The organism is Brevundimonas sp. Bb-A (genome assembly GCF_009394735.1).
Lineage (GTDB): Bacteria > Pseudomonadota > Alphaproteobacteria > Caulobacterales > Caulobacteraceae > Brevundimonas > Brevundimonas aurantiaca.
Genome location: NZ_CP045456.1, coordinates 1 through 54958, shown reverse-complemented (window position 1 = coordinate 54958; position 54958 = coordinate 1). Strand labels below are relative to the sequence as shown.

Sequence of the window (54958 nt, the reverse complement as noted above, 5' to 3'; positions counted from 1 at the left end):
TGGACCCGCCCCTGATCCTGTTCTGCCTGGCGCGCAGTTCGTCCAATCTGGAGCGGTTCCGGCGGGCCGAGCATTTCGCCATCAACGTCCTGCACATCGGCCAGCAGCCGATGTCGGGCGTTTTCGCCCGGTCGTCGGCCGAACGGTTCGACGGCGTCGCCTGGGAGAGCTGGGACACCGGCGCCCCCATACTGTCGGGCTCTCTGGCCAGTTTCGAATGCGCCACCCATCAGGTGGTCGAGGCGGGGGATCATCTGGTCTTCATCGGCCGGGTCACGCGCGCCCGGTTCGAGCCGCGCCGCGATCCCCTGCTCTATTTCCGGGGCCGTTACCGGCGGCTCCATTTCGCCTGAGCCGCGCCCGACCCGGTTCGCATCCCGGTTCACAACGGGCGGTCGGATCGCTATCTCAGGCGCCAAATCAAGAGGAAGCCCGCCATGTCCCCCGATCCCGCCCAAGATCCCGTCGTCATCGTCTCCTACGCCAGAACCCCGATGGGCGGATTCCAGGGCGTGTTGTCGGACGCCAAGTCCACCGACCTGGGCGCGGCGGCGGTGAAGGCGGCGCTGGAGCGGGCGGGCCTGGCGCCGGACAAGGTCGAACAGATCATCATGGGCTGCGTCCTGCCCGCCGGCCTGGGCCAGGCGCCGGCGCGTCAGGCGGGGCTGGGCGCGGGCCTGCCGATCTCGGCCGAGGCGACCACGATCAACAAGATGTGCGGCTCGGGCATGCAGGCGGCCATGATGGCCCACGACGCCCTGCTGGCCGGCTCGGCCGAGGTGATCGTGGCGGGCGGCATGGAGTCCATGACCAACGCCCCCTATCTGATGCACAAGCACCGGGGCGGCGCCCGCATCGGCCATGACGTCATTTCCGACAGCATGTATCTGGACGGTCTGGAGGACGCCTATGAGCCCGGCAAGCTGATGGGCCAGTTCGCCGAGGACACGGCCAAGGCCTATCAGTTCACCCGCGAACAGCAGGACGCCTATGCGGTCGAAAGCGCCGGCCGGGCCAAGCGCGCCCAGGACAGCGGCGACTTCGACGCCGAGATCACCCCGGTCGAGGTCAAGACGCGCAAGGGGGTGGTGGTCGTGGACCGCGACGAACAGCCGACCAAGTCCGACCCGTCCAAGATCCCCAATCTGAAGCCCGCCTTCGGCAAGGACGGCACGATCACCGCCGCCTCGGCCGCCTCCATCTCGGACGGCGCGGCCGCCCTGGTGATGATGCGCCAGTCCACGGCCCAGGCCCTGGGTCTGACCCCCATCGCCCGCGTCGTCGCCCAGGCCGCCCACGCCCACGAACCCAGCCTGTTCACCACCGCCCCGGTCTTCGCCCTGCAAAAGGCGCTGAAGAAGGCCGGCTGGACGCCTGAGGACGTCGATCTGTGGGAGGTCAACGAGGCCTTCGCCATCGTGCCGATGATCGCCATGCAGGAGCTGGGCGTCCCCCACGACAAGATCAACGTCAACGGCGGCGCCTGCGCCCTGGGCCACCCGCTGGGCGCATCCGGCGCCCGCGTCCTGACCACCCTGCTGTCGGCCCTGAAGGCCCGCGGCAAGACCCGGGGCATGGCCGCCCTGTGCATCGGCGGCGGCGAGGCGACGGCGATGGGGGTGGAGCTGGTATAAGGGGCGGGCGGACCGACCGATCGTCCGCCGACGGAGAGAAGAGGCTCAGTGGGCGGCGCCGACGGGCAGGTGGCTCTTGTCATGCCGGCCCAGCTTGTCGATCAGGGTCCGCCCGGCCTCATTCATTCCGATGAGGTCGACCTGCGCCCCCTGACGGCGATAGCGGAACACGACCTTGTCCACGGCGGCCACGCCGGTCAGATCCCAGAGATGGGCGTCGGTCATGTCGATCTCGACGCGGGTCGGTCGGCCGTGATGTTCGAAGGCGGCGGCGAACACGTCGGCCGAGGCGAAAAAGAGATTGCCGGTCACCCGGTATCGCAACACGCCCTCTTGCGACGTCTCGATCTCCTCCACGCGAACGGTCTTGCCGACCTTGCGCATGAAGAAGACGGCGGACAGGATCACGCCCAGAACCACCCCCTTCGACAGGTCGTGGGTGACGACCACCGTCGCGGTCGTTGCGATCATCACCACAGACGACTGAAACGGCGTGGAGCGCAGTTTCAACACTGAACCCCAGTCGAAGGCGCCGATCGAGACCATGATCATCACCGCCACCAGAGCCGCCATGGGAATTCGGGCGACCCAGTCCTGAAGCACCAGGATCAGAAACAGCAGGAACAGGCCGGCCCATAGGGTGGACAGGCGTCCGCGGGTTCCGCTGGTCACATTGATGATCGACTGGCCGATCATGGCGCAGCCCGCCATGCCGCCGAACAGGGACGAGGCGATGTTGGCCATGCCCTGTCCGCGCGTCTCTCGGTCCTTGTCCGACGGCGTGTCGGTGATGTCGTCCAACAGATTGGCGGTCAGCAGGCTTTCCAACAGGCCCACAAAGGCCAGGGTCGCAGCCACTGGACCGATGACGGTCAGCGTCTCCCAGGTCAGCGGCACGTTCGGAATATGGAACATCGGCAGGGCCGAGGGCATCTGGCCCATGTCGCCGACAGTGCGGACATCAAGCCCCGTCAGGATCACGAAGGCGCTGACGGCGACGATGGCGACCAGCGGAGACGGGACCGCCCTTGTGATCCTGGGGAAGCCGTAGATGATCGCCAGGGCCGCGCCCACCAGGGCGAAGGTCTGCCAGTCGGCGCCGATCAGTTCAGGCATCTGCGCCAGGAAGATCAGGATCGCCAGGGCGTTGACGAAGCCGGTCATCACGCTGCGCGAGACGAACCTTATGTAGCGACCCAGCTTCATCAGGCCGATGAGGATCTGAAACACGCCGGTCAGCAGCGACGCCGCGAACAGATATTCCAGCCCGTGATCGCGCACGAGCCCGACCATCAGCAGGGCCATGGCGCCGGTCGCCGCCGAGATCATGGCCGGGCGACCGCCGACGAAGGCGATGGTCACCGCGATCACGAAGCTGGCGTACAGGCCGACCGCCGGATCGACCCCGGCGATGATCGAAAAGGCGATGGCCTCGGGGATCAGGGCCAGGGCGACGACGGTCCCCGCCAGCAGATCACGGCGTGGGTTGGCGAGCCATTGCTGGCGCACGGACGCAACTATTGTCATTGAGATTTCAGTGGGGATGACCCAAGGCTTGGGTCGGTTTCCTGACGGATCGGCGGTCAGGATAGCCACCCGCCTCCTAGCTGTAGGGACAGGTCCAAGGTGAGGCCTCCCTCATGCCTTCAAGCCGCGCGTGAAGCAAGGGCGAAGCCCGACCGTCTTCGAGCCGTCCTCGCGGTCGGTCCTAGGCCGCGAACGCCTGTTTCATCGGCATCACCGTGCCCTCGGGCCGTTTCACCGGCAGGTCGAAGCTGACCACCGTGCCGACGCCCGGTTCGCTTTCCAGCATCAGGCGGCCGCCGTGCATTTCGATCAGGGACTTGGTCAGGGCCAGGCCCAGGCCGGTGCCCTGGGTGGTCTTGGAGTGCTGGCCCTCGACCTGTTCGAAGGGGCGGGCCAGGCGGGCCAGATTTTCGGAGGCGATGCCGATGCCGGTGTCGGCGCAGGAGACCTTGACCCGCGCCTGACCGTCTTCGCCCTGCGTCGCCGCCAGGGTCAGGGTGATCCGTCCGCCGGCGGGGGTGAATTTCACCGCGTTGGAGATCAGGTTCAGCATCACCTGTTTCAGTCCGCGCTGGTCCGCCTCGATGTCGGGCAGATCCTCGCCCACGACGCTCAGGGTCAGGTCCGCCTCCTGGACCTTGCCCCGCATCAGCCGCACCGCGTCCTCGCACACCCCCTTAAGCGACACCGGCTCATAGTGCAGGGTCATCTTGCCGGCCTCGATCTTGGCCATGTCCAGGACGTCGTTGATCAGGCTGAGCAGATGCTGGCCCGACTTCAGTATGTCGGCGGCGTAACCCTTGTATTTATCCCCGATGGGACCGAACAGCTCGGCGGCCATGATCTCCGAAAAGCCGTTGATGGCGTTCAGCGGCGTGCGCAGCTCATGGCTCATATTGGCCAGGAACTCGGACTTGGCCTGGTTGGCGGCCTCGGCCCGGGTCATGGCGATCTCATATTTGCGCGCCAGCTGGGACAGCATCTCCTGGCTAGATTCCAGCTGGGCGACGGTGCGGCTCAGGTCTTCGACGGCGCGGCGGCGTTCGGCCTCTTCGCGCTTGATGGCGGTGATGTCGGCGGCGGTGACGACCGAGCCGCCTTCTGAGGTGAAGCGTTCGGCCAGCTGCAGCCAGCGGCCGTCGTGCAGTTCGACCTCGCGCAGGCCCGCCCGCCCGTCGGAGGGGGCGTGTTCGGCCTTGATCGCCAGGGCGGCGATCCGGTTCAGCTCGTCCTTCAGCGCACCGCGCCGGACCACGCCGGGGGTGAAGGCGAAGGCGTCCTCGAAGCCCTGGTTCCACAGGATCAGGCGGCCGTGGCGGTCGAACAGGACGAAGGCGTCGGAAATGCTCTCGACCCCGTCACGCAGGCGGCTTTCGGCGGCTTGGGCGGCCGCCTTGGCGCGGCGGGCCTCGGTGATGTCCAGGGCCACGCCCAATATGGCGGAAAAGCCGACCTCGCCGCGCGCGCCGCGGGCCTGTCCCCGCGCGTCGATCCAGCGGGTGCGCCCGTCCTCGGCCGCCACGGGGAAGGTGACTTCGAAGGCGCCGTAGGCTGCCGCCTGATCGAGGGCGTGGCGGACTTCGTCGCGGAAACGGGGATGTATGCGGGCCATGACGTCTTCGGCCTGCACGACCCCGCCGCGTTCGAAGCCGAGCAGGGTCGCCATATAGTCGGACAGGGTGACTTCCTCGCCCGCCAGGTCCCATTCCCAGACGCCGCACCGAGCCGCCTCGACCGCGACCCGGAACCGCCTCTCGGACGAGGCCCATTCCCGGCTGGCCCTGGCGCGTCGCAGGCCCTGGATCAGATAGAGGATCAGCACGCCCAGGCCCAGCAGCACGGGGGCGATCAGCACCCAGGCTTCGTCCAGCAGCCCGCCGCCCTCGGCCTTGGGATCCAGCACCGTCACATAGGGGCCGCCCGGCGCGATCGGCGCGGCCGCGACCGCCCCGCCGCCCCGCGCGGCGCGGGGCGTGGTCAGGGACGGCAGGTCCTTGGGCTCCACCCCGATCAGGGCTTCAGCCGATTGCCCCGCCTCGCCGGGCTGGGACGAGGCCAGGACGCGTCCGGCGGCCGAGACGATCCGATAGGGGGGCGCAGCCGGCAGGTCCTGGGCCACATGGGCCTCCAGCCGCCGCCCGCCCGCCTGGGGTCCGGCCAGGGTCAGGGCGCCGGGCTTGCGCGCCCCTTGCGCCGCCACCAGGGCGCCCGAGGTGTCGACTACGGAAAAGCTGACGTCGGGGGCCGCGCGTCGCGCCGCCTCGACCGCCGCCAGGGGGGCGGCGTCCTGTCCCAGGACGGGGGCGGCGGCGTCGAAGCCGGTCTGGGCGGCCTGGATCTGGACGGCGATCCGGCTGGCGGCCAGCTGGGCGTTCAAGGCCAGGTTTTCATCACGCAGACGATGGACTTCGCGGCTGGGCTGGCTCAGATGGCGCGACATCACCAGCACACAGCCGGTCGCGCCCAGGGCCAGGACCAGGACGCCGATGCGGATCCAGGCCGGGGCGCCGACGGGGGCGTGGTCGGAGGCGCGCCGTCCCCGTCCTTGCTGCCGCCGCTCCATGCCCCGCAAGTCGCTCTCCCGCCAAAATGCCGCTGATCAGGCGAATCTAGGCTGCGTCGCGGATTCCTGTCGAGACTTGGTTAACGGTTTCTGACCCGTCAGGCGGCGACGGCTGGGGATTGCGGCGACGTCTGCGCCTCCTGCGCCACGGTCACGACCGGATGAAGGGCGCTGCGGGCCTGGCGCGCCAGGTCCAGCACGGCGGGCGGGGCGTCTTCGGGCGCTTCCGCTGCCAGGGCGATCAGGCTTTCGGCCAGCCGCATCAACTGGGGCGCCGCCGTGATCAGGCGCGCCTGAAACTCGATCCGTTGCGGATCGCGGTCGTATTCGGCGCCGGGCACGCGCCAGCCGCCCCAGTCGGCGGTGTCGGTGACGACCACGGGATAGGTGCCGGGCTGAGGGTGGTGCAGACAGTCTTCCTCGGCCTGCCACTTGTTGCGGGCGCGCAGCACGCGCCAGACGCCCAGGTCGCGGCTCGCGGCGTCCTCGGCGGCGGTCATCAGCTCCGAAGCGGCGAACTCCCGCCCCAGGCCCACGTCATAGGTGACGCGCACGGGCTCCTCGAACCCCTTGGCCCAGACCGGCTGGACCTTTTCGACCGTGGCCCAGGCGCCGACGCATTCGACCCAGACCCTCTGCCCCTTCTGGAACTGCGCGCGCGCCATGGCTGTCCTCCGGCCGTTTGAGCCGGGTAAGGATGAACGGTTCGCCTTAGCGTCGCGTGAGCGGACAGCGTTAACGCGAAATGCTCTCCAAGGCCTCGCCGGCGTACCGCTCCTTCACCCGCGTCGATAGGTCGCCCAGGGAGATCACGCCGACGATGCGGCCGTGCTTGTCCACCACCGGGGCGCGCCGGATCTGACGCGAGGCCATCAGGTCCAGCACAGACTTCAGATCATCGGTGTCCAGCACCGTGTGCGGGTCGCGGGTGATGTATTCGACGATCGGGGCGGTGGGCGCGGCCCCGGCGGCCAAGGCGCGGACCACCAGGTCGCGGTCGGTCACGGCGCCGATCAGCCGGTCTCCTTCGGCGACGGGCACGAAGCCGAAGTCGCCGCGGGCCATCCGTTCGGCCACCGCCTGGATCGTATCGCCGGGGCGCGCCAGATGGACGTCGCGGGTCATCACGTCGCGGATCTTCATCACGGGTCTTCCTTGCCTGACTGTCGCGCTGAAAACCCGTCGCCGGCGTCGCGGTTCCGGCCTTAAGGCGTCCGTGCAGGGGGCAGGTCTTTCGCCGCACGGACCAGCTGCACGAACTCGGCCCGGTCGCCATAGGGATCGTCGCCCCGTGCGCCCTGGGCCTGTTCGACGATCTGATCCCAGCCGTAGTCGGCCGCCATCCAGGGATCGTCCCTCAGCTTCTGACCGAAGGCCGCGACGGCCATGGCCCAGCGTGTCGATTCCGGCGCCTGGGCGCCGACGGGGCCGGTCGCCCGGTTGGTCAGGGGCTGCTGGATCAGCTCGGACCGGCTCTGGCCCGGCTGTTTGTAGCGGATCTGGATGAAGCCGATCTCGCCGTTCGGATCGCCGCCGCCGATCCCGATCCGATTGTCGGGATAGCGCCGCTCAGGGACCTGGGTCGCGCCGCCGACGGGGGTGATTTCATAGAGGGCGGTGACGCTGGCGCCGGAGCCGACCTCGCCCGCGTCGATCCGGTCGTTGGCGAAGTCTTCCTCGTTCAGCAGCCGGGTTTCATATCCGATCAGCCGCCATTCGGCGACGCGGGCGGGGTTGAACTCGACCTGAATCTTGACGTCGTCGGCGATGGGGAAGGCGCCCTTGTCGAAGGCGGGCCCGAACAGACGCCGGGCCTCGCGCAGACTGTCGACATAGGCCGCGACGCCGTTGCCCGCCTGGGCGATGGCCTGCATCCGCGCGTCCTGATAGTTGCCCCGCCCGAAGCCGTAGACCGACAGATAGATTCCCGTCTGGCGCTTGTTGGCGACATAGTCCTCCAGCCGCTTGTCGTCGGTGACGCCCACGTTGAAGTCGCCGTCGGTGAACATCAGGATGCGGTTGACCTTGTCACGGGCGAAGTTCGCCTGGGCCTGATCATAGGCGTTGGTCATGCCCGTCGCCCCCGCCGTGCCGCCCGAGGCCTTCAGGCTGGCGACCGCACAGCGCATCTTCAGCTTTTCGTCGCCCTTGGTGGGCTGCAGGGTCGTGCCGGCGCCTTCCGCGTAATAGGTGACGGCCAGAGTGTCCTGCGGCCGCAGTCGGTCGATGGCCAGGTTCATCGCCTTCTTGGCCAGGTCCAGCTTGTCGGGGCTGTTCATCGAACCGGAGACGTCAACCAGGAAGGTCAGGTTCAGCGGCCGCTGCTCGCCCGCCGGCAGCTCATAGCCTTGCAGGCCGACATGCACGATCTGACGCCCCTCCGCCCAGGGCGAGGCGGCGACCGCCGTGGTGATCGCGAACGGCCGGCTCCGGCTGGTCGGCCGGGCGTAGTCATAGTCGAAGGCGTTGATCAGCTCCTCGACCCGCACCGCGTCCTTGGGCGGCGCGCGACCCTCGTCGATGAAGCGCTTCACGTTCGAATAGGACGCCGTGTCCACGTCGATGGAGAAGGTCGAGACCGGCTGATCGCTGGTCCGCTTCACCGGATTCGGCGTCGCGTCGGGATAGCGTTCGGTGTCGGCCCGCGCGGGCGTGGGCGCAGGCGTGATCGGCGAGACACGATATCCGGTGACGACCACGTTCCCCGCCATCGCGGGGGGAGGCGGCGGCGGTGGGGGAGGCGGCGGAGGAGGGGGCGCGGGCGGCGCGGGCGGTGCATTCATTTGGGTCCGGCCCTGAACACGCGACGCCGTGACGACGACGTCCTCCATGTCTGGTTCTGCTTGCAGCTCAAACCCCAGCGGTCGGCACGCCGCCGGCGTCGGTTCGCCATCCACCGGCTTGGCCAGGGCGACGCTCGGCACGGCGACCGGCGGTGCGGCGAAGGACAGGCTCAGAACGGACAGCGCCGCCATCCTGATGATGCGTGACATGGCTTCCTCCGGTTGTTCTCCTTGATGTCAGTCGCGGGTTGGTCTGAGGCGAAACTGTGGCCGCGGACGCCGCTCGCCGCACGATCCTCTTCCAGCGTGTCTTTCGCGTCCTCTCGCAATCTGCGCCGAGCCTCCCCACAATGGGAGCCTAGCTTCAGGGGTGCAGCATGGCCGAGCCGGCGTCGGGATTGGATTTGGGGGCGGCGGCGGCGCTGCTGGCGGCGGGGGTGATCGCCGTGCCCGTGTTCAAACGGGTCGGCCTGGGCTCGGTGCTGGGCTATCTGGCGGCGGGCCTGGCCATCGGTCCGTTCGGCCTGAAGCTGTTCCGCGAGCCCGAGACCATTCTGCACGTCGCCGAGTTCGGCGTGGTCATCTTCCTGTTCATCATCGGGCTGGAGATGCGGCCCAAACGCCTGTGGGGACTGAGGAAAGAGATTTTCGGCCTGGGCGCGGCCCAGGTCCTGTTCTGCGGCTTCATTCTGACTCTCACTGCCATGCTGGCGGGCTTCTCCGCCCCCGTCGCTTTCGTCGGGGCCATGGGGTTCGTCCTGTCCTCCACCGCCGTCATCATGCAGATGCTGGAAGAGCGCGGCGCGATCGCGGGCGGACCAGGCCAGCGCGCGGTCTCCATCCTGCTGCTCGAAGACCTCGCCATCGTGCCGCTTCTGGCCGTCGTCGCCGTCCTGGCCTCGGTCCTGGGCGTGGCGGACGAACAGGCGCCGCCCCTGTGGCAGACCGTCGGCTTTGCGGTGGCGGCGGTCGGCGGGGTGCTGCTGGCCGGCAAATATCTGGTCAATCCGATCTTCCGTCTTCTGGCGCGCTACGGCGGGCGCGAGGTGATGACGGCTGCGGCCCTGCTGGTCGTCGTCGGCGCCGCCTGGGCCATGTCCCTGGGCGGTCTGTCGATGGCCATGGGCGCCTTCCTGGCCGGGGTCCTGCTGTCGGAATCCAGCTTCCGCCATCAGCTGGAAGCGGATGTGGAGCCCTTCCGGGCCATTCTGCTGGGCCTGTTCTTCCTCAGCGTCGGCATGTCGCTGGACCTGTCGGTGGTGGTCGCCGACTGGCGTCTGGTCGTCGGCGGCGTGGTCGCCTTCATGGCGGTGAAGGCTCTGGGCATCTATGCCGTCGCCCGCCTGTTCAAGGCGTCGCACCATGAGGCGGTGGAACGCGCGGCCCTGTTCGCCCAGGGCGGCGAGTTCGCCTTCGTCCTATATGGCGCGGCGGTGACGGCCGGTTTGTTCGACGCCCAGGTCGGGGCCATGATGTCGGCCATCGTCATCCTGTCTATGGCCCTGACGCCGCTGACCAGTCTGCTGACCCAGCGTCTCCTGCCCAAGCCGACCGTGTCGGCCGAAGATGCGGACGGCGTGGAATTCGCCAAGGATCTGCGGGGTCAGGTCCTGATCATCGGCTTCGGCCGTTTCGCCCAGGTGGTGTCCCAGCCCCTGCTGGCGCGCGACGTGGACGTTTCGATCATCGAGAACGACGTCGAGATGATTCAGGCCGCCTCCCAGTTCGGGTTCAAGGTCTATTACGGCGACGGCGCCCAGCTCCACACCTTGCGGGCTTCGGGCGCGGACGAGGCCGAGATCGTCCTGGTCTGCGTGGACAAGCCCGAGGTCGCCGATCGGATCGTCGAACTGGTCAAGTCCGAGTTCCCGACCACCAAGATCATGGCTCGCGCCTTCGACCGGGGCCATTCGATGCGGCTGATCCAGGCGGGGGTCGATTACCAGATCCGCGAGACGTTTGAGTCGGCGCTGAAGTTCGGCGAACGCGCCCTGGTCGAACTGGGCATGGACGAGCACGAGGCGGCCGAGACGATCGGCGACGTGCGCCGGCGCGACGAGGCGCGGCTGGATCTTCAGTTGACCGGCGGCATCACGGCGGGCCGCCAGCTGATGCGCGGAAACATGCCGACGCCGCAGCCGGCCCCCTATATCAAGCCGCGCCGCGAGGGCCGGCTGCTGAACGAGGACGAGGCGGGTCCGTCCGTCCCGGCGGCCGAGGACGAACCCGTCGCATCCTGAGCCTTATTGAGACGCCGCCTGATAACGGGCGCCGATCAGTTCGGCCCGGGCGCGAAGACCCGGGTCCTGGGACACGGCGGCGGCGATGGCGTTGAAGCGATCCACGGCCAGGCCGGAGCCCTGGACGGCGGCGGTCAGCTGGGCGCTCTGCTCGGGCGTGGCCTGGCCGTTCTGCACATTGGCGGTGACGGCGCGGATCTTCTCCATGGCCTGGACGAACTGGGTCAGTTCGGCCTCGCTGACGCCGGCGGCGACGGAGCCGGGGACGGGCGGCGGCGCCTTCATGGCCCTGATCCGGGCGTCGATCACCGGATTGTCGGCTGCGGCGCGGGAGATGGCGTTGAAGCGCACCACCTCCAGCCCTGACTCCTGAACCGCTGCGGCCATTTCCGCCTGCTGTTCCGGCGTCGGCTGGGCGCCGTTCAAGGTGTCGCTGACGGCGCGGACGCGGGTGATGGCCGCGTCGTATTTGCGCAGTTCTTCGTCGGTGAAGGTCGAAGGATCGTTCGGATCGGCCGGGGCCGCCTGGGTCGGCGTCGTCTGGCCGGAGGCGGGTTGATAGGGCGTGGCGGTTTGGGCCTGGGCCGCCGCTGCGGTCGCAAGGGCGGCGGCGGAGACGAGAAGGGCGAAACGGGGCGCGCGCATCATGCGTGGTCCTTTCGGTCTGGCGTCCACGAAAGCCGTCAGTGACGACGACGACGCAATCACGCCGTCACTCGCCCGCGACGGTGGAGCCTTGAAGGGAACAGGAGGGCGGGGAGCCCGCCTAACCTAGGCGTTCGCGCCACCATCGTCACCCCGTCGGGCTGGAGAGCCGATCAAGGATGCGTTAGACGGTCGTGATCTGCGCAAGGGTCCTCCGTATGAAACGTCTCGCCATCGCCGCAATGGCCGTCCTCGCCGTCGCCGTCCCCGCCGTCCAGGTGGACGCCTGGGGTAATACGGGGCACCGGCTGATCGGGGTGGCGGCGATGCGGGCCCTGCCGGACGACCTGCCCGCCTTCCTTAAGACTCCCGGCGCCGTCGCCGACGTGGGCGAACTGGCGCGCGAGCCCGACCGGTGGAAGGGCGCGGGCCAGCCGCATGACCGCGAGCGCGACACCGCCCACTTCATCGACCTGGACGATCAGGGGCGGGTGTTCGACCAGCGCGGCATGAGCCTGAACGCCCTGCCGCGTCTGAAGTCGGAGTATGACGCCGCCCTGACCCAGGCGGGTCTGGACGTCGACGACGCCGGCTATCTGCCCTACGCCATGATGGACGCCTGGCAGAACCTGGGCCGCGATTTCGCCTATTGGCGCGTGCTGAACGCGGCCGAAAAGCGCGAGACGAACATGGAGCGCCAGGCCTGGTACCGGGCCGACCGCATCCGCCGCGAGGCCCTGATCCTGCGCGACATCGGGGTGATGGGCCATTATGTCGGCGACGGCTCCCAGCCGCACCATACGAGCATCCACTACAACGGCTGGGGCGATTTTCCGAACCCGGAAGGCTTCACCAATTCGCGCCAGACCCACGCCCAGTTCGAAGGCGCCTTCACCAGCCGCGTCGCCCGTCTGGATGCGGTCGAGGCCGCCATGCCCGCCGCCGATCTGACGGGTTTCGATGTCAAGGCGCGCACCGTCGCCTATCTGACCGCCACGCTCGGCACGGTCGTTCCCTTCTACCGACTGGAGAAGGCGGGGGCCTTCCGCGACAACGATCCGCGCGGCGCGGCCTTCGTCAACGAACGGCTGGCGGCGGGTGCGGCCGAGCTGCGCGACTTCATCGCCGCCGCCTGGACCGCCTCGGCCGACGCCTCCATCGGCTGGCCCGCCGTCAAGGTCGCCGAGGTCGAGGCCGGAACCGCCGACCCCTGGCTGGCCCTGGTCGGCGAGGACTGACCCCCGTTATCGGCTCATCCCGGCGAAAGCCGGGACCCAGACCTTTGGGCGCTTCGATCTGAAAGCGGCGCTCGACCTTTCGTCCGACGCATTAAGGCGCCGTTGGCGATGCGAAAGCACTGGGTCCCGGCTTTCGCCGGGATGAGCGGAAAGAGTATGTGCATCGAATGCCCGATCTGACTCCCCCCGCCGTCATCCTCGACAAGCCGCAGATGGCCGAGAACATCGGCGCCGTGGCGCGGGTGATGGCGAACTTCGGCCTTGTCGACCTGCGCCTGGTCAGCCCCCGCGACGGCTGGCCGCAGGAGCGGGCCTGGGCCACGGCCTCGGGCGCCGACTGGGTTCTGGAGGGGGTGCGGGTGTTCGACACGGTCGCCGAGGCCATCGCCGACCTCAACACCGTCTTCGCCACCACCGCCCGCCCGCGTGAGACGCGCCAGCCGGTCCGCACCCCGCGCGAGTCCAGCCGCGTCCTCTATGACGACACCGCCTCGGGCCTGAAGACCGGCCTGCTGTTCGGCGGCGAGCGCGCCGGCCTGGAGACGACCGACATCGCCCTGTGCGCCGGCATCGTCACCATCCCCATCGACCCGAAGCACCATTCGCTGAACCTGGCCCAGGCCGTGGCGATCAACGCCTATGAGTGGCGCACCCTGATCCTGGACGCCCCGCCGCCCCGTTTCCGCGAGGCTGAGCCGCCGGCCTCGAACGACCTGTTGATCGGCCTGTACGAACATCTGGAGGAAGAGCTGGAAAACGGCGGCTTCTTCTACCCGCCCGAGAAGAAGCGCTCGATGAGCCAGAACCTGCGCGTCATGCTGGGCCGCGCCGCCTTCTCCGAACAGGAGGTCGCCACCATGCGCGGCGCCATCCACGCCCTGGCCCGGGGCCGGGGCCGGGTGCTGGCCAAGATGGCGGCGGAACGGGCGGCGAAGGCTGAAACGGGCGAATAGAGGCTCCCATCCCCTCGTCATCCTCGGGCTTGACCCGAGGATCGGATGATCCGCTGCCTTGCATCTCCGTGAAGGCATGGTTCGAACGACGCCCGATCCTCGGGTCAAGCCCGAGGATGACGGCGGTGGAAAAGACGGCGTAGGAAACCTCTCATGAAGCCGGCCCTGATCTACCCGCTGGCGGCGCTGGCGGAGATCGGCGGCTGTTTCGCCTTCTGGGCATGGCTGAAGCTGGACCGCTCGCCGCTGTGGCTGGCGCCGGGCCTTGCCTGTCTGATCGTCTTCGCCTGGCTGTTGACCCTGGTCCCCAACGAGGCGGCGGGCCGGGCCTTCGCCGCCTATGGCGGGGTCTATATCTGCGCCTCCCTGAGCTGGATGGCGATGGTCGAGAAGACGACGCCCGACCGCTGGGATCTGATCGGCGCGGCGGTCTGTCTGGTCGGGGCAAGGATCATCCTGTTCGGGCCGAGGAATTTCTAACATCGCAACCCGATGATGTGCGTGGGCGCTTTCCAAGTTGGATCGGACGTGTTTACTCGCCGAATGAAATTTCGGTCGTTATTCGCGAGCATCCTTGGGCTGGCTTTTTGTTTGACCGCCACCGGTGCGCTCTCGCAATCTTATCACGCGAGAACGGCTTTGCCGTTGGACGGCATTCTGAGCGACGCATCGCCTGATGTGGCGAGCGCCTTCGAGATCACGGACGGCGCACTCCGCCATAGGGCGAGCGGGTTTTCCTGTCCCTCACTCGGCTCCGGCGTGGTTCTGTCTGCGATTGGGGCGGGGGGCTTGCCAGGGCAGGTGCAGACCGAGGCGGTCTTCTGCGAGTATTCCGACGGCGCGAAGCCGGTGGCGAAGGTGGTGTTCAACCGACCTCCGCCCAGCGATCCGCTTTTGACGTCGGACCTTTGCCAAAAACTGGCGCGGGAGTTGCGGCTGCCACAGGGAGCCGGCCGGATACCGGGCGTGAGCCGTATCGACGGGCCGGGACAATCGGCCAGCCTTCCGACCTTGCCGATCAATGGTGAGGCGAAGCCGCTTTCGCGGTGTTCGCACCTACGAGCGCCCCTGGATCGTCCGATCATCGTATTCGACGCTGTCGCCATTCAGGCGTCGAGTGGTTGGGCCGTTACGGTTCTGCACACGCCGCCCCCTCCGCCCTGCTGCGGCGGCTATCAGGGAATTATGAGCACGAGCTTCTTTCTCCTCCCGATCGACTTGCTGAGGCAGGTCGCCAGTGTGCCTGTGTCCGCGCTGCCAAATTCGTTCGAAGGCATCGAGAGTCTGATGCCTGGCCGATGGTTTCAGGCGACCCCGCGACCTTGAGCGACCATAAAGTCTAACCCGCCCCCAACAGATCCGACCAGCGCCAGCTGCCCTTGCCCAGGGCGATCCGCGCCCGGTCGGCGCCGTCCTCCAGCGTCAGCACGGCCAGGCCCGTCATCCGCTGGTTTCGGCACTCGGCCGGGGCGAAGGCGACCTCCAGCGCAATGGCCTGGCGCACCCCGGCCAGACCCTTGCCGGCCTGGTTGCGGCTTTGCAGCCAGTCGCCGTTCCAGACCAGCATGGCCCGACCGGCGGCGTTCATCTCCCGGCTGGCGGCGATTACGGCGCGGCGCACGGCGGCGTCGTCGCGCACGGCGTCCTGGACCCAGCGCACCATGTCGCAGGACCCGCCGCCGGAGCCTGGGCCTGATCCCGTCCCGCCGTTCCCGCCCCCGCCGCCGCCTCCATCGCCGCCCCCTCCGCCCGGACCGGCGCCGACAGTCGCTGCGCCCGCCAGCTGGGCCGCGCCCAACAGGGGCAGGGGCGGTCCCGGCGGGGCGGGGGCGGCGGGCAGGGGTTCGATATCGGGCGGAAGCCGATCGACGATCTTGCGCGGCCGCGCCGCCGCGACGGCGGGCGGGGCGCGTCGGGGGGCGGGCTTGGCCGGGGCGGGTGTCTGGGCCGCCGCCGGGGCGTCAGGCGCCGGCGAAGGATCGGGCGCGGGGATGCGCGCGGGCGGCGGCGGCTGTGGCGGCGGAGCGACCAGTTCGACCAGGATCGCCGGCTCCGGCGTCGGCCGGGCCGGCGGCTCGGGCCGCACGGCCGTCATCATCAGCACCAGGGCCGCATGGCCGAACACCACCGGCGCGACCGCCAGGGCCCGTCGCCGGATCGCCGCCGGGCTCAATCGCCGATCCGTGATGCGATGTGAGACGTCGTTCGCATGGTCATTCGCGACGAACCCCTGTAAAAAATCACGACTGTCTGTTGAAAACATTCAGTCACGTCAGGAAGGTGGCGAAGGTGCGAATACAACTGGTCACTGTCTAAGACCAGCAATAGTCCAGATTGTCCGCCATACGGCGAAGCCTGCTGGCGGCGCAACGTAACGGCGCGCCTTCTGGTTCCAATTGTTCATCGAAAATCGCCGGTTTTGTCGAAGACCGAACGGCTAAGCTGACATTTTGCCGCCTAAAGCGCGTCATTACTCCGCCTTGTCGCCTACCGCAGTTTCATCGGGCGCATGAACTGGGCGTGGCGCCCCCAGCAAGAAGGAGACATGAACTTGAGCAGATCGAAACTCAGGACGGCGGTCCTCGGCGGCGCCCTCATCGCAATGGGCTTTGCGGCCAGCGGCTGCGCCAGCCATCGTTTCGTGCGTGATCAGGTCGAGGTGGTGGACAACCGGGTGACCCAGGTCGAGGGCACGGCGGGCCAGGCCCTGCAACGGGCCAATGACGCCCACAAGCTGGCGGAAGGCAAGTTCCTCTATCAGGTCGTCCTGTCCGACGATTCCGTGAAGTTCCCGACCGACGCCGCCGCCCTGTCGCCCGAGGCGGAGCAACGTCTGGCCCAGTTCGCCCAGCGTCTGCAAAGCGAGAACCGCAACGTCTATCTGGAGATCCAGGGCTATACCGACTCCACCGGCACGCCCGAGCACAACGACCAGCTGGGCGAGCAGCGGGCCGAGGCCGTGCGCCGCTTCCTGAACCGCCAGGGCGTGGCCCTGAACCGGATGTCGACCATCTCCTATGGTCAGGAAGAGCCGGTGGCCTCCAACGACACTCCCGAAGGCCGGGCGCAGAACCGGCGCGTCACCATCGTCGTCCTGGCCTGATCGGGCTTGATCCAGAGATCGGCGGCCGCAGCGATGCGGCCGTCGTTTTCAGGTCTATAGGTCGCGGAAGAAGGCCGGCACGGCCTCGGTCGCAGGACCATAGACCCCCTCGTCGAACAGGCGCGCGCCGGACGTCGGCTCCAGATTGATCTCGACGGTCCGCGCCCCGGCGTAGCGGGCCGACTGCACGAACTCCGCCGCCGGATAGACCGCCCCCGAGGTGCCGATGGAGACGAACAGGTCGCAGGCCGCCAGCGCCGCCTCGATCCGCTCCATGGCCAGAGGCATCTCCCCGAACCAGACGATATGGGGCCGCATCCTCCCTTGCGGATGGTGCGGGGAAGGCTCGTCCGCCGCCATGTCCCCCGCCCAGTCCATCACCACGCCCGAGCGGGTGCAGCGCGCCTTCAGCAGTTCGCCGTGCATATGGATCAGCTCGAACCCGGCGGCGGGCGGCGTCTCGGCATGGGCCCGGTCGTGCAGATCGTCGACGTTCTGCGTCACCAGCAGGAAGTCGCCGTCCCACCGCGCCGCCAGCTCGGCCAGGGCGACATGGGCCGCATTGGGCCGGACCTCCGCCAACTGCCGCCGCCGCTGATTGTAGAAGTCCTGCACCAGGGCGGGGTTCGCCGCATATCCCTCCGGTGTCGCCACCTCTTCCACCCTGTGCCCGCACCACAGGCCGTCTGACGCCCGAAACGTGGGCACGCCGCTCTCGGCCGATATGCCGGCGCCGGTCAGGACGACGAGGCTCATGGCTCGGCTTTTCGAGAACGGCGCTGGTGGGTCATATAGCTTTCAGACGCGGCGTATTCGGGCGGGAGGAGAAACTTTCCTCGCTGGTCGTAGTCTCTTGCGCTCTTATAGTTGCCTGCGCGGATAAGGCGAGCGGCTCGCCAGCCGACGAAGGCGATCCACAACAGCCAGAATGCTGCGGCCACGACTGAGGAAGACGAGACGGCCTATCGGGGAACAAACGGCGCCCACCCCATCAGCGCGGGAACGGCGAAGATGAGTATGCTATCAACTTTCGCTGGAGAGACGGGCATCGACCCAGTGTCGCACCTTAAGATAGGCGTCTCGCCCTTTCATCGCTGACCAATCTGGGCTCCCCCCAGCTTGCCGATTGCGACAGCGGGGCGTGTTCATCGCCTGACCTGTGGCTCGCTCAACAAGCCCCGAAGTTCGCCAGATAGCCGGCGTAGTCGGGCCAGCCAAACCCCATCGGAGCGCGGCGTTGTTCAAGCCGTTCCGGGTCTTCGGTCGGCGCAGGGATCATGCGGCCGTCGACGCATTGCATTTGCGTGCCATACCGTTGGGGGCGGTTCTCGGCGACGGCGATGCGGTCGTACATCATCGCATACTGCCACTTCAGGGCCTCGCCCCGGTCGGCCATCGCCTCCAGCGCCGGAAGAAACCGCTTTTACAAGTCCGTATCGGCGTGCTGGATGACCAGAAAGGCGCCTGTCGCCGCATCCTGGCCGTAGATGGCGTTGGAGAACCAGCCTTCAGGCGGAACCAGCGACAGAACGGTGGCGACGGTCTCCGCACTGACGGCATCGAGCCGCGCTTCGGCCTCCGCACGGGCGGCGCGTCGATCCGCCTCTGAAAGGCCCGAGAGATCGACGCTGTGCATCGCCATCAGCGGTTCCTGATCGAGGGCCAGCGCCAGCTCCAGCTTTTCGCGAGGCGTGGGATTGTCGGGCAAGGCCGTCTGCTTGGCGCGTGCGCTCGCAATGGCCTCGGTCAGGGGACGAAGCGCCGCCTCGGCGGCTGGCGAAAGATCGCCCAAAGTCAGGGCGGCGGCGAGGAACCAAGCCAGCATGAAGCGCTTCTCCGTTGCGGGTTCATACTATTAGGGCGCGTCCAATGCGCAAGCACATCGTGTGCGAGGCGCGCATGATCCGGACTTGTTCAAGACCGTGTCTGAGGCAAGATTTGCCTTGTCGGCTTGGCTCGTGACACACAGGCGCAAACCAAGGAGTCCCCGCCATGAAAACCCGCGCCGCCGTCGCCTTCGAAGCCAAGAAGCCGCTCGAGATCGTCGAGGTTGATCTGGAAGGGCCGCGCGCCGGCGAGGTGCTGATCGAGATCAAGGCGACGGGGATCTGCCACACCGACGCCTATACGCTGGACGGTCTGGACAGCGAGGGCATCTTCCCCTCGATCCTGGGGCACGAAGGCGCGGGCGTGGTGGTCGAGGTGGGGCCGGGCGTGACCTCGGTCGCCGTCGGCGACCACGTCATCCCGCTGTACACGCCCGAGTGCCGCCAGTGTAAGTCGTGCCTGTCGCGCAAGACCAACCTGTGCACCTCGATCCGCGCCACCCAGGGCAAGGGTCTGATGCCCGACGGGACCAGCCGCTTCAGCTACAAGGGCCAGGCCATCGCCCACTATATGGGCTGTTCGACCTTCTCCAACTACACCGTCCTGCCCGAGATCGCGGTGGCGAAGATCCGCAAGGACGCCCCCTTCGACAAGGCCTGCTACGTCGGCTGCGGCGTGACCACCGGCGTCGGCGCCGTGGTCAATACGGCCAAGGTCGAGCCGGGCGCCAACGCCGTGGTCTTCGGCCTGGGCGGCATCGGCCTGAACGTCATCCAGGGGCTGAAGATGGTGGGCGCCGACATGATCGTGGGCGTGGACATCAACCCCGACAAGGAAGAGTGGGGCCGTCGCTTCGGCATGACCCATTTCGTCAATACGAAAGAGGTCTCCGACGTGGTCGCCCATCTGGTCGAACTGACTGGCGGCGGCGCCGACTACACCTTCGACTGCACCGGCAACACCGTGGTCATGCGCCAGGCGCTGGAAGCCTGCCACCGCGGCTGGGGCGAGAGCATCATCATCGGCGTGGCCGAGGCGGGCAAGGAGATCGCCACCCGCCCGTTCCAGCTGGTCACCGGCCGGGTCTGGCGCGGCTCCGCCTTCGGCGGGGCGCGCGGCCGCACCGATACGCCCAAGATCGTCGACTGGTACATGGACGGCAAGATCGAGATTGATCCGATGATCACCCACACCCTGCCGCTGGATCGCATCAACGAAGCCTTCGACCTGATGCATGCGGGCGAGAGCATCCGGTCGGTGGTGGTGTTCTGATGTGGGAGGGCGCGGACTATCGGATCGTAGATCCCAGGCCGATCGCTGCATCCGCGCCTTATACGTTTTTCCTGCCCAATCCTTTGGATGTTGCTGCGCTTAAGGACGGTGACTTCATTAAGGCGACGGTCAAGTCGATTCCCGAAAGCGCCCAATGGGACGCGGAGCGTCTTTGGTTCGTGATCACGAGCGTATCGGATGAAGCCTTCGAAGCGCGGTTGGAGTCCGATCCGCGCGATATGCCGAATCTTGAAAAAGGCAGGGTCATCCAAATTCCGCGACCAGCGGTCGTTGACCTCATTTTCTCAGATGACAGGGCGCAAACGGTCGGGTCACGCGAATATTGGGAGAGATGTCTGGTCGACGGGGCGGTCTTGAATGGGGCGCGCCGTATCGAGTTCATCTATCGAGAGGATGCGGACAACACTTCAGACAGCGCCTTTCACGACAGCGGCTGGCGTATTCGAGCCACCACCTCCGGCCTTTCGGCGCTCGAAGCAGAGCAGGCGACTGTAGAATGTGTGGCCTTGGGTGCTGTCTTGAACAAGGATGATAGTTGGCTGCACCTGATAGACGCCCCTGCTGGATCGGCGTTTCTCCGAGATTTCGAAAACAACATCTGGGTTGAGGAAAAGGAATAGCCCATGTTCACCCACGTCACTGTCGGCGCCAACGATGTCGAGGCGTCGCGCCGCTTCTATGACGCCGCGCTCGGCGCGCTGGGCGTCGACGCCGCTCAGGGGCCTGATCCGAAGGGCCGCTACTGGTGGCGCACGGCCCATGGGGCCTTCGCCGTGGGCAAGCCGATCGACGGCGAACCGGCCTGTCACGCCAACGGCGGCACCATCGGCTTTGCGGCCAAGGATAAGGCGGCGGCCGACGCCTTCCACGCCGCGGGCGTGGAGGCCGGCGGAACCGCGATCGAAGACCCGCCCGGCCTGCGCCAGGGGACGTTCGGCAAACTGTATCTGGCTTATCTGCGCGATCCGTCGGGCAACAAGATTTGCGCTGTGCACCGGGTCGGCTGAACGGCCTGGGTGAGGCGTTGGCGTCGTGATAGCGCTATGCTATCATGACTTATGGCTCAGGTCCTGGTTCGCGATCTCGACGACCGCATCGTCGCCCGTCTCAAGATGATGGCGAAGGCGGAGAACATTTCCCTGGAGCAGAAGTTCAGGGACATGGCCGCGCGCGAGGCCATGGACGTCGAGGCGCGGTTCGAGGCGGCTTCTCGACGATCCCGCGAGCAAACGCGAGGCTCAGCGCTCGACTCCACGGCTCTGATCCGCGAAGACCGCGATCTGTGAGCGCTGTCTTCGACGCCAGCGTCGTCGTCAAATGGTTCATCGACGATCCGCTGGCTGACGCCGCGATCGAGGCGCGCCAAATACACGGCCCGGCCGTTGCGCCGGACCTGATGCTGATGGAAGCGGCCAATGTCTTTCGTCGCTATGTCGTTCGTGGCGAATTGCAGGCGTCGTCCGCGACAGAGAATTTGTCCATCATTCGGCAGGTCGTCGATCTGACCGATCACCGAGCGCTGATTTCGGAAGCCTTCACCTTAGCCTGCGACCTCAACCATTCCATGATCGACTGCCTTTATGCCGTGACGGCGCGACGGCAGGGGCTGGCGCTCATCACCGCCGATGGCAAGCTCGCTCGCAAACTGGGCGCCGTCAATGACATGGATGTTCGTCTCCTGAGCCTGCCGGAAAGCGTCGCATGACCCTCCAAACCACCAAGACCCACATCGTCCATGGCGGCACGCTCCGCTATCTGAAACACGACAGCGCGGCCACGGGCACGCCCATGACCCTGTCGGTCTTCGTTCCGGGCGGGGAGGGGCCCTTCCCGGTCTTGATCTGGCTGTCGGGCCTGACCTGCACCGAGGATAATTTCACCACCAAGGCCGGCGCCTACCGGGCCGCCGCCGAGCACGGCCTCATCATCGTGGCGCCCGACACCAGCCCGCGCGGGGAAGGCGTCGCCGACGACCCAGCCTATGACCTGGGCCAGGGGGCGGGCTTCTACGTCGATGCGACCCAGGACCCCTGGGCGCCGCATTTCCGCATGGAAACCTATGTCACGGACGAACTGATCGCCCTGATCGACGCGGAGTTCCCGACCACCGGCGTCCGGTCGATCAGCGGCCATTCCATGGGCGGCCACGGCGCCCTGACCCTGGCGCTGCGCCATCCGGACCTGTTCCGTTCGGTCTCCGCCTTCGCCCCCATCTGTTCGCCGACGCGCTGCCCCTGGGGCGAAAAGGCCTTCACCGCCTATCTGGGCGAGGACCGGGCCGAATGGGACCGTCACGACGCCGCCAGGCTGATCGAGGCCGGCGCCGCGCGTGGTGTCTATGACGACATACTGGTGGACCAGGGCGGCGCCGACAGCTTCCTGACCGACCAGCTGAAGCCCGAACTGCTGCGCGCGGCCGCCGAGGCCTCAGGCCAGGGCCTGACCCTGCGGCTGCAGCCCGGCTATGACCACTCCTACTTCTTCATGACCAGCTTCATCGCCGACCACGTCGCCTTCCACGCCGCGCGGTTGAGGGGCTAGAATCATGAGCCTTCGGCTGACGCTGTTTGCCGGCTTGGCCTTGTGCCTTTCGGCCGGGGCGTCGGCGGCGCAAGAGCAGTCCGGCGATCTGGATTGGAGGCCCCAGGGCGTCGTTCCCGCCTATGCCGAGGCGGGGCCGTTGATCCGCATTGATCAGGGGCACGGCAGCCTTCAGACGATCGAGGGACGCTATGCGGGTTTCGCCGCCCTGCTGCGCGCCGACGGCTATCGGGTGGAGGCGGGGCGCGGGCGTCTGGACGAGGCCGGCGCGCTGCGGGACGTCGCGGTGCTGGTGGTCGTCAATCCCGCCGCTCCCAAAGACGGATCTCGCATTTCAGCCTTCGATCCCGGCGAAATCGAAGCGGCGGCCAACTGGGTCAGCCAGGGCGGCTCGCTGCTGCTGGTCGCCGATCATGCGCCCCACGGTTCGGCGGCGGAGGCCCTGGCGGAGCGGTTCGGCGTCAAAATGGGCAAGGGCTACGCCTTTCAGCGGATAGGCGACGATCTGACCGCCAACCTGACCTTTCCGTCTCAGGCCCTGGGCGATCATCCCATCATCGCCGGGCGAAATGAAGCCGAGCGCGTCCGTGTCGTGAAGACCTTCACGGGCCAGTCGCTGGAGGGCCCCGCCGGCTCCACCATCTTGATGGCGATGAGCGCGGACGCTCTGGAGGCGACCGACAGAGAGGCCTTGCAAGCCGTTCGGGAGGGCCTGGCCCGAGGCGAGCGGGCCGAAACCCTATTCAGCGGGCACACGCGACCGGCGTTACCCGCCCAGGGTCTGGCCTTCTCCTTTGGACGGGGGCGGGTGGTGGTGCTGGGCGAGGCGGCGATGTTGACCGCCCAGATCATTCGTTTTCCCGACCAGCCGGACCGCGCGCCGGTTCGGTTCGGCCTCAACACCGAAGGGCACGACGATCAGCAGTTTGCGCTGAACCTGGCGCACTGGCTGTCCCGTCTGATCCCCTGATGTTAAGGGGACGGGATGAACGCCCCCGATCCCTATGAGCCGATGTTTTCCGCCCTGTGCCGCGAGGTGGGCTTTTGCCTGCATGAGAAGGGGCAAAAGCGCGTGATCGCCGCCCTGCCGGGCGGGCTGGACGCCGCCGTGCGGGCGGTCCTCGCTGCGGAAGGGGTGGACGAGCCCAATGCGCCGGGCGATCTGAAGCGGGCGGTGCGCGACTGTCTGAAGTCCAACTTGCCAGCTTGACCGTTCCCGGCCGATAAGTCGGAACGAATCCAGGCGTCGTCGCTTGGGTTTCACGAACGGGCGCCTAGATGAGGCGTATCGGAAATCTGTCGCGAGAGGAAACTCCCCATGGCCTTCACCCTGCCCCCGCTGCCCTATGCCTATGACGCGCTGGAGCCGGCCATCGACAAGGAGACGATGACCTTCCACCATGACAAGCACCATCAGACCTATGTCGACAATCTGAACAAGGCGGTCGACGCCGACGCCTCGCTTCAGAACAAGACTCTGGAAGAGATCTTCACCAGCATCTCGACCGCGCCCAAGGCCGTGCGCAACAACGGCGGCGGTCACTGGAACCACAGCCTGTTCTGGGAACTGCTGGCCCCGGCGGGTCAGACGGGCGAACCCTCGGCCGAGCTGGCCGCCGCCATCGACCGCGACCTGGGCGGCATGGACAAGTTCAAGGAAGACTTCAACGCCGCCGGCGCCGCCCAGTTCGGCTCGGGCTGGGCCTGGCTGATCGTGCAGAACGGCAAGCTGAAGATCACCTCCACCCCGAACCAGGACAATCCGCTGATGGATGTGGTCGAGGAGCGGGGCGAGGTCGTTCTGGGCGCCGACGTCTGGGAACACGCCTATTATCTGAAATACCAGAACCGCCGCGCCGACTATCTGAAGTCGTTCTGGACGGTGGTGAACTGGAATAAGGTCAACGAACTGTACGCCGCCGCGGTCGCCCAATAACGGCGGGCTTAGGCAAGCCGAACGAACACCCGCCGGAGAGACCTCCGGCGGGTGTTCTCGTCAGATGGGCAGGCCGTCGCGCAGCCGGTCGTTCATCCGCTCGGCGTGATGGCGGCGCACGGTGCGGCGCTGGCGCAGCAGGTCGTGGATGCCGTCGGCCAGATCCAGCAGCTGGTGGTCGCTGAGCGGCTCGACCAGATCAACCAGTCGGCGCTTCAGCGTCTCGAACCCGCGGTCGGACAGGCCGGCCTGAAAGCGCGGGGCGTCGGTTCGCATTTCAATCCTCCCTTCTCCTCGGCGGTCTGCGTCGGAACAGGAAAGAAGCGAGGCCCGGCTTGGTTCCCCGCCATCGTGCTTAACGGCCTGTCTGACTTGACTCCGACAGTCTGCATGGCCATAAGCGCCGCCTTCCACGCCTCGGTTCGCCGCAGGCGGGATTCATGACGGAAGATGCGTGGACCGCCGTTGAGATCGCATCCCCAATTCAGGGGACGCCGGGCCGCATCGTCGAAAAGAGAATAGAATGTCCAAGCGCCACAGCGCCAAATACAAGATCGACCGCGCCATGGGTGAAAACCTGTGGGGTCGCGCCAAGTCTCCGGTCAACAAGCGTTCCTACGGTCCCGGTCAGCACGGCCAACGCCGCAAGTCCAAGGTCTCTGACTTCGGCCTGCAACTGAAGGCCAAGCAGAAGCTGAAGGGCTACTACGGCAACATCACCGAGAAGCAGTTCGCCAAGACCTATGACGAGGCTGCTCGCCGCAAGGGCAACACCTCGGAAAACCTGATCGGCCTGCTGGAATCGCGCCTGGACGCCATCGTCTATCGCGCCAAGTTCGTGCCCACGGTCTGGGCCGCCCGCCAGTTCGTCAGCCACGGCCACGTCCTGGTCAACGGCAAGAAGGTCGACATCGGCTCCTATCGCGTGAAGCCCGACGACGTCGTCTCGGTGAAGGAAAAGTCGCGCAACATGGCCCTGGTGCTGGAAGCCCAGCAGTCGTCGGAACGCGACGTGCCGGACTATCTGGAACTGTCGGACCGTTCGTTCGCCGTCCGCTACGTCCGCGTGCCGGAACTGTCGGACGTGCCCTACGCCGTCAAGATGGAACCGAACCTGGTCGTCGAATACTACGCTTCGTAAGCGGAGCTTACGAAGCTTTCTTCAAGGGGGCTATCGCCCTTCGGGCTACTTGAGCCCCTTGGTCGTCCCTTTGAAGTGTTCAGTTGAGGGCCTCGGATTCGTCCGGGGCCCTTCGTCTTTATGCTGTTCCCTCAAGGAGCGAACAGGCGCATTCTCGGCCGGTTCAGGCTTTGAGGCAGGGGAGGTCGTCCGTTGCACGACTCCATCATGAAACGCTTGGCTTTGATCGCCGCCGCATCGGCGAGCTTGGCCGCCTGTGCGGGCGGTCTGGACGGGCCCACCGTCTCGACCGTCGGCATGCCCGGCGCCCTGGAGCCGATCCATGCAGCGGCCTTCACCAAGGACCAGGCGGTCTTCTGGGTCAGCTCCAACGGCTGCACCCGCAAGGAGGATCTGATCCCCATCGTCAGCATCAAGGGCGGGGATGCGATCATCACCCTGCGCCGGATCGACGAGGACACCTGCGACAAGCCTTCGATCCGCGGCGTCGAGCTGAAATGGTCGTTCGAAGAGTTGGGGCTGGCGCCCGGCTCGCCCGTCAGCGTCAACAATCCCTATCAGCTGCCCCAGACCTGATCGGCCCTCAGCGGCCGTATCCGGGCCAGTGGGCCTTGCCGGCGCGTTCGTACTGGGGCGGCAGACCTTCGTCCTGACCCAGGGCGACGGCGGCGTGATGGGCCCAGTTGGGATCGTCGAGCACGGCGCGGGCCACCGCGATCAGATCGGCCTGTCCCGAGGCGACGATCGCCTCGGCCTGGTGGGGATCGAAGATCATGCCCACGGCCATGACGCTGGCCTGGGGCGCCGCCTGTTTGACCGCCTCGGCGAAGCGGACCTGATAGCCGGGCTGGTCGCCGGGGATCGGGGCGCGGGGGACGTTGCCGCCCGAGGACAGGTGCAGATAGTCGTAACCCAAGCCGTGCAGCGCCTGGCCGAAGGCGACGGCCTCCTCCAGCGCCACGCCGCCCTCGACCCAGTCCGAACCGTTGAAGCGCGCGCCCACGGCCTTGGTCCGAGGCCAGGCCTCGCGCAAGGCCTTTGCGACGCGCAGGGGAAAGCGCGCCCGGTTCTCGGCCGAGCCGCCGTAGGCGTCGGTGCGGCGGTTCGACAGGGGCGACAGGAATTCGCTCAGCAGATAGCCGTGGGCGGCGTGCAGTTCGACCAGGTCGAAGCCTGCCTGGTCCGCCCGGCGCGCCGCCGCCTCGAAGGCGGCGACCACATGGTTCATGTCGGCCTCGGTCATCTCCAACGGGGTATGCCAATCCTCGCGGAAGGGCAGGGCCGAGGGGCCGTAGGTGGTCCAGGCTCCGTCCTCGGCCGCCAGAGGGCCGCCCCCCTTCCACGGCGCGGCGGTCGAGGCCTTGCGTCCCGCATGGCCCAGCTGAATCCCAATCGGAGTGTCGCAATAGGTCCGCACGCCGCGAAGGATGTCGGCGAAGGCCTGGGCCTGTTCGTCGTTCCACAGGCCGACGTCGTCCGGGGTGATGCGGCCCTCGGGCGTGACGCCCGTCGCCTCGATGATGACTAGGCCGGCGCCGGACAGGGCCAGCCGGCCGATGTGCTGGTGGTGCCAGGGCTGGGGCGCGCCGTCGATCGCGGAATACTGGCACATGGGCGCCACGACGATGCGATTGCGCAGGGTCAGGGGGCCGAGGGCGTGGGGCGAGAAGAGGCGGCTCATGGCGGGCAGGTCCGGTGGGCGGCGACTGCAACTATGTCTGTTTCGAAGCGGATCAAGCCCGACCTTTCCGATTGTTCACCTGGCTTGCCGAAAATTCACGTGTGTGGCGGCGGTGAGCGCGTCACAAAAGGCTCAAGCTTCAACTGGGGAACACCAATGCTTCGCCTCGCTCTCGCCATCGCCATCGCCGCCCCGCTGCTGTCGGGCTGCATCATCGTTTCGACCGAAAAGCCGACCACCCGGGTCATCACTACCCCGGCGTCCGACCAATGATGCGGGGGCTGCGTATCCTGGCGGTCGGCGCCCTGGCCGCGCCGCTGCTGGCCGGCTGCGTCATCTATGACAGCGAAGCCGGCGAGAATGTCTCGGTCAACGTCTCGCGCAGGGACGGGCCTCCGGCGGAGGCCATCCGCGAAGCCCGCTTCGCCGACGGCGCCCTGGTGGCGCGGGTCGATTCCAACGGCTGCACCCAGGCGTCGGATTTCGAAGTGTCGATCGCCGACAATGATCCGACCGAAATCACCCTGCGCCGGACCAAACAGGACCTGTGCAAGGCCCTGGTTCCCGACGGGGTCGAACTGCGCTGGACCTATGCCGAACTGGGTCTGGAGCCGGGAACCCCGGCCCGCATCGTCAATCCGCTGAAATAGCCGTCGCCTCGGTCGTCGTCGAAAAGACGGCGACCATCGGCGGGGGGATGCGGTGCGGCCTCAAGGTGGCGGCGTCCACCAGGCACCATTCGGACACGCCCTGAGCGCACAGCCGGCCCTGGCCGTCCTCGATCCGGACATAGCGGTTGAACCGCGGCCCCTGGGGATCGCCGACCCAGGTACGGGCCATGACGCCGGTCGCGTTCGGCTCTATGGCGCGCAGATAGTCGATCTCGTGCCGCAGGGCGACCCAGGACCAGTGGGCCCGCGTCGCTTCGTCGAACCGGGCGTTCCAATGGGCCGTGCCGACGTCCTGAAGCCAGCCGACATAGACCACATTGTTCACATGGCCGTTGGCGTCGATATGGTCGGGCCGGACCTCCAGCGGGACGACGAAGACCTCCCGGTCCTCGCGCGGCGTCAGGGCTGGACGCGCCATCAGGCCTCGCCCGCGCCCCCGTCCAGGGCCACGCCCTTTTCGGCCATCAGGGCCTGAAGCTCGCCGGCCTGGAACATCTCGCGCACGATGTCCGAGCCGCCGACGAATTCGCCCTTCACATAAAGCTGCGGAATGGTCGGCCAGTCGGTGAAGGTCTTGACGCCTTCGCGCAGGGCCTCGTCCTGCAAGACGTCGACGCCGACGAAGGGCGCGCCCACATGGTCGAGAATCTGCACCGCCAGGGACGAGAAGCCGCAGCGCGGCTGGTCCGGCGTGCCCTTCATGAACAGGACGACGTCGTGCTGGCTCACGGTGTCGCTGATGAAGGCGTGGACGGGGTCGGCGGAAACGGTGTCGGTCACGGGAGAAGCCTTTCGCGAAGACCGTCAGCTAGGGAGAGGGGACCGCCGGGTCAAGGCGCGGCGAACCGACGCGGTTCTGACGCGCTCAGTCAGGCCGCGGCCGAGGCGGCGACGCGACCCATTTCGATCTGGGCGGCCAGGGACGGGGGCAGATCGCGCTCGGGCGTCTCGGCCAAGATCCGCAGATGGTCGGGGTCGGTGGCGCGCACGATGACGCTTGAGATCGTCGTCTCAGTCAGCACATAGCCCAGGCAGATGGACTCGGCCGACCAGCCGGGGGTGCGATACAGAAAGCCGAAGGCGTCCGGTCCGCCAGAACGTTGCGGCGGCTTGGGCGCGCCCAGACCGAACAGGCCCTTTTTGGCGACGGTCTCTGGGCCGCGCGGCCTGGCGCGACGGTCGGTGTAGAAGTCATAGGCGATGACGGCCATGTCCTGTTCGCGTGCGGCGCGCAGGCGGTTGCGTCGCTTCCAGTCAGCATTGATGTCGAACGGCGTCGCCAGGACGTCGAAGGCGCCGGTGGAGATATAGGCGTCCATGACGTCGCCCGAACCCGCCACGCCCAGCAGTTTGACGCGGTCGGCCGCGCGCGCCGCCTTCAGAGCGTTCAGCGCCTGTTGCGACAGTTCGTGTTCCCCCGGTTCCTGCAGGATGGCGATGTCGATCCACCCCAGTCGCGAGAAGTGCAGCACGCGATCCAGGGCGGCGGTCATGGCTTCGGCCGAAAAGTCGCGGTCGGCGCCCAGGGTCAGGGCCACGCACACCAGTTTGCGGTCCACGTGGGACAGGGCTTCGCCCAGAATCTCGGCCAGAACGGAATCGGCGGTCTCCAGTCGATAGGCGTTGATGCCCGCCTCAAGCGCCGAGTAGAGCAGGTCCAGCGCCGCTTCGCGTCCCCGCGCCAGGCAGTCGGGGCCGAGGCTGAGCGTCAGATTGGAAATCGCCGCGCCCGAGGCGCCGAAGGGACGATAGCGCATCCGATCACCCCTTGTCGGACGGGGCTGAGGTTTCCAGGGCCAGGGCGTGCAGGGCGCCGCCCATCTGTCCCTTCAGGGCGGCGTAGACCAACTGATGCTGGCGCACGCGCGCCAGGCCCGCAAAGGCGTTGGAAACGATGCGGGCGCGATAATGATCGCCGTCCCCGGCGAGGTCTTCGATGGCGATTTCCGCGTCGGGAAAGGCGTCGATCAGATGCCGACGCAGGGTTTCGACGGACATGGGCATGGGCGGGCCTTCGATCTGGTCGCGTCAGACTGCCCCATAAACCTTAACGACGGACTACGGCGGGGCCGGTTCGGTCAGCCTGCGCCCAGTTCGCGCTCAGTTCGCGCCCAGTCGCACCCCGGGGTCGTTCGAACAGCTGAACCGGCTCGTCCCTATAGGTGGTGCGCCGATAGGGGCGGTAGCCGACCCGCTCGGCCAGGCGAACGGAGGCCAGATTGTCGGGCGAAATCATGCACAGGGTCCGCGCCGCTCTCAGATGGGCGTCGGCCCAGGCCAGGGCCGCCTCCAGGGCCTCTTTCGCAAAGCCCCGTCCCTGGAAGGCGGGCGCCAGGCCCCAGCCCAGTTCCGGATCGTCGATCGGCGGATCGATCAGCCGTCGATGATCCAGGATCGAGACATTGCCCACATAGGCGCCGCCTTCGACCAGGCGGATCGTCCAACTGCCGTAGCCCCTTACGCCCCATTGGCCCAGGTCGCGCAGCAGGCGGAACCAGACCTCCTCGGTGGTCATGGGACGGCCGGTGATGTGGCGCGTAAAGTCCGCATCGGCCCAGAGGGCTTGCAGGTCCTCAAGGTCGGCCAGATCGACCGGCGTCAGCACCAGCCGCTCGGTGGTCAGGGTCGGCCGGTTCATCCGAACAGGCTTTCGGCGTTCAAGATTTCGGTCCCCCCGTCGGCGCGTGTGACGGCGTAGGTGAAGCCGGGCTGAAGGGCGAAGGCCCCGACGCGCCCCGCCTTGGTCAGGGCCAGAAGCCCGACCTGGGCCTCAGCGACGGCCCGCCCCCGCAGCCGGGCGATCCGTTCGATCGTCTGCCGACAGGCGGTCGCGGGGTCCATTCCGTGACGCATGGCCTCGACCACGGCGTGGGCGCCGCAGACCCGCAGCACCTCTTCACCCACCCCGGTCGCCGTGGCGGCGCCGACCTCGCCGTCCACGAACAGGCCGGCGCCCACGATCGGACTGTCGCCCACGCGGCCGCGCATCTTGAACGCCATGCCGGAGGTGGTGCAGGCCCCGGCCATGCGGCCGGTCGCGTCGCGGCCCAGCACGCCGATGGTGTCATGATCCAGAACCCCGCCGGCGCCCGCCCGGCGCCAGTCGTCATTCTCGCTGTTGGCGCGCGGGGCGTAGCGGGCGGTCTTCAGCCATTCGCGCCAGGCGGCCTCGGCCTGGGGCGTCAGCAAATTCGTCGTCTCAAAGCCTTCCGACAGGGCGAAGTCCCGCGCGCCGGCGCCGACCAGGATGACGTGGGGGGTCTTCTCCATCACCCGGCGCGCGACCGAGACGGCGTGAACCACGTCCTCAAGGGCGCAGACGGCGCCCAGACCGCCGGCGTCGTCCATGATCACGGCGTCCAGGGTCACATGGCCGTCCCTGTCCGGATAGCCGCCCAGGCCGACCGAGGCGTTGGTCGGGTCCGCCTCGGGCACGCGGGCCGCCGCCTCGACCATGTCCAGGGCCGAGCCGCCGCTCTGGCGCACCCTCCAGCCTTCGGCGTTGGCCGCCGCGCCGAAGTCCCAGGTCGAGGCCATGACGACGGGCGCCGCTTCGGCCAAGGCCGATCCAGCGGCTGCGGCCCCCGCAGCGGCGAGTCCGGACGCGGCGATCAGGCTGCGGCGCGACAGATTGATCATCACATCAGACCCAATTGTTTGAAGCTGGCCACCCCGTCGCGGCCGACGACCAGATGGTCGTGAACCTCGACATTAAGGGCGCGGCCGGCCTGCACAACCTGTTTGGTGATCTCGATGTCGGCGCGGCTGGGCGTCGGGTCGCCGGAAGGGTGGTTGTGCACCAGAATCAGGGCGCTGGCCGACAGCTCCAGGGCGCGACGCACCACTTCGCGCGGATAGACCGGCGCGTGATCCACCGTGCCCCTGTTCTGGACCTCATCCAGGATCAGCTGGTTCTTCTTGTCCAGGTAGAGGACGCGGAACTGCTCGCGCGGCTCGTGCTGCAAGGCCACGCGCACATAGGCCAGAAGGGCGCTCCAGGACGAGATGACGGGCCGTTTCGCCGTCGGCTCGCGCGCGATCCGCCGCGTCACGTCGAAGATCAGCTGAAGGTCCAGCGCCACCGCCCGCGTCGCCTTGCCGGGCGCATAGCCCAGGGAACGCGCCACCTGATCCTCGACCGCCTCGTGGCTGGCGGCGCCGATGCCTTCCAGCCCGCCGAACCGGGCCAGCAGATCCTTGGCCAGCGGCTTGGTGTCCTTATAGGGCACGCTGCGGAACAGCAGCAGTTCCAGCAGCTCATAGTCGGGCAGGGCGCCCAGACCACCCTTGGCGGCCCGCTCGCGCAGCCGGTCGCGATGACCGCTGTGGCGCGGCGACGACTTGGTTCGGCCCGGCGCCCCGGCCGCTTCGTCCGTCTCCGACATCAGGGCTTGGTCTGCTCGGGGCCGAACTCCAGCCCCGCAGGCCAACGCGGCCACCGCGGGGGAAGGGGCGCGTCCGTCGGGGGCGGCGACTGGTCGTGATGGCTCAGATAGCGTGTTCCATCCATCCGCGTGGCCGCCATTCCGACGCGGCCCTCTTCATCCGCAAAAACAGGGATGAGCATCCAGCCGCCCGACCAATCTGCGGCGCCCGCATGGTCGCTCGGCGCCCCGCGGCTCAGATAGGCGCCCCCCCGCGCCTTCAGCCCGCAGGCGGGGTCGTCCTCAGCGTAGGCGACGCAATGGGTCAGCGGGGCGTTCGAGGCGGACACCCAACAGCTGAACCAAGCCTTTGTCTCCAAAGGAACGCATCGCCGAGCAGCCGTCTGGCGATCGTCGGCGGGTCGGTCTCGCTCGACCTCAGACCTGTCGGCCGAAGCGCAACCGAGCGTTAGAAGAAACAAGCCGGCGGCGGCGTAAGGCGTCTTCATCGTCGTGCTCTTCGGTTGTGCGGCGGCAACCTAGCGTCACGACATCGAAGAGGATAGAGCCTGTGCGCAGGCGGCGTGGCTCTCGCCCGCTCAGTTCGGGCGGAACAGTCCTGCCGGAGAGGCGGTGAAGATTTCCAGCCCGTCTTCCGTCACCCCGATGGTGTGTTCGCACTGGGCCGACAGGGACTTGTCGCGGGTCACGGCGGTCCAGCCGTCGGACAGGACCTTCACATGGGGTTTGCCCAGGTTCACCATCGGCTCGACGGTGAAGAACATGCCGGCCTTCAGCACGGCGCCCTCGCCCTTCCTGCCATAGTGCAGGACGTTGGGGCTGTCGTGGAAGACGCGGCCGATGCCGTGGCCGCAGAAGTCGCGCACCACGCTCATCCGCTGGGCCTCGACGAACTTCTGGATGGCGAAGCCGATGTCGCCGAACGTATTGCCCGGCTTGACCTGCTCCAGGCCCAGCTCCAGCGACTGATAGGTGACGTCGATCAGCTTCCTGGCTCGTGCATTGATCTCGCCCACCGCATACATGCGGCTGGAATCGCCGTGCCAGCCGTCGACGATGACGGTGTGGTCGATGTTGACGATGTCGCCCTCTTTCAGAACCTTGTCGCCGGGGATGCCGTGGCAGACGACGTGGTTGATCGAGGTGCAGACGGTCTTCTCATAGCCCTTGTAGCCCAGGCAGGCGGGCAGCCCCCCGTGGTCCAGGGTGAATTCGCGGATCAGGTCGTCGATCGCGCCTGTCGTCACGCCCGGTTTCACATGGGCGGCGATCATGTCCAGAGCCTCGGCGACCAGACGACCGGCCTTGCGCATGCCTTCGAAATCCTCCGCCTGATGGATGCGGATGGCGCTGGAGCGGACCAGGGCGTCGGTTTCCAGTTCGGGCGTTTCGTACATGGGGCTCTATTCGGCGACGGAAGCGGCTTCAGATGGCGATCCTATCACGGATACGCAAGGCGAATGTGGGGCGGTCAGGGATTCCTTCCGTTGCGGAAAGAATGACTGTGTATTGCGCGACACTGGCGTTCATCCGAATGAACCTGCCCCGGCGTAACCTCTCGCCGGTGTGATCATGTGGGCTTTTTCAGACACAGTTTCGCCCGTTTCCGGGCGGAGACCCGCCACGCATGCAACGTTTTCCTGACGAAAGCGCTGCCGTGCGATCGACCTCCCCGAATACCCACCGCCGCTTAAATGGCGGGGGCTGAACTATAGGAATGGCTTTTATGACTCCCAGGAATTTCGCCCGCGTGGGCGGCATTGCGCTGACGACCGCCCTGCTGGCCGGCGTCGCCGCTCCGGCCATGGCCGGCTCCTTCTACGTCCAGGAACAATCGACCCGCGCCCAGGGCCGCGCCAACGCCGGCGTCGGCGCCGACAAGGGCGTCCAGTCGCTGTGGTGGAACCCGGCCGCCATCGCCGGAACCCAGCGTGAACTCTATGTCGGCATGCACGGCCTGGTCCTGGATTCCGACGTCGACAACACCGGCTCGACCCTGACCTACAATGTGCCGGTCGCCGGCGTCGGCGTCGTCAGCCGCACCTATCCGGTCAACGGCGACCCGCACGTCCAAGAGGTGGTCGAAAGCGGCATCGTGCCGAACTTCGCCGTCTCCATGCCGATCGGCGACCGCTTCAACGTCGGCCTGGCCGTCCAGGCGCCGTACAACTTCACCACCAAGTACGAGCCGACGGACTTCGCCCGTTACGACGCCCTGACGTCGGAACTGCGCTCGGCCAACGTCAGCCTGGTCGCCGCCATGACGGTCACCGACTGGCTGGACATCGGCGCCGGCTTCGACGCTCAGTTCGCCAAGGCCACCCTGTCCTCGGCCCTGCCGAACGCGCCGATCCCGGCCGTTCTGTCGCCCGCCTATGTCGTCTCGCCGTCGACCGACGGCCGCAACCAGCTGGAAGGCGACGGCTGGAACTACGGCTGGAACGCCGGCGCCCAGATGCATTTCGGCAAGCTGGACCTGGGTCTGTCGTATCGCTCCAAGATCGAGCACGAGCTGGACGGCACGGTGAACATCTCGGGCCTGACCGGCGTCCTGGCTCCCGCCAACGTCTCGGCTGACGGCGTCGCCAGTTTCACCACCCCCTGGTTCGCCACCGTCTCGGCCCGCTACGCCGTCAATGACCGCCTGACCCTGAACGCCCAGGTCAATCAGATCGGCTGGAGCGAGTTCGACGCCATCCGCGTCGCTTACGGCGCCACGGGATCCTCGACCATCGTTCAGGACTATGACGACGTCACCACCGGCGCGATCGGCTTCGACTACAAGATTGATCCGACCATGACGGTCCGCGCCGGCCTGGGCTATGACCCGACCCCGACGCCGGACGATCACCGCACCGCCCGCATCCCCGACGGCGACCGCTGGCTGTACGCCGCCGGCCTGTCCAAGACGGTCGGTTCGATGACCTTCGACGGCGCCGTGACCTATATCGACATCGACACGGCCACGATCAACGACACGCGCGACCTGTACAACAACGGCCTGGTCATCTCGAACCTGCGGGGCGAGGCCAAGGGTTCGGGCGTCGGCTTCTCGCTGGGCGCGACCTGGAACTTCTAAGTCGGTTCAGCCCCGGCTGACATGACAACGGCGGCGCCTGCAAAGGCGCCGCCGTTTTTCTTTCCAGACCCTCTCCCGCAGGCGGGGGGAAGGCGGTGAGAATCACCCCTTGGCGGCGTAGCCCTTGCCGCCGTTGGAGGGGCGGCGACGGGGGCGGCGCTTCATCTCGCCGACCGGACGGGGCTCGTGCTGGCGCGCATCGGACGGACGCGGTTCGCGCGGGGTCGTCTTTTCACCGGCCAGGGGGTTGTAGGTCTTTTCCGGACGGGGAGCGGCCGCCTCGCCGCCGGGGCGGTTGCGGCGCTGGCGGTGGGGCTGGCCGCCGCCTTCCGGACGCACGCCGTCGCGGTGGGGATTGCGACGACCCCGGCCGCCCCGTCCCTGGCCATGACCGCCTTCGTGACGCTCGCCGCCTTCGCGTTCGGGCAGAGTCGCCTTCTTGGCCACGCCGGCGGCCATGATGGAGGCGTCCAGGGCCGCCAGCTGTTTGTCGTTGCGGCGGTCCGCAACCGGGATCTTCTGGCGCGTGACCTTTTCGATGTCGCGCAGCAGCTTCATCTCGTCGCCGGCGACGAAGCTGACGGCGGTGCCGTCCTTGCCCGCCCGCGCGGTGCGGCCGATGCGGTGGACATAGGATTCCGGCACGTGCGGCAGTTCGAAGTTCACCACGTGGGAGACGCCGTCCACGTCGATGCCGCGCGCGGCGATGTCGGTGGCGACCAGCACCCGCAGCTTGCCCTTCTTGAAGGCTTCCAGGGTGCGTTCACGCTGGGGCTGGGACTTGTTGCCGTGGATGGCGCCGGCCTCGACCCCGCCGGCTTCCAGATAGGCCGCGACCTTGTCGGCGCCGTGCTTGGTCTTGGTGAAGACCAGGCAGCGCTTGTACTCGGGATCGCTGAACATCTCGGTCAGCAGGGCGCGCTTCTTGCCCTGTTCGATATAAACCACCGACTGGGCGATGCGCTGGACCGTGGTCGATTGCGGCGTGACCTGGACCTTGACCGGATCCTTCAGCAGTTCGCCCGCCAGTTTGCCGATTTCGGTCGGCATGGTGGCCGAGAAGAACAGGTTCTGACGGCGCGCCGGCATGCGGCTGACGATCTGACGGATCGGCTTGATGAAGCCGAGGTCCAGCATCTGGTCAGCCTCGTCCAGAACGAAGATCTCGGTCGAGGACAGGTCCAGCGTCTTTTGCTGGATATGGTCCAGCAGACGGCCGGGCGCCGCGACCAGGATGTCCAGACCCTGTTGCAGGGCGCGTTCCTGGGCGCCGTACTTCACGCCGCCGAAGATCACGGCGACGCGGAAGCCGAGATGCGCGCCATAGGCCTTGAAACTGTCGCCGATCTGGGTGGCCAGTTCGCGAGTGGGGCTCAGGATCAGGGCGCGGGTGGTGCGGGGCACAGGCGGGGTGCGGTTCTCGGCCAGCCGATGCAGGATCGGCAGGGCGAAGGCCGCCGTCTTGCCGGTGCCCGTCTGGGCGATGCCCAAGAGGTCCTTGCCGGCCATGACGTCGGGGATGGCCTTTTCCTGGATCGGAGTGGGCTTGACGTAGCCGGTCGAGGCCAGGGCCTGGAGGAGGGCCTTATTGAGGCCCATGGATTCGAAGGTGATGCTCACGGCAGTTTCTTTCGCGTGCGGCGACGCGCATCGGCCATGGCATGACGCCGTCGGGCCGCGCACCGCCAGTCCCGACGGAGCCTCAAAGACGAGGCCTGCGGGGTGGATCGGGCGCCGCCCCGCGTGTCCGGGCAGCGAATGACTATGAGGAGCCGGCGGCTGCTACAGTCAGGTCCGAAAGGGGACCCACACGCGCTGGAGACGCCGGAGATCGCGATTGTGCGATGCAGCGCAAATGGGCGCTTCGGCCGCGAAAGTCAAGTTGAAGACACGCCGTCCCGCCGTCCGCGCAGAAACAGCAGGGCCGAGCCCCCCACCAGCACCAGGCCCGCAAGGCTGGTCGCATAGGCGGCGCCGGTGAAGAAGGGCAGCCAGGGCAGGTCCACGACGGCGAAGTTCTTGAACAGCAGCAGGGCCACACTGCCCAGATAGCCGGTGGCGTCGGCCAAGTAGATCAGAAAGCCGGCGGTGGCGACTGTGCCGGAATAGGCGATCATCCGGTCGAACAGCATGGCGTTGAAGGGGGTGTAGGCCAGATAAAGCCCCGCGCCGCCCGCGATCATCCAGGCGATCGGCGACATCAAACCATGCTGGAAGGCCAGGGTGGACAGGCCCAATAGTGCGAAACCGGCCAGTATGACCCCATGCATGAGCAGGAGGGCGCGGCCGTTGTTCTTGACCGCGATCAGAACGCCCATGGCGACCAGAGACAGGACCGCGACCGGGCCTTCGCTGGCGGTGAAGACCGAGGCGGCGTCGCCATAGCCCAGGGCCCGCCAGATCTCGGCGGCGAAGTTGTCGCGCAGGTCTCGGAAGGCCGTCAGCAGCACATAGGCGGCGATCAGCAGGACCAGCACCGGCCAGTGGCGCGCCAGAAAGGCGGCCCGCTCCCCCGCCATCATCGGGCGGCGGGCGACCCGCTCGGCCTCATCGGCGGGACTGGGCGGGGGCAGGGCGGCCAGGGCCAAAACCGAAACGGCCAGCAGGGGCATGAAGACCACCCCGACGGCCGCCGGCATCCAGAAGGGGCTGACGTGCTGATGCTCCATCAGGGCCTTGCCGACCGATTTCACAACGCCGGAAGACAGGATGAAGCTGGCGCACAATATGGCGCCCAGCACCTCGCTGGTGCGCCGCCCCTCCATGAAGCCGAACACCAGGCCCCAGATCAGGCCCAAGGGCAGGCCGTTCAGGAACAGGGCGGCGACGTTCCACGGCGCCGGCGTCACCGCGAACAGCACCAGGGCGAGCCAGGACGCCCCGATCAGCAGCACGATGGCCAGGGCGCGGCGTTCGGCCCGCATTTCGGCGATCACCTTGACCCCGATCAGCTTGGACAGGGCGTAGCCGGCGACCTGGGCGATCACCAGGGCGATCTTATAGTCCAGGGCGAAGTCCCATCCGGGCACGACGTCGAAGGTCGCCGCCGTAAAGGGTTTGCGGAAGGCGTACATGGAAAAATAGGCGCAGAAACCCGCCAGACCCGCGAACAGGACGAAGACGACAGGATTCGCCTGGGCCAGCCACGACCGCATCCGTTTCATCATTTGACATCATCCCGTTGCACTCGCGTGGTCTAGACCACTGCTGCGACGCTTGGATGACGAGGACGAGGATGACGGAGAGACGCTACGACGTCGCTGTGGTGGGCGCGGGGATCGTCGGCCTGGCCTGCGCCCTGGCGGCCGCGCGGCGGGGTCTGTCGGTCGTGGTGATCGACCGCGACGCCCAGGCCAACGGCGCCTCGATCCGCAATTTCGGCTTCGTCACCGTCACGGGCCAGCCGCGGGGGAAGGTCTGGAGCCGCGCCCACCGCAGCCGCGCCATCTGGGATGAGGCGGCGCGCGAGGCGGACGTGCCGGTCCTGCAACGCGGGCTGTGGCTGCCCGTGCGCCGGCCCGAGGCTGCGGCCGTGCTGGAGGCCTTCACGGCCACCGAAATGGGCGAAGGGTGTCGATTGATGTCGGGGGAGGAGGCGCGGGCGCGCGCGCCGCAGATCATCGGCCCCCAGACTGTCGCCGCCCTGTGGAGCCCCCACGAGCTGCGCGTGGATTCCCGCATCGCCATCCCGCGTCTGGCCGCCTGGCTGGCGGATCGCTTCGGCGTCGCGTTTCGGCGACAGACCGCCGTCCAGACCGTCGAGCCGCCGCGCCTCGTCACCAGTCGGGGCGTGGTGGAGGCCGAGCGGATGGTGGTCTGTCCCGGCGACGACCTGGTCAGCCTGTTCCCCGATCAAATGGCCCAGGCGGGCGTGACCCGGTGCAAGCTTCAGATGATGCGGCTGGCCTCGCCCGGCTTTGATCTGCCCGCTCCGGTCATGTCGGACCTGGGCCTGGTGCGCTACGGCGGTTACGCCGCCCTGCCGGAGGCGGCCGCCCTGCGCGCGCGGCTGGAGGCGGAGCAGGGCCAGGCCCTGACGAACGGGGTCCATCTGATCGCGGTCCAGGACGCCGACGGCGCCCTGGTCATGGGCGACAGCCACCATGACGCGGCCACGCCGGACCCCTTCGCCAGCGAGGCGGTCGATCAGCTGATCCTGGACGAATGGCGCGCCGCCACCGGCCAGCCCGCCCCGCCGGTGCTCCAGCGCTGGACCGGAACCTACGCCCGAGGCCCCCAGGCCGATCTGATCGCGGCGCCGCACCCGGCCGTGCGCCTGGCCCTCATCACCGCCGGCAACGGCGCCTCCACCGGCTTCGCCTTCGGCGAAGAGGTGATTGCAGACCTGTTTCAGGAGACGTGACCATGACCCCCATCCGCGACAGTTTCGACATGGTCGTTTTCGACTGGGCCGGCACCATGGTCGATTTCGGCAGCCGGGCCCCTGTTCTGGCCCTGATGGAGGCCTTCGCCGCCTTGGACACGCCCGTGACGGAGGACGAGGCGCGCCGCGACATGGGCCGGGCCAAGGCCGATCACGTGCGGGCCCTGTTCGAACAGCCCCGCGTCAATGAGGCCTGGCGGGCGGCGCACGGCGCGGCGCCCGATACGGCGGCGGTCGAACGGGTCATGGGCGAACTCCAGCAGCCGATGATCCGCCTGGCCCAGGAAACGGCGGACCTGATCCCCGGCGCCGCCGAGGTCGTGGCCCGGCTGCGGGGCGAGGGTCTGAAGATCGCCTCCTGCACCGGCTATACGCGCGAGATGATGCAGGCGGTCCTGCCCCGTGCGGCCGACCAGGGTTACGCCCCCGACCTGGTGGTCTGCGCCCATGAGACGCCTCAGGGACGGCCGTCGCCCCTGATGATCTACAAGGCCTGCGCCGATCTGGGCGTCTGGCCCCTGTCGCGCGTGGTCAAGGTGGATGACGCCGAGGTGGGGATCGCCGAGGGGCGCAACGCCGGCTGTTTCACCATCGGGGTCGCCGCGTCCGGCAATCTGACGGGGCTGACGGCCCAGGCCCTGGCCGAGCTGGATGCGGACGAACGGTCGGCCCGGCTGGCCGCAGCCGCCGATCGTCTGCTGAAGGCGGGCGCCGACCGGGTCATCGACACGGTGGCGGATCTGATCCCGGCCCTGGAGGCCGAGGCGGCGCGGAGGGCCTGATCGCCCGAGGGCTTAACGCACCCGGATGTCGACGCTGATCTTCAGGGCGTCGTGGCGCCAGTATTCGCGGTCGAATTCGACCACCCGGCCCTGGGCGTCATAACTGGTTCGGACCACGTTCAGGCCGGGCAGGCCCGACTTGACCTGTAACGCCTCGGCCTCGCCGCGCGTCAGGGCGCAGGGCTGCATGTCCACCCGGTTGCGGGCCACGGCGATGTTGTAGGCGGACTTCAGCACGCTGGTCAGGGAGCCGTCCAGCGGATGGCTGAGCAGGTCCGGGGCCATGGCGGCGTCCACGACGATGGTCTCCACCAGAACCGCACGGCCGTCGACCGAACGCCGGCGGCGGATGCGGTACATGGGGGCCCCCACCGGTCGGCCGAAGATCGGCGCCAGGACCGGGGTGCAGGCGATCTCGGTCTTGCTCAGGGTTTCGGTGGTCGGCCGGCGTCCCTGGGCCTCCACATAGGACATGAAACCCTCCCAGCGCGTCGGATCATAGACGACGGGCGGGGGCGAGACGTACCAGCCGCTGCGGTCCTTTCGATAGATGACCCCCTCGGCCTCGAGCTGGAACAGGGCTTCGCGGATCGTGCCGCGCGCCACGCCGCCGCCGACCTGCAACTGACGTTCGGAGGGCAGGCGTTCGCCGGGCTTCAACTCTCCGCCCGCGATCCGCGCGGCGATGGCGTCGCGCACCCCGAGGTAATGGAGACTGTCCGGCTGCGTCATGGAATCGCTCAAACGACGGTCGATTCCCGCCCGGTCGGAAGATGCGAATTCGAGCATTGCGGGTCAAGCGAGCCGGGTCCGCCCACGGATGGTTCAGACATCCGCCGCGCAAGCTTCATGAAAATTTCGCCGAAGGTGACCGCCCTTCTGGTCTATACCAAAAATGAAGAGGGGGATTTGATCCATGTCAAATGATCGTCGGTCTTTCCTGCGGGGCGCTCTGGGCGGCGCGGCCGCCGGCGCGGCCCTGAACCTGCTGCCCGCCACGGTGCGCAAGGCGATGGCCATTCCCGCCAACAACGCCACCGGCACCATCATGGACGTCGAACACGTGGTCATCTTCATGCAGGAGAACCGCGCCTTCGATCACTATTTCGGCGCGCTGAACGGGGTGCGCGGCTTCGGCGATCCGCGCCCCCAACGGCTGCCTGGCGGGGCCAGCGTCTGGCGTCAGCCCAGCGACCAGCACCCCGACGGCTTCGTCATTCCCTTCCATGGGGATTCCCGCACCACCAACGCCTATACGGTCGACGGGTCGGACCAGGGCCACAAGGCCGCCGTCACCATCGTCAACGGCGGCCGTTATGACCAGTGGGGCCATTCCGGCGAGCTGCATAAGCGGATGGCCTATTACAAGGCCTCGGACCTGCCCTTCTACTACGCCCTGGCCAGCGCCTTCACCGTCTGCGACGCCTATCACTGCTCGACCCTGACCCAGACCTATCCGAACCGGCTGCACCTCTGGACCGGCTGCAACGGCGGCGGAAAGGTCGGCGGCGACCCCGAGATGAGCAACTACGGCGAGGACGAGACGCCCAGCGCCGACATGGCCGAAGACATGGAGATGGCGCGCGGTCCGCATGACTGGACCACCTACGCCGAACGGCTCCAGGCGGCGGGCGTCAGCTGGAAGGTCTATCAGGAGTACAACAATTTCGGCGACAACATCCTGTCGGTCTTCAAGCCCTTCCGGCCCTGCCCCAAGGAGTCGCCCCTGTATCAGCGCGGCCGGTCCTGGGTGTCGGAGCATAAGACCGGCCCGGACCGCACCCGATCGGACGGCGAGCAGCTGGTGGAGGCCTTCCGCGCCGACATAGCGGGCGGGCGCCTGCCGCAGGTGTCCTGGATCGTGACGGCGCGGGATCTGTCGGAACATCCCGACGCCGAGCCGTCCAAGGGCGAGCACGTCTGCGCCCAGCTGATCGAGGCCCTGGTCGATCACCCGGAGGTCTTCTCCAAGACCGTCTTCATCGTCAACTATGACGAGGCCGGCGGCTTCTACGATCATATCCAGCCGCCGATGCCGCCCCTGACGCCGGACCAGGGCCACAGCACCGTCTCCGTCGCCGGCGAGGCCAAGGTCTATGGGTCCGACGCCGATCCGGCCCATCGCGGCGCCCATCCGCTGGGCCTGGGCATTCGGGTGCCCGCAATCGTGGTCTCGCCCTGGAGCCGCGGCGGCTTCGTCTGTTCGGAGGTGTTCGACCACACCTCGACGCTGCAGTTCCTGGAAAAGCGTTTCGGCGTTCGGGAGGAGAACATCAGCGACTGGCGTCGGACCGTCTGCGGCGACCTGACGTCGGCCTTCGACTTCGCGCGTCCCAACCAGGACTGGGCCGCCCTGTCTCTGCCCGCCACGGCCGACTACATGCAGCGCGTGGCCCGCTCCAAGGCCGCGCCGACCCTGCGGATTCCCGAGCGCCAGGTTCCGGCCGTTCAGGACGGGCCGCAGCGGGGCGCCCGCCCTCTGCCCTATGATTTGGCCGCCCAGGCCCGCATCGCCGACGGGGCGGTCTGGATCGACCTGGTCAACCGCGGCCGCACCGGCGCGGTCTTCCAGGTGTTCGACGCCACTGATCGCGCAGGCCCCTGGCGCTTCACCCTCGCCGCCGGAGAGACCTACGCGGCCGGACACTGGAACACCGGCCGGCCGGGCCCTTATGATCTGACGGTTCACGGCCCCAACGGCTTCTACCGCCGCTTCGCGGGCGACGCCGCCCAGCCCCAGCCGCAGGTGATGATCGCCACAGACGCCAGGGGCGTGCTGACCGTGGGCGTGACGGGCGTGGGCGAGGAGGCCGCCCTGGCGGTGCTGGACATGGACCCCGCCTATCCCCTGTCCGAAGGCGAGGCGCGGCGTCGGCTGACCGTCCGGCCCGGCGCAGCGTCGCAATCGACCTGGGACCTGCGCGGCAGCGACCACTGGTACGACCTGACGGTGAGCCTGGAGAATGATCCGACCTTCATCCAGAGGCTGGCCGGTCATGTGGAGACCGGCCGCCCCAGCCGCACCGATCCGGCCATCGGGCGGATGCGCCTGTGACCCCCGCTCTTTCGACCGCTGCTTACGACGGAAATTTGATGACCTCTCCCGTGGACGCCGACGCCTTCGTCTCTGAACTTTCGGACCTGTTCGCCCGGCTGGGCGGGCTGCATTACGGGGAGGACGTCACCCAGCTGGAGCATGCGGTGCAGACGGCGCACCATGCCCAGGCGGACGGGGCTCCGCCCGCCCTGGTGGCGGCGGCCTTGCTGCACGACGTCGGCCACATGATGCAGAAGGCCGGCGAGGACGCCGCCGACCGGGGCATCGACACCCGTCACGAACACATCAGCGCCGGCTATCTGGCCCGCGCCTTTGGACCTGAAGTGACCGAGCCGGTCCGACTGCATGTGGCGGCCAAACGGTGTCTGGCCGCCACGGCGCCGGGCTATGTTGATCGGCTGAGCGCCGCCTCGCTTCAGAGCCTGGCCTTGCAGGGGGGACCGATGAGCCCGGCCGAGGTGGAGGAATTCATGGCCTTGCCGGCGGCCGAAGCCGCCCTTCGGCTGCGCCGCTACGACGAACTGGGCAAGGCCCAGGGCGTCGAGGTCGCCGGTTTCGAGGCCTATCGCGCCCTTCTCTGCGACCTGATCAACCGCAGGGCGGAAGCCTAGTTTTCATTTCAACGAATGGGGGTTGTTGAATGAGTGAAGGTTCCAGTCGTCATCGCTCCGGATAGCCGGAGCACAAGACATCGGCCCGCCGGTCCCGGCGGCGCCGTCGCAATCCAATAGTTTTCGGCCCGGGTCTGGGTCGAGCGGTTGATGCAGTCAGGGCGCGCCCGCGCGTCGCTGATCGCTGACGCCTGCCCTGAGCGGACCCAGACGGCCGATCCGACCACACATCAGGATCAATGGAGACAGTCATGTCGCGTCATCTCATGGCCCAGGAACGGGCCGTTCATCGTCACACCATCGCCCGGACCGGCCTGCGCGCCGTCCTCATGGCGGGTTCCGCCGCCCTGGTCGCGGGCGCCGCCCACGCCCAGACCGCCACGCCGCAACCGAAGCCCGCCGAGGTGGAGGAGGTCGTCGTGACCGGTCAGCGCCTCAGCACAGCCAACGCCATCGAGGCCCAGCGCCGCTCGGGCGTGGTGTCCAGCGTGATTTCGTCCGACGACCTGGGCAAGCTGCCCGACGCCAACGTCGCCGACGCCCTGGCCCGCGCGCCGGGCATCAACGTCGTCGTGAACCAGGAGACGGGCGAGGGCGAATATGTCTCGGTGCGCGGCCTGGCCGGCACCTTCAACGCCTATTCGATCAACGGCGTCCGCGTCGCCCTGACCGATCCCGACAGCCGCAAGATGTCGATGACGGTCCTGCCGCCCAACGGCCTGAAGAGCATCACCGTCTCCAAGACCCTGACGCCGGACATGGACGGCGACGCCATCGGCGGCTCCGTCAACTTCCAGACCCCCACGGCCTTCGATTTCGCCCGCCCGGTGGCGCGCGCCTTCCTCAGCTATGGGATCAACGACCGCGCCCGCGAGCAGGATGAAAAGGACGGCGCCGGTCAGGTCCAGCTGGACTTTGCCAGCCGCCTGCCGTCCGACAGCCGTTTCGGCGCCTTCGTCTCCTTCAACTACGGCAAGAGCAACGGCCTGAACGAAGAGACCGAGAACGACGGCGAGTGGGAGCCCTATCGCTGGCGTCGGAACAGCACCGAAGAGATCGACGATCGTTCGATGTACCTGCCGGGCATCGACCTGGACTACCGTCGCATCGAGCAAGAGCGGTTCGGCGGGAACTTCTCGATCGACTATCGCGGGGACACGAACGACTTCTATCTGCGCGGTCAGTACAGCCGTCTGGAACGGACCGGCACCAATGACTACACCGACTTCCGCAGCCGCAAGACCAAACGCCTGCAACAGGTCGATCTGGAAGACACCAGCCTGATCCAGCCGGACAATGCGGTCGTCGGCTTCGGCGCCAAGGGCCGAATTTACAGCTACACCACCGCCCAGATCAAAGACTTCGACGCCGACGGCGTGATCACGGACGCGGACCGTCAGAGCAGCTCGTCCTACTGGTCCCTGTTCGGCCGGTCCGGCGTGTGGAAGCCCGAGACCTTCCAGTTCGCCCGCACCTTCCAGACCCTGGACCAGACCTCGACCCTGGGCACCATCAACCTGGGCGGCCAGAGCCGTCTGAACCGCCTGACTCTGGATTACGACCTCAGCTACAGCGCCGGCGAGAAGGGCGGACCGGACAGCTTCTCCGTCGGCTATAACTGCGACGCCTGCTCGGCGCCGTTCAACCAGACGGGCCTCTTGTGGTCGTCCTATGATCCGCGCTTCCCCATGCCGCAACTGCCGGCCTTCGCCCAGAACGCGCCGAACGATCCCAATCTGCTGCCCTATGACGGCGGCGGCCGCAGCCGCGACAAACAGACCGACGCGCGCACGGCGTTCAAGTTCGACGCCGTCTATGAGATGGAAGGCCTCGTCCGTCATCTGAAGGCGGGCGTGAAGATCCTGCGGTCCGAGCGGGAGTACGACTCGACCCCGATCTGGGGCGGCTCGTTCGACAATACGCCGCTGGCGGGCAAGAGCCTGGGGCAGTCGGGCCTGATCGACCGCGAGGTCCGCAACGTTCTGAACGGCCGGTACTACTACGGCGCCATCCTGAACCGCGACAAGGTGACGGCCGCCATCGAGGCCGCCCAGAAGGCCAATCCGGTCAACTATTCCTACGCCGATCTGAACTCGAGCGATAAGAGCGGTGAGGAGACCATCTACGCCGGTTACGGCTTGGCCAGCTTCCAGCTCAACGATCTGGACGTGGTCGCCGGGGTGCGCGTCGAACACACGGAAGTCACCAACACCAACTGGATCGAAGACGGCGACCGGAGCGGCTTCGGCGACACCGACAGCCACTACACCAACGTCCTGCCCAGCGTGACGGCGGTCTATCGCCCGTCGGAAAACTTCGTCTATCGCGGCGCGATCTGGACCAGCTTCTCCCGGCCCGAGTTCAGCAACATCTCGCGTGGCGTCAGCGTCGGCCGGGCAAAGCCGAGGCCGGGCGAGACCCTGGGCGAGATCGTCTCCATCAGCCAGGGCAATCCCGACCTGAAACCGGCCGAGGCCCTGAACCTGGACGTTTCGGCTGAATACTACCCCGACCGTTCCAGCCTGGTGTCGATCGGCGTCTTCCACAAGAAGATCGACCACTTCATCTTCACCAACGGCAGCGCGGTCGATGCTCCCACCCAGGAAGGCGTGATCACCATCACTCAGCCCAAGAACGGTGAGACGGCCCGGATCACGGGTGTCGAGCTGAACCTGATCAAGTCGTTCGAGGGCATGGCCGCGCCCTTCGACGGCTTCGGGGTCGAGGCCAATCTGACCCGCCAGGTCAGCGAGGCCGAGACGGGTCTGGACTACCGCAGGGGGCGCAAGATCTCCTTCATCCAGGCGCCGGATTTGATCTACAACGCCTCTCTGACCTATCAGAAGTATGGCCTCGAAGCCCGGCTGTCCTATCAGTATCAGGGCGCCTATATCGAAGACCTGCGCGATAACGCCGTGGACAAATGGGTCCAGCCCAACAAGAGCCTGGACTTCCACTCGCGCTACACCTTCCGTCCCGGCCTGACGATGGACTTCGACGTCCAGAACATCCTGGACGGCCACCGCTACTATACGACCAAGGGCGAAAGCCCCTCCTATCAGAAGGACTATATGGAACCCGGCCGGAACTTCCTGGTCCGCCTGGCCTATTCCTACTGATCCAGAACCTGGGCGAAACCGGCTGGGGGACGTTCCCTCCAGCCGGACTTCGCTCAGCCCGTCAAACCCTGACGCCAAACTGAACCGCCCCCGATCGCAGGATCGGGGGCGGCTTTTTTCGATGGGGGGGTAGGGGACCGAGGGTCAGACGTCGACGGCGGCGTCCAGGGCGTTTTCCTGGATGAAGTCGCGGCGGGGTTCGACCACGTCGCCCATCAGCTTGGCGAACAGGTCGTTGGCGTCTTCCTCGTGCTCGACCGAGACCTGCAGCAGGGTGCGGGCGTTGGCGTCCAGCGTCGTCTCCCACAGCTGTTCCGGGTTCATCTCGCCCAGACCCTTGTAGCGCTGGATGGCCAGGCCCTTCTTGCCGGCGTCCAGCACCGCGTTCAGCAGGTCCAGCGGCCCGCGGATGGTCGTGGACTTGTCCTTGCGGCGATAGGTGGCGGGGGCGGCGAAGACGCCGTCAAAGGCGGCGGCGCGTTCGGCCAGACGACGGGCGTCCAGCGACCGGATCAGGGTCTCTTCCAGGACGATGGTCTCCTGAACGGCCCGGCGGGTGCGGGTGAAGATGACCGCGCCCTGTTCGCCCGGCGCGCCGGTCCAGTCGCCGTCGCCTTCTTCGGCATAGAGGTTCAGGCGAACGGCGGCGGCTGACGCCGCCTCGGCGGTGTCGGCGTTCTCGGTGAACAGACCGGCCAGGGCCGCCTGTTCGATGGCGAAGGCGGGGGCGCGCTGGCTGAGGCGGTCGACCCCGGCCTTGAAGGCCTTGGCCTCGCGCACCAGGGCCTGCAGGTCCAGACCCAGGCGACGTTCGCCGGTGGACAGGTCCAGCTCGGCCTCGGACGAGCCTTCCTCGATCAGATAGGCGTCCATCTCGGCCTGGTCTTTCAGGTAGCGCGACTGCTTGCCCTTGGAGACCTTATAGAGGGGCGGCTGGGCGATGTAGACGTGGCCGCGCGTGATCAGCTCGGGCATCTGCCGATAGAAGAAGGTCAGCAGCAGGGTGCGGATGTGGGCGCCGTCGACGTCGGCGTCCGCCATCAGGATGATCTTGTGATAGCGCAGCTTGTCGGCGTTGAAGTCGTCGCGGCCGATGCCGGTGCCCAGCGCCAGGATCAGGGTGCCGATCAGGTCCGACGACAGCATCCGGTCGAACCGGGCGCGTTCGACGTTCAGGATCTTGCCGCGCAGGGGCAGGACGGCCTGGTTCTCGCGGTTGCGCGCCTGTTTGGCCGAGCCGCCGGCGCTGTCGCCCTCGACGATGAACAGTTCGGACTTGGCGGGATCGCGTTCCTGGCAGTCGGCCAGCTTGCCGGGCAGGGAGCTGATCTCCAGCGCCGACTTGCGGCGGGTCAGGTCGCGGGCCTTGCGCGCCGCTTCACGGGCGGAGGCGGCCTCGATGATCTTGGCGACGATCATCTTGGCCTCGACCGGATGTTCCTCGAACCAGGTGGACAGGCCTTCCGAGCACAGGGCCTCAACGGCCGGCCGCACCTCGGAGGAGACCAGCTTGTCCTTGGTCTGGCTGGAGAATTTGGGGTCCGGCACCTTGACCGACAGGACGCAGGTCAGGCCCTCGCGCGCGTCCTCGCCGGTCGGGGCGACCTTCTCCTTCTTCGCCAGGCCCGAGCTTTCGATATAGCCGCCCATGACGCGGGTCAGGCTGGCGCGGAAGGCCGACAGGTGGGTGCCCCCATCCCGCTGGGGGATGTTGTTGGTGAAGCACAGCATGGTCTCGTGGTAGCTGTCGTTCCACCACAGGGCGAGATCGAGCTCGATCCCCTCCTTCTTGCCGCGAATGACGATGACGTCCTTCAGCAGGGGCTGCTTCGACTTGTCCAGGTGGCGCACAAAGGCCTCGACCCCGCCCTCATAGTGCAGGGTGACGTCGATCGGCTCGGCGTGGCGCATGTCGGCCAGGCGGATGACCACGCCCGAGTTCAGGAAGGCCAGTTCCCTTAAGCGGTGCTCCAGCGTCTTGAAGTCGAAGTCGATGTGGCTGAAGGTCGTGATCGAGGGGAAGAAGGTCACCTCGGTGCCGCTCAGGGGCTGACCGGCCTTGTCGCCCGTGGTGCGGATCGGCGCCGTGCCGGTGACTTCCAGCGACTTGACCGTGTCGCCGCGCTCGAACCGCATCTGGTGCTGCTTGCCGTCACGGTAGATCTTCAGCTCCAGCCAGTCGGACAGGGCGTTGACCACTGACACGCCCACGCCGTGCAGGCCGCCGGAGACCTTGTAGGAGTTCTGGTCGAACTTACCCCCGGCGTGCAGCTGGGTCATGATGACCTCGGCCGCCGACACGCCTTCCTCGGCGTGGATGTCGGTCGGGATGCCCCGGCCGTTGTCGGTCACCGTCACCGAGCCGTCGGCGTTCAGAATGACCTGGACCAGGTCCGCGTGGCCGGCCAGGGCCTCGTCGATGGCGTTGTCCACCACCTCATAGACCATGTGATGCAGGCCCGAGCCGTCGTCCGTATCGCCGATATACATGCCGGGACGCTTGCGCACCGCGTCCAGGCCTTTGAGAACCTTGATGGAATCGGCGCCGTATTCGGGCTGTTCGGCAATCGGATCGGTCATGAAATCTTTGGCTCTGAAGTCCCGACCGGGACGGGGAGTGAGCGCCGCTCAGGGCCCTCGAATCGACGACGGGATCGCACCGCGTCGAAGCCCGCAACATATAGGAAATTTCGGCGAAAAAGCGAGGAATTCCGGCGTGGATTCCTAGTCGCGCTCCAGCGCCCCGCCGGCGACGCGGACGAACTGGGCGCGGCCCTCCAGACCGGCGAACAGGCCCCGTTCGGTGCCGGTCATGAAGGCCTGCAGATCCAGGGCTGTGATCTCGTCGAACAGGGCGGCGCGGCGGGCTTCGTCCAGGTGGGCGGGCGCTTCGTCCAGCAGCAGGACGGGGCGGGCGGCCCCGGCGGCTTCAGGGTGCGAGAGGCGGCTGATCTGGGCCAGGATCAGGTTCAGGACCAGGGCCTTCTGCTCGCCGGAAGAGCCCTCGGCGGCGGGGCGGTTCTTTTCGCGATGAAGCGCGGTCAGGTCGGTGCGGTGCGGCCCGAACAGGGAGCGGCCGGCGGCGCCGTCGCGGGCGCGGGCGCGGGCCAGGCCGTCGCGGATGGCGGCGGCGATTTCGTCTTCTTCGGCGCCGCCCTCGGCCATCTGTTCGGCGGGGCCGTCCAGGCCCAGGTCGGCCTGGGGGAAGGGACGGTCGCGGCGGGCGTCGATGGCGGCCTGGAGCGCCTGCAGGGCGGCGACGCGGGCCAGGGCCGCGCGCGCGCCGGCCTCGCCCAGCCGGGCCTCCAGGGCGTCCAGCCAGACGGGGTCGGCCTCGCGTCCGTCCTGCGCGTCGTTCAGAAGTCGCAGCCGCTCGCGCAGGGCCTTTTCATAGGCGGAGACGGCGGCGGCGTGGTCAGGATCGGCGGCGAAGACCAGTCGGTCGAAGAACTTCAGCCGCTCGGCCCGGGCGTCGGAGAACAGCCGGTCCTGCTCGGGCGTGGCCCAGACCGGGCGCAGATAGTCGAGCAACCGCCCTGGCTGGGCCGTCTCGCCGTCGATCCGCACGATGCGTCGCGCCGCGCCCGCCGTCTGGACGCCGGTGCCCAGCCGCGTCTCGTCGTCCAGTTCGACCATGACGGCCCAGGCGCGGCCCACCGCCTCGCCGGGCTCACGCCGCCCCATCTCGGCGGCGGTCGCGCCCCGCAACCCCTTGCCGGGGGTCAGAAGGCTTATCGCCTCCAGCAGATTGGTCTTGCCCGCCCCGTTCGGGCCGTGAAGCACCACCGGGCCGGAGGCGAGCTCCAGCCGTGCGCTCGAATAGGAGCGGAAGTCGGTGAGGGTTAAAGCCTGTATCAAATCTGTCCGCTCAGCCGGAGCCGTATCGACGAAGCCATTCGTCGAACGTATCGCGAAGATCGCGCACGGAACCTTGCCATCCCATGCCTAGCGACGCATCCATGTCGAGCGATGGCTTTTGCCAACTTTCGACAGCGGTTACGCCGGGCCGATAGCGCCAGCCGACATGCTCGCGATTGTTGTTGGAGTCTTGAGCGATTCCGAAGGCCTCGACGTCTTTCCAACGGATGAATCGGACCCCTGCTTCATCCCTGATGGTGAAGCCTGACGGGACCAACACAATAGTCGGCTTTAGAATGAAGCGTCGCGTCAGAAGATGGCCCACATAGCCGAACCAGAGCGCCATTGCGGCATACACCAAGGCGACCAGCCAGAACGACCAGTTGCTTGCCAAACTCGTCCACACCGTCAGCGCCTGATCGCTCGGAGCTGCCAGCGCCGTGATCCAGATTGGCAAGGCGAACAGCGCGAAGAAGCAGCACCAAATCCCTATTAGAGGGCCGACCGCCTTTCGTGTGTCTGCGCGCACTGTCAAAGTTGACGGAAGGTTTGGTCCATCCTGACTAATGTGGGAGGACGTCAAGCCTCGCTCTTCCGGTGAAAAAGAGGTGTCGGAATGGCGCGATCTCCAAGCCTCCAGCGCGATGCAGATGGCGTCAGGCCCGCCTTGCCAGCCTCGACCGAAATCGCCGTCCATCGTCGTCGCGGCGGAACTTTTCACGCGCGGCTTGCCATGAGCATCGCCGCGATAGTCCCATCCGACCACGCCTTCTTGGCCCAGTACAGGTGTATCGACACGGAACGTGTTCACCTGTTCCCAATGAAGGAAATGCTTCCGGCCGTTGATCCGAAAGCCAAGGCCGCGATCAGTAGGGACGATGTAATCCCCCCAGCACAGCGATCGTATCGCTTCGCCGCATAGCGCAAGCAAAACCAAACCAGGTGCAAAGATTATGAAGGCGTCGAAAACAGAACCTGTCAGAGAGCGAGTGAGCTCTTCGATGCCTTCAAGGCTGCAAAGCCAAACAAAAACGCCGACGTAGGCACCCAAGCCCAAGAATGAGATCACGAGTGGGGTCCAAACTCTCCATCTCGTTTTTCTGATCACTGTTCCGCCATGCTCATGGCTGTCAGACACGCAGCGGCATTAGCACATACTGCACGCCCGGATCGCCCGGATCGAGCACCAGCGTCGGCGAGGCCGGGTCGGCGAAGCGGAAGGCGGCGTTTTCGCCGGTGATCTGGCCGGCGACGTCCAGCAGATAGCGGGCGTTGAAGCCGATCTCGAACGGTTCGTCGGAATAGCCGATTTCGACCTCTTCCTCGGCCTGACCGGCCTCCATGTTGCGGACGGTCAGCTTTACCCGGTCGTTGTCGAAGGCCAGTTTCACCGACCGGCTCTTTTCGGCCGAGATGGTGGCCACGCGGTCGACGGCCTTGGCGAACAGGGCGTTATCGATGTCGGCCTGTTTGTCGTTGCCGCGCGGAATGACGCGCAGATAGTCCGGGAAGGCGCCGTCGATGACCTTGGAGGTCAGGCTGGCCTCGCCCAGCTGGAAGCGGATCTTTTGGGCCGAGACGGTGATCTCGACCGGGCCGCCGGCGTCGTCCAGCAGGCGGCGGACCTGATCCACCGTCTTGCGCGGCACGATCACGCCGGGGCCGCCGGCCGCGCCGTCGGGCGCCGGGGTCTCGGCCAGGGCCAGGCGGTGGCCGTCGGTGGCGACCGCGCGCAGCAGGGGCACGCCGGCCTCGGCCACCGTATGCAGATACAGGCCGTTCAGATAGTAGCGCGTCTCTTCGGTCGAGACCGCGAACCGCGTCTTGTCGATCAGGCGCGCCAGGTCTTCCTTGGGCATGACATAGGCGGCGCCGGCGCTGTCGGTCGACATGACCGGGAAATCGCCGGCCGGCAGGACCGGCAGGTTGAAGCGCGACCGACCGGCCGAAACCACCAGGCGGGGATCGTCGCCCGAATAGGTCAGGGAGACCTCGGCGCCTTCCGGCAGCTTGCGCACGATCTCATACAGGGTGTGGGCGGGGGCGGTGATCTGCCCCTCGACATTCACCGTCGCCTCGGCCTCGTCCACCATCTCCATGTCCAGATCGGTGGCGGCGAAGGCCAGACGGTCACGGCCCGCGCTCAGCAGGACGTTGGACAGGATCGGGATGGTGTTTCGACGTTCGACGACGCTCTGCACATGGCCCAGGGCCCTAAGGAGCGCGGATCGTTCGATGGTCAGTTGCATATCGTCTCGCCCGGATGCGGCGACTCAGGCTGGAGCGCCACGATAAAGGGCCTTGGACACTAGCGGATTGAGCGCAAGGAGCAAGGAAGTGGCGAGTGGTTAGTTGGCGAGTGACGAGGGATATTGGGGGCAAATCGGCGGGACGAGACGTTTTCCATTCGCTCGCCGCTCGCCGCCGACCACTCGCCGCTCGAAATCAGCCCCGCAGCTTGCGGGTCAGGGCCTCCACGTCCCGGGCGATCTGGTCGTCCTGGGCCATCAGCTCCTCGATCTTGCGCACGCCGTGCAGGACCGTGGTGTGGTCGCGCCCGCCGAAGCGACGGCCGATGTCGGGGTAGGAGCGGGTGGTGTGCTGCTTGCACAGATACATGGCCATCTGACGCGGACGGGCCACCGAACGGGTGCGGCGCTCGCTGAGCAGGTCGGCCTGTTTCAGGTTGAAATGGTCGGCGACCGTCTTCTGGATCTCGTCGACGGTGATCCGACGTTCCGGTCCGCCGCGCAGGGCGGCGCCCAGCAGGGTTGAGGCCTCGTCTACCGAGACGGACGAAAGACGGGAACCGGCGGCGGCGGCCAGGGTGTTCACCGCGCCTTCCAGCTCGCGCATCGAACCGGGGGTGCGGTCGACCAGCTGGGCCAGCACCTCGGGCGCGGCCTCCCCCTGGACGACGCCCAGGGCCGACAGAGCCTTCAGACGGTTTTGGGCCACGGCGATCTTCAGCGCCCGGTCGCCCGCCTCGACCGGGCAGGTCAGGCCGGCGGACAGATGGCTGCGCAGGCGGGGTTCCACCTCGGTCAGGGCCATGGGCGCGCGGTCGGCCGAGAAGACGATCCGTTTGCCGTCCTCGATCAGGGCGGTCAGGGTCGACAGCAGCTCCTCCTGGGTGCTCGCCTTGCCGCCGACGAACTGGACGTCGTCCAGCAGCAGCATGTCGGCCGAGCGCAGGCTTTCCTTGAAGGCGGCGGTCGAACGGTCCTGCATCGCCTTGACGAAGGTCGACAGGAAGCGTTCGGCGGTCAGATAGACCACCTTGGCCTCGGGCCGCAGGCGTTGGGCTTCCCAGGCGATGGCGTTCAGCAGGTGGGTCTTGCCGTAGCCGTAGGGGCCGCAGAAGAAGACGGGGTTGAAGTGGCCGTCGGCCCAGCTGGCCACCTGTTTGGCGATGGCCAGGGCGAAGGCGTTGCCCTGACCTTCGACGAAGCTGTCGAAGGTCAGACGCTCCTGCAGGCCAGCGGCGCGCACGGCCCGGGCGCCGTCGGCGACGGGGGCGACGGTGGGCTGGGCCAGGGCCGCCAGACGGGGAGTGGCGTCCACCACATTGCCGCCGATCACCGCCGAGGCCGGGGGCGCCGAGCTCACTTCGGCGCGGCAGCGGACGTCCAGCCGGCGGTTCAGCCGGTCCAGGCCCAGCCACAGCTCGTTCATACGCCGCAGGGCGTTCTTGCGAACCCAGTCGCGGGCGTAGGCGGTGGGGGTGACCAGGATCAGCTGACCGGCGGAATCCATCCGCACGGCCGAGGGGGCGATATAGGACGAGAAGGGGCCGTCGCCGATTTCGGCCCTCAGGCGCAACGAGGCCTCGTTCCAGATGCGGTTCGGATCCGTCATGTTCGATCCGTCCACGCCGTTCGCCGCCGCCATCGCACCCCCAACCAT

The 54958-nt window shown here is 67.4% G+C and carries 55 protein-coding genes and 1 other annotated feature (1 of these 56 cut by a window edge); of the genes, 26 read left to right on the top strand and 29 right to left on the bottom strand.

Annotation, left to right across the window (positions count from 1 at the left end):
- Positions 1 to 353, top strand: partial view of a flavin reductase family protein gene (locus BSP_RS16160; RefSeq protein ID WP_194166987.1) — the 3' end only. Its footprint begins 610 nt before the window's first position; the window shows 353 of its 963 coding nt (coding positions 611–963); the start codon falls outside the window, past its left edge; it ends in the stop codon at positions 351 to 353.
- 84 nt (positions 354 to 437) lie between these two features.
- Entirely contained in the window at positions 438 to 1634 is a 1197-nt protein-coding gene (locus BSP_RS00265; RefSeq protein ID WP_152948890.1) for an acetyl-CoA C-acyltransferase, read from the top strand.
- 45 nt (positions 1635 to 1679) lie between these two features.
- Here BSP_RS00265 and BSP_RS00260 read toward each other — a convergent pair whose 3' ends face one another.
- The 5 genes from BSP_RS00260 to BSP_RS00240 form a co-directional block, all read right to left on the bottom strand.
- Positions 1680 to 3155 carry a SulP family inorganic anion transporter gene (locus tag BSP_RS00260; RefSeq protein ID WP_227976120.1) on the bottom strand — a complete coding sequence of 492 codons (1476 nt, stop codon included), beginning with the start codon at positions 3153 to 3155 and terminating at the stop codon, positions 1680 to 1682.
- A gap of 41 nt (positions 3156 to 3196) precedes the next feature.
- Positions 3197 to 3260, bottom strand: a sequence feature (sul1 is cis-regulatory element that is thought to sense ions involved in sulfur or methionine metabolism; They are found in Alphaproteobacteria).
- 82 nt (positions 3261 to 3342) lie between these two features.
- Positions 3343 to 5724, bottom strand: a complete 2382-nt coding sequence (locus BSP_RS00255) for an ATP-binding protein (protein WP_227976001.1) — start codon at positions 5722 to 5724, stop codon at positions 3343 to 3345.
- Between the two features lie 98 nt (positions 5725 to 5822).
- The gene (locus tag BSP_RS00250; protein ID WP_054763961.1) at positions 5823 to 6389 is read right to left on the bottom strand and encodes a hypothetical protein; all 567 of its coding nucleotides are present in this window, start codon (positions 6387 to 6389) and stop codon (positions 5823 to 5825) included.
- A gap of 70 nt (positions 6390 to 6459) precedes the next feature.
- Positions 6460 to 6867: a CBS domain-containing protein gene (locus tag BSP_RS00245; RefSeq protein ID WP_152948888.1), complete on the bottom strand. Its 408-nt coding sequence runs from the start codon at positions 6865 to 6867 to the stop codon at positions 6460 to 6462.
- 62 nt (positions 6868 to 6929) lie between these two features.
- A complete protein-coding gene (locus tag BSP_RS00240; RefSeq protein WP_152948887.1) occupies positions 6930 to 8717 on the bottom strand; it encodes a VWA domain-containing protein in 1788 nt (595 codons plus the stop codon).
- Between the two features lie 167 nt (positions 8718 to 8884).
- Between BSP_RS00240 and BSP_RS00235 the strand changes: the two genes are divergently transcribed.
- Positions 8885 to 10747 carry a monovalent cation:proton antiporter-2 (CPA2) family protein gene (locus tag BSP_RS00235; RefSeq protein WP_152948886.1) on the top strand — a complete coding sequence of 621 codons (1863 nt, stop codon included), beginning with the start codon at positions 8885 to 8887 and terminating at the stop codon, positions 10745 to 10747.
- A 3-nt stretch (positions 10748 to 10750) separates the two neighbouring features.
- On the opposite strand, the gene BSP_RS00230 is transcribed toward BSP_RS00235, so the two are convergent.
- The gene (locus BSP_RS00230) at positions 10751 to 11395 is read right to left on the bottom strand and encodes a DUF4168 domain-containing protein (RefSeq protein ID WP_227976000.1); all 645 of its coding nucleotides are present in this window, start codon (positions 11393 to 11395) and stop codon (positions 10751 to 10753) included.
- Between the two features lie 215 nt (positions 11396 to 11610).
- Here BSP_RS00230 and BSP_RS00225 point away from each other — a divergent pair, with 215 nt between their 5' ends.
- The 4 genes from BSP_RS00225 (at position 11611) to BSP_RS00210 (ending at position 14909) form a co-directional block, all read left to right on the top strand.
- Positions 11611 to 12630: a S1/P1 Nuclease gene (locus BSP_RS00225; RefSeq protein WP_152948885.1), complete on the top strand. Its 1020-nt coding sequence runs from the start codon at positions 11611 to 11613 to the stop codon at positions 12628 to 12630.
- Positions 12631 to 12797: 167 nt separating this feature from the next.
- Positions 12798 to 13583: an RNA methyltransferase gene (locus tag BSP_RS00220; RefSeq protein WP_152948884.1), complete on the top strand. Its 786-nt coding sequence runs from the start codon at positions 12798 to 12800 to the stop codon at positions 13581 to 13583.
- Positions 13584 to 13736: 153 nt separating this feature from the next.
- Positions 13737 to 14063 carry a YnfA family protein gene (locus tag BSP_RS00215; protein WP_152948883.1) on the top strand — a complete coding sequence of 109 codons (327 nt, stop codon included), beginning with the start codon at positions 13737 to 13739 and terminating at the stop codon, positions 14061 to 14063.
- A 63-nt stretch (positions 14064 to 14126) separates the two neighbouring features.
- The gene (locus BSP_RS00210; protein ID WP_227975999.1) at positions 14127 to 14909 is read left to right on the top strand and encodes a hypothetical protein; all 783 of its coding nucleotides are present in this window, start codon (positions 14127 to 14129) and stop codon (positions 14907 to 14909) included.
- Positions 14910 to 14922: 13 nt separating this feature from the next.
- On the opposite strand, the gene BSP_RS00205 is transcribed toward BSP_RS00210, so the two are convergent.
- Entirely contained in the window at positions 14923 to 15756 is an 834-nt protein-coding gene (locus BSP_RS00205; RefSeq protein WP_152948881.1) for a hypothetical protein, read from the bottom strand.
- Between the two features lie 372 nt (positions 15757 to 16128).
- Here BSP_RS00205 and BSP_RS00200 point away from each other — a divergent pair, with 372 nt between their 5' ends.
- Entirely contained in the window at positions 16129 to 16686 is a 558-nt protein-coding gene (locus BSP_RS00200) for an OmpA family protein (protein WP_194166985.1), read from the top strand.
- Positions 16687 to 16740: 54 nt separating this feature from the next.
- Here the strand turns inward: BSP_RS00200 and BSP_RS00195 are convergent, their stop codons facing one another.
- The 3 genes from BSP_RS00195 to BSP_RS00185 all read right to left on the bottom strand — a co-directional run bounded on the left by BSP_RS00195 (position 16741) and on the right by BSP_RS00185 (position 18511).
- Positions 16741 to 17442, bottom strand: coding sequence for an NAD-dependent deacylase (locus BSP_RS00195; protein WP_152948880.1), 702 nt, complete (start codon positions 17440 to 17442; stop codon positions 16741 to 16743).
- Between the two features lie 412 nt (positions 17443 to 17854).
- Entirely contained in the window at positions 17855 to 18091 is a 237-nt protein-coding gene (locus BSP_RS00190; RefSeq protein WP_370513385.1) for a DUF6624 domain-containing protein, read from the bottom strand.
- A gap of 18 nt (positions 18092 to 18109) precedes the next feature.
- Positions 18110 to 18511, bottom strand: coding sequence for a hypothetical protein (locus BSP_RS00185; RefSeq protein ID WP_152948878.1), 402 nt, complete (start codon positions 18509 to 18511; stop codon positions 18110 to 18112).
- Between the two features lie 167 nt (positions 18512 to 18678).
- On the opposite strand from BSP_RS00185, the gene BSP_RS00180 reads away from it, so the two are divergent.
- From BSP_RS00180 to BSP_RS00145, 9 genes are all read left to right on the top strand, one after another.
- A complete protein-coding gene (locus BSP_RS00180; protein WP_152948877.1) occupies positions 18679 to 19785 on the top strand; it encodes an S-(hydroxymethyl)glutathione dehydrogenase/class III alcohol dehydrogenase in 1107 nt (368 codons plus the stop codon).
- Positions 19785 to 20426 (top strand): DUF2185 domain-containing protein, encoded by a 642-nt coding sequence (locus BSP_RS00175; protein ID WP_152948876.1) that lies wholly within the window; start codon positions 19785 to 19787, stop codon positions 20424 to 20426. The genes BSP_RS00180 and BSP_RS00175 overlap by 1 nt, the downstream gene beginning before the upstream one ends.
- A gap of 3 nt (positions 20427 to 20429) precedes the next feature.
- The gene (locus BSP_RS00170) at positions 20430 to 20813 is read left to right on the top strand and encodes a VOC family protein (RefSeq protein WP_152948875.1); all 384 of its coding nucleotides are present in this window, start codon (positions 20430 to 20432) and stop codon (positions 20811 to 20813) included.
- Between the two features lie 51 nt (positions 20814 to 20864).
- Positions 20865 to 21092 (top strand): hypothetical protein, encoded by a 228-nt coding sequence (locus tag BSP_RS16155; RefSeq protein ID WP_183215148.1) that lies wholly within the window; start codon positions 20865 to 20867, stop codon positions 21090 to 21092.
- Positions 21089 to 21511 carry a type II toxin-antitoxin system VapC family toxin gene (locus BSP_RS16150; protein ID WP_183215147.1) on the top strand — a complete coding sequence of 141 codons (423 nt, stop codon included), beginning with the start codon at positions 21089 to 21091 and terminating at the stop codon, positions 21509 to 21511. Before BSP_RS16155 ends, BSP_RS16150 begins: the two co-directional genes overlap by 4 nt.
- Positions 21508 to 22347 carry an S-formylglutathione hydrolase gene (fghA, locus tag BSP_RS00160; protein WP_152948873.1) on the top strand — a complete coding sequence of 280 codons (840 nt, stop codon included), beginning with the start codon at positions 21508 to 21510 and terminating at the stop codon, positions 22345 to 22347. The genes BSP_RS16150 and fghA overlap by 4 nt, the downstream gene beginning before the upstream one ends.
- 4 nt (positions 22348 to 22351) lie before the next feature.
- Complete coding sequence (locus BSP_RS00155; protein ID WP_152948872.1) at positions 22352 to 23317, top strand: DUF4350 domain-containing protein; 966 nt, start codon at positions 22352 to 22354, stop codon at positions 23315 to 23317.
- A gap of 15 nt (positions 23318 to 23332) precedes the next feature.
- Positions 23333 to 23557, top strand: coding sequence for a hypothetical protein (locus tag BSP_RS00150; RefSeq protein ID WP_152948871.1), 225 nt, complete (start codon positions 23333 to 23335; stop codon positions 23555 to 23557).
- Positions 23558 to 23665: 108 nt separating this feature from the next.
- Positions 23666 to 24283, top strand: a complete 618-nt coding sequence (locus BSP_RS00145; protein WP_152948870.1) for a superoxide dismutase — start codon at positions 23666 to 23668, stop codon at positions 24281 to 24283.
- 60 nt (positions 24284 to 24343) lie between these two features.
- Here the strand turns inward: BSP_RS00145 and BSP_RS00140 are convergent, their stop codons facing one another.
- Entirely contained in the window at positions 24344 to 24559 is a 216-nt protein-coding gene (locus BSP_RS00140) for a hypothetical protein (RefSeq protein WP_054763945.1), read from the bottom strand.
- 247 nt (positions 24560 to 24806) lie between these two features.
- Here BSP_RS00140 and rpsD point away from each other — a divergent pair, with 247 nt between their 5' ends.
- Both rpsD and BSP_RS00130 read left to right on the top strand, forming a co-directional pair.
- Positions 24807 to 25424 carry a 30S ribosomal protein S4 gene (rpsD, locus tag BSP_RS00135; protein WP_054763944.1) on the top strand — a complete coding sequence of 206 codons (618 nt, stop codon included), beginning with the start codon at positions 24807 to 24809 and terminating at the stop codon, positions 25422 to 25424.
- Between the two features lie 207 nt (positions 25425 to 25631).
- Positions 25632 to 26000, top strand: a complete 369-nt coding sequence (locus BSP_RS00130) for a hypothetical protein (protein ID WP_182714204.1) — start codon at positions 25632 to 25634, stop codon at positions 25998 to 26000.
- 7 nt (positions 26001 to 26007) lie between these two features.
- Here the strand turns inward: BSP_RS00130 and BSP_RS00125 are convergent, their stop codons facing one another.
- The gene (locus BSP_RS00125; RefSeq protein WP_152948868.1) at positions 26008 to 27105 is read right to left on the bottom strand and encodes an NADH:flavin oxidoreductase/NADH oxidase; all 1098 of its coding nucleotides are present in this window, start codon (positions 27103 to 27105) and stop codon (positions 26008 to 26010) included.
- Between the two features lie 269 nt (positions 27106 to 27374).
- Between BSP_RS00125 and BSP_RS00120 the strand changes: the two genes are divergently transcribed.
- Entirely contained in the window at positions 27375 to 27755 is a 381-nt protein-coding gene (locus BSP_RS00120) for a hypothetical protein (RefSeq protein ID WP_152948867.1), read from the top strand.
- Here the strand turns inward: BSP_RS00120 and BSP_RS00115 are convergent.
- From BSP_RS00115 to map, 9 genes are all read right to left on the bottom strand, one after another.
- Entirely contained in the window at positions 27739 to 28194 is a 456-nt protein-coding gene (locus tag BSP_RS00115; RefSeq protein WP_152948866.1) for a thioesterase family protein, read from the bottom strand. The two genes, BSP_RS00120 and BSP_RS00115, sit on opposite strands and share 17 nt — an antisense overlap.
- Positions 28194 to 28556: a Grx4 family monothiol glutaredoxin gene (gene grxD / locus BSP_RS00110; RefSeq protein WP_054763940.1), complete on the bottom strand. Its 363-nt coding sequence runs from the start codon at positions 28554 to 28556 to the stop codon at positions 28194 to 28196. The genes BSP_RS00115 and grxD overlap by 1 nt, the downstream gene beginning before the upstream one ends.
- Positions 28557 to 28645: 89 nt before the next feature.
- Entirely contained in the window at positions 28646 to 29533 is an 888-nt protein-coding gene (locus BSP_RS00105; RefSeq protein WP_152948865.1) for an oxidoreductase, read from the bottom strand.
- 4 nt (positions 29534 to 29537) lie between these two features.
- Positions 29538 to 29780 carry a BolA/IbaG family iron-sulfur metabolism protein gene (locus tag BSP_RS00100; protein ID WP_054763938.1) on the bottom strand — a complete coding sequence of 81 codons (243 nt, stop codon included), beginning with the start codon at positions 29778 to 29780 and terminating at the stop codon, positions 29538 to 29540.
- Between the two features lie 43 nt (positions 29781 to 29823).
- A complete protein-coding gene (locus tag BSP_RS00095) occupies positions 29824 to 30414 on the bottom strand; it encodes a GNAT family N-acetyltransferase (RefSeq protein WP_152948864.1) in 591 nt (196 codons plus the stop codon).
- Positions 30411 to 31415 (bottom strand): N(4)-(beta-N-acetylglucosaminyl)-L-asparaginase, encoded by a 1005-nt coding sequence (locus tag BSP_RS00090; protein WP_152948863.1) that lies wholly within the window; start codon positions 31413 to 31415, stop codon positions 30411 to 30413. Before BSP_RS00090 ends, BSP_RS00095 begins: the two co-directional genes overlap by 4 nt.
- Entirely contained in the window at positions 31415 to 32161 is a 747-nt protein-coding gene (gene radC, locus BSP_RS00085; RefSeq protein ID WP_152948862.1) for a DNA repair protein RadC, read from the bottom strand. Before radC ends, BSP_RS00090 begins: the two co-directional genes overlap by 1 nt.
- Positions 32161 to 32490 (bottom strand): hypothetical protein, encoded by a 330-nt coding sequence (locus tag BSP_RS00080; protein WP_054763880.1) that lies wholly within the window; start codon positions 32488 to 32490, stop codon positions 32161 to 32163. The genes radC and BSP_RS00080 overlap by 1 nt, the downstream gene beginning before the upstream one ends.
- Before the next feature lie 249 nt (positions 32491 to 32739).
- The gene (map, locus tag BSP_RS00075; RefSeq protein WP_152948861.1) at positions 32740 to 33558 is read right to left on the bottom strand and encodes a type I methionyl aminopeptidase; all 819 of its coding nucleotides are present in this window, start codon (positions 33556 to 33558) and stop codon (positions 32740 to 32742) included.
- Positions 33559 to 33887: 329 nt separating this feature from the next.
- Here map and BSP_RS00070 point away from each other — a divergent pair, with 329 nt between their 5' ends.
- Positions 33888 to 35240: an OmpP1/FadL family transporter gene (locus BSP_RS00070; protein ID WP_227975998.1), complete on the top strand. Its 1353-nt coding sequence runs from the start codon at positions 33888 to 33890 to the stop codon at positions 35238 to 35240.
- A gap of 102 nt (positions 35241 to 35342) precedes the next feature.
- On the opposite strand, the gene BSP_RS00065 is transcribed toward BSP_RS00070, so the two are convergent.
- Positions 35343 to 36839 carry a DEAD/DEAH box helicase gene (locus BSP_RS00065; RefSeq protein ID WP_054766722.1) on the bottom strand — a complete coding sequence of 499 codons (1497 nt, stop codon included), beginning with the start codon at positions 36837 to 36839 and terminating at the stop codon, positions 35343 to 35345.
- A gap of 278 nt (positions 36840 to 37117) precedes the next feature.
- Positions 37118 to 38404, bottom strand: coding sequence for a DUF5690 family protein (locus tag BSP_RS00060; protein ID WP_152951001.1), 1287 nt, complete (start codon positions 38402 to 38404; stop codon positions 37118 to 37120).
- Positions 38405 to 38475: 71 nt separating this feature from the next.
- Here BSP_RS00060 and BSP_RS00055 point away from each other — a divergent pair, with 71 nt between their 5' ends.
- Positions 38476 to 39603: a TIGR03364 family FAD-dependent oxidoreductase gene (locus tag BSP_RS00055; RefSeq protein WP_152948859.1), complete on the top strand. Its 1128-nt coding sequence runs from the start codon at positions 38476 to 38478 to the stop codon at positions 39601 to 39603.
- Between the two features lie 2 nt (positions 39604 to 39605).
- Positions 39606 to 40406, top strand: a complete 801-nt coding sequence (gene phnX / locus BSP_RS00050) for a phosphonoacetaldehyde hydrolase (RefSeq protein WP_152948858.1) — start codon at positions 39606 to 39608, stop codon at positions 40404 to 40406.
- A gap of 12 nt (positions 40407 to 40418) precedes the next feature.
- Here the strand turns inward: phnX and BSP_RS00045 are convergent, their stop codons facing one another.
- Positions 40419 to 41138, bottom strand: coding sequence for a UTRA domain-containing protein (locus tag BSP_RS00045; RefSeq protein ID WP_054766720.1), 720 nt, complete (start codon positions 41136 to 41138; stop codon positions 40419 to 40421).
- A 184-nt stretch (positions 41139 to 41322) separates the two neighbouring features.
- Here BSP_RS00045 and BSP_RS00040 point away from each other — a divergent pair, with 184 nt between their 5' ends.
- The 3 genes from BSP_RS00040 (at position 41323) to BSP_RS00030 (ending at position 47194) form a co-directional block, all read left to right on the top strand.
- Positions 41323 to 43461, top strand: a complete 2139-nt coding sequence (locus BSP_RS00040) for a phosphocholine-specific phospholipase C (protein ID WP_152948857.1) — start codon at positions 41323 to 41325, stop codon at positions 43459 to 43461.
- A 38-nt stretch (positions 43462 to 43499) separates the two neighbouring features.
- Positions 43500 to 44075, top strand: coding sequence for an HD domain-containing protein (locus tag BSP_RS00035; protein WP_054763874.1), 576 nt, complete (start codon positions 43500 to 43502; stop codon positions 44073 to 44075).
- 251 nt (positions 44076 to 44326) lie between these two features.
- Positions 44327 to 47194 (top strand): TonB-dependent receptor, encoded by a 2868-nt coding sequence (locus tag BSP_RS00030; RefSeq protein ID WP_227975997.1) that lies wholly within the window; start codon positions 44327 to 44329, stop codon positions 47192 to 47194.
- 144 nt (positions 47195 to 47338) lie between these two features.
- On the opposite strand, the gene gyrB is transcribed toward BSP_RS00030, so the two are convergent.
- From gyrB to dnaA, 5 genes are all read right to left on the bottom strand, one after another.
- A complete protein-coding gene (gene gyrB, locus BSP_RS00025; RefSeq protein WP_152948855.1) occupies positions 47339 to 49774 on the bottom strand; it encodes a DNA topoisomerase (ATP-hydrolyzing) subunit B in 2436 nt (811 codons plus the stop codon).
- 144 nt (positions 49775 to 49918) lie between these two features.
- Positions 49919 to 51052: a DNA replication/repair protein RecF gene (recF, locus tag BSP_RS00020; RefSeq protein ID WP_152948854.1), complete on the bottom strand. Its 1134-nt coding sequence runs from the start codon at positions 51050 to 51052 to the stop codon at positions 49919 to 49921.
- Positions 51053 to 51062: 10 nt separating this feature from the next.
- Positions 51063 to 52121 (bottom strand): hypothetical protein, encoded by a 1059-nt coding sequence (locus BSP_RS00015; protein ID WP_152948853.1) that lies wholly within the window; start codon positions 52119 to 52121, stop codon positions 51063 to 51065.
- Positions 52122 to 52182: 61 nt separating this feature from the next.
- Entirely contained in the window at positions 52183 to 53301 is a 1119-nt protein-coding gene (gene dnaN, locus BSP_RS00010; protein ID WP_152948852.1) for a DNA polymerase III subunit beta, read from the bottom strand.
- A gap of 196 nt (positions 53302 to 53497) precedes the next feature.
- The gene (dnaA, locus tag BSP_RS00005; protein ID WP_227975996.1) at positions 53498 to 54910 is read right to left on the bottom strand and encodes a chromosomal replication initiator protein DnaA; all 1413 of its coding nucleotides are present in this window, start codon (positions 54908 to 54910) and stop codon (positions 53498 to 53500) included.
- Positions 54911 to 54958 lie beyond the last annotated feature (48 nt).

What these genes read in the sequence shown, in the direction of transcription:
- BSP_RS00265 (WP_152948890.1), top strand. Translation starts at nt 438, where the DNA reads ATGTCCCCCGATCCCGCCCAAGATCCCGTCGTCATCGTCTCCTACGCC.
- BSP_RS00255 (WP_227976001.1), bottom strand. Translation starts at nt 5,724, where the DNA reads ATGGAGCGGCGGCAGCAAGGACGGGGACGGCGCGCCTCCGACCACGCC.
- BSP_RS00250 (WP_054763961.1), bottom strand. Translation starts at nt 6,389, where the DNA reads ATGGCGCGCGCGCAGTTCCAGAAGGGGCAGAGGGTCTGGGTCGAATGC.
- BSP_RS00245 (WP_152948888.1), bottom strand. Translation starts at nt 6,867, where the DNA reads ATGAAGATCCGCGACGTGATGACCCGCGACGTCCATCTGGCGCGCCCC.
- BSP_RS00240 (WP_152948887.1), bottom strand. Translation starts at nt 8,717, where the DNA reads ATGTCACGCATCATCAGGATGGCGGCGCTGTCCGTTCTGAGCCTGTCC.
- BSP_RS00235 (WP_152948886.1), top strand. Translation starts at nt 8,885, where the DNA reads ATGGCCGAGCCGGCGTCGGGATTGGATTTGGGGGCGGCGGCGGCGCTG.
- BSP_RS00230 (WP_227976000.1), bottom strand. Translation starts at nt 11,395, where the DNA reads ATGATGCGCGCGCCCCGTTTCGCCCTTCTCGTCTCCGCCGCCGCCCTT.
- BSP_RS00225 (WP_152948885.1), top strand. Translation starts at nt 11,611, where the DNA reads ATGAAACGTCTCGCCATCGCCGCAATGGCCGTCCTCGCCGTCGCCGTC.
- BSP_RS00220 (WP_152948884.1), top strand. Translation starts at nt 12,798, where the DNA reads ATGCCCGATCTGACTCCCCCCGCCGTCATCCTCGACAAGCCGCAGATG.
- BSP_RS00215 (WP_152948883.1), top strand. Translation starts at nt 13,737, where the DNA reads ATGAAGCCGGCCCTGATCTACCCGCTGGCGGCGCTGGCGGAGATCGGC.
- BSP_RS00210 (WP_227975999.1), top strand. Translation starts at nt 14,127, where the DNA reads ATGAAATTTCGGTCGTTATTCGCGAGCATCCTTGGGCTGGCTTTTTGT.
- BSP_RS00200 (WP_194166985.1), top strand. Translation starts at nt 16,129, where the DNA reads ATGAACTTGAGCAGATCGAAACTCAGGACGGCGGTCCTCGGCGGCGCC.
- BSP_RS00195 (WP_152948880.1), bottom strand. Translation starts at nt 17,442, where the DNA reads ATGAGCCTCGTCGTCCTGACCGGCGCCGGCATATCGGCCGAGAGCGGC.
- BSP_RS00185 (WP_152948878.1), bottom strand. Translation starts at nt 18,511, where the DNA reads ATGCTGGCTTGGTTCCTCGCCGCCGCCCTGACTTTGGGCGATCTTTCG.
- BSP_RS00180 (WP_152948877.1), top strand. Translation starts at nt 18,679, where the DNA reads ATGAAAACCCGCGCCGCCGTCGCCTTCGAAGCCAAGAAGCCGCTCGAG.
- BSP_RS00175 (WP_152948876.1), top strand. Translation starts at nt 19,785, where the DNA reads ATGTGGGAGGGCGCGGACTATCGGATCGTAGATCCCAGGCCGATCGCT.
- BSP_RS00170 (WP_152948875.1), top strand. Translation starts at nt 20,430, where the DNA reads ATGTTCACCCACGTCACTGTCGGCGCCAACGATGTCGAGGCGTCGCGC.
- BSP_RS16155 (WP_183215148.1), top strand. Translation starts at nt 20,865, where the DNA reads ATGGCTCAGGTCCTGGTTCGCGATCTCGACGACCGCATCGTCGCCCGT.
- fghA (WP_152948873.1), top strand. Translation starts at nt 21,508, where the DNA reads ATGACCCTCCAAACCACCAAGACCCACATCGTCCATGGCGGCACGCTC.
- BSP_RS00155 (WP_152948872.1), top strand. Translation starts at nt 22,352, where the DNA reads ATGAGCCTTCGGCTGACGCTGTTTGCCGGCTTGGCCTTGTGCCTTTCG.
- BSP_RS00150 (WP_152948871.1), top strand. Translation starts at nt 23,333, where the DNA reads ATGAACGCCCCCGATCCCTATGAGCCGATGTTTTCCGCCCTGTGCCGC.
- BSP_RS00145 (WP_152948870.1), top strand. Translation starts at nt 23,666, where the DNA reads ATGGCCTTCACCCTGCCCCCGCTGCCCTATGCCTATGACGCGCTGGAG.
- BSP_RS00140 (WP_054763945.1), bottom strand. Translation starts at nt 24,559, where the DNA reads ATGCGAACCGACGCCCCGCGCTTTCAGGCCGGCCTGTCCGACCGCGGG.
- rpsD (WP_054763944.1), top strand. Translation starts at nt 24,807, where the DNA reads ATGTCCAAGCGCCACAGCGCCAAATACAAGATCGACCGCGCCATGGGT.
- BSP_RS00130 (WP_182714204.1), top strand. Translation starts at nt 25,632, where the DNA reads ATGAAACGCTTGGCTTTGATCGCCGCCGCATCGGCGAGCTTGGCCGCC.
- BSP_RS00125 (WP_152948868.1), bottom strand. Translation starts at nt 27,105, where the DNA reads ATGAGCCGCCTCTTCTCGCCCCACGCCCTCGGCCCCCTGACCCTGCGC.
- BSP_RS00120 (WP_152948867.1), top strand. Translation starts at nt 27,375, where the DNA reads ATGATGCGGGGGCTGCGTATCCTGGCGGTCGGCGCCCTGGCCGCGCCG.
- BSP_RS00115 (WP_152948866.1), bottom strand. Translation starts at nt 28,194, where the DNA reads ATGGCGCGTCCAGCCCTGACGCCGCGCGAGGACCGGGAGGTCTTCGTC.
- BSP_RS00105 (WP_152948865.1), bottom strand. Translation starts at nt 29,533, where the DNA reads ATGCGCTATCGTCCCTTCGGCGCCTCGGGCGCGGCGATTTCCAATCTG.
- BSP_RS00100 (WP_054763938.1), bottom strand. Translation starts at nt 29,780, where the DNA reads ATGCCCATGTCCGTCGAAACCCTGCGTCGGCATCTGATCGACGCCTTT.
- BSP_RS00095 (WP_152948864.1), bottom strand. Translation starts at nt 30,414, where the DNA reads ATGAACCGGCCGACCCTGACCACCGAGCGGCTGGTGCTGACGCCGGTC.
- BSP_RS00090 (WP_152948863.1), bottom strand. Translation starts at nt 31,415, where the DNA reads ATGATCAATCTGTCGCGCCGCAGCCTGATCGCCGCGTCCGGACTCGCC.
- radC (WP_152948862.1), bottom strand. Translation starts at nt 32,161, where the DNA reads ATGTCGGAGACGGACGAAGCGGCCGGGGCGCCGGGCCGAACCAAGTCG.
- map (WP_152948861.1), bottom strand. Translation starts at nt 33,558, where the DNA reads ATGTACGAAACGCCCGAACTGGAAACCGACGCCCTGGTCCGCTCCAGC.
- BSP_RS00070 (WP_227975998.1), top strand. Translation starts at nt 33,888, where the DNA reads ATGACTCCCAGGAATTTCGCCCGCGTGGGCGGCATTGCGCTGACGACC.
- BSP_RS00065 (WP_054766722.1), bottom strand. Translation starts at nt 36,839, where the DNA reads ATGGGCCTCAATAAGGCCCTCCTCCAGGCCCTGGCCTCGACCGGCTAC.
- BSP_RS00060 (WP_152951001.1), bottom strand. Translation starts at nt 38,404, where the DNA reads ATGAAACGGATGCGGTCGTGGCTGGCCCAGGCGAATCCTGTCGTCTTC.
- BSP_RS00055 (WP_152948859.1), top strand. Translation starts at nt 38,476, where the DNA reads ATGACGGAGAGACGCTACGACGTCGCTGTGGTGGGCGCGGGGATCGTC.
- phnX (WP_152948858.1), top strand. Translation starts at nt 39,606, where the DNA reads ATGACCCCCATCCGCGACAGTTTCGACATGGTCGTTTTCGACTGGGCC.
- BSP_RS00045 (WP_054766720.1), bottom strand. Translation starts at nt 41,138, where the DNA reads ATGACGCAGCCGGACAGTCTCCATTACCTCGGGGTGCGCGACGCCATC.
- BSP_RS00040 (WP_152948857.1), top strand. Translation starts at nt 41,323, where the DNA reads ATGTCAAATGATCGTCGGTCTTTCCTGCGGGGCGCTCTGGGCGGCGCG.
- BSP_RS00035 (WP_054763874.1), top strand. Translation starts at nt 43,500, where the DNA reads ATGACCTCTCCCGTGGACGCCGACGCCTTCGTCTCTGAACTTTCGGAC.
- BSP_RS00030 (WP_227975997.1), top strand. Translation starts at nt 44,327, where the DNA reads ATGTCGCGTCATCTCATGGCCCAGGAACGGGCCGTTCATCGTCACACC.
- gyrB (WP_152948855.1), bottom strand. Translation starts at nt 49,774, where the DNA reads ATGACCGATCCGATTGCCGAACAGCCCGAATACGGCGCCGATTCCATC.
- dnaN (WP_152948852.1), bottom strand. Translation starts at nt 53,301, where the DNA reads ATGCAACTGACCATCGAACGATCCGCGCTCCTTAGGGCCCTGGGCCAT.
- dnaA (WP_227975996.1), bottom strand. Translation starts at nt 54,910, where the DNA reads ATGACGGATCCGAACCGCATCTGGAACGAGGCCTCGTTGCGCCTGAGG.